Annotated in this window: 47 protein-coding genes (1 of these 47 running past the window's edge); 37 read left to right on the top strand and 10 right to left on the bottom strand. The window is 60.9% G+C overall.

Going from position 1 to position 57,671, the window contains the following annotated elements; all coding sequences use genetic code 11:
• From JKL48_RS18105 to JKL48_RS18055, 11 genes are all read left to right on the top strand, one after another.
• Nucleotides 1-428 carry the 3' end of a M20 metallopeptidase family protein gene (locus JKL48_RS18105; RefSeq protein ID WP_201985710.1) on the top strand. It extends 760 nt beyond the left edge of the window, so 428 of the gene's 1,188 nt are visible here — the last part of the coding sequence; its start codon lies off the left edge, out of view; it ends in the stop codon at nt 426-428.
• A gap of 338 nt (nt 429-766) precedes the next feature.
• Complete coding sequence (locus JKL48_RS18100; RefSeq protein ID WP_201985709.1) at nt 767-1,573, top strand: hypothetical protein; 807 nt, start codon at nt 767-769, stop codon at nt 1,571-1,573.
• Between the two features lie 258 nt (nt 1,574-1,831).
• The gene (locus tag JKL48_RS18095) at nt 1,832-2,353 is read left to right on the top strand and encodes an Hsp20/alpha crystallin family protein (protein WP_201985707.1); all 522 of its coding nucleotides are present in this window, start codon (nt 1,832-1,834) and stop codon (nt 2,351-2,353) included.
• A gap of 237 nt (nt 2,354-2,590) precedes the next feature.
• Nucleotides 2,591-4,093, top strand: a complete 1,503-nt coding sequence (locus JKL48_RS18090) for a S1C family serine protease (protein ID WP_236668894.1) — start codon at nt 2,591-2,593, stop codon at nt 4,091-4,093.
• A gap of 319 nt (nt 4,094-4,412) precedes the next feature.
• Nucleotides 4,413-5,606, top strand: coding sequence for an AAA family ATPase (locus tag JKL48_RS18085; protein WP_201985705.1), 1,194 nt, complete (start codon nt 4,413-4,415; stop codon nt 5,604-5,606).
• Nucleotides 5,607-5,820: 214 nt separating this feature from the next.
• Complete coding sequence (gene amaB, locus JKL48_RS18080; protein ID WP_201985703.1) at nt 5,821-7,425, top strand: L-piperidine-6-carboxylate dehydrogenase; 1,605 nt, start codon at nt 5,821-5,823, stop codon at nt 7,423-7,425.
• Nucleotides 7,426-7,989: 564 nt separating this feature from the next.
• On the top strand, nt 7,990-8,568 hold the full coding sequence (locus tag JKL48_RS18075) for an RNA polymerase sigma factor (protein WP_201985700.1): 579 nt from the start codon (nt 7,990-7,992) through the stop codon (nt 8,566-8,568).
• Nucleotides 8,569-8,697: 129 nt separating this feature from the next.
• On the top strand, nt 8,698-9,459 hold the full coding sequence (locus tag JKL48_RS18070; RefSeq protein WP_201985698.1) for a hypothetical protein: 762 nt from the start codon (nt 8,698-8,700) through the stop codon (nt 9,457-9,459).
• The gene (locus tag JKL48_RS18065) at nt 9,456-10,733 is read left to right on the top strand and encodes a hypothetical protein (RefSeq protein WP_201985689.1); all 1,278 of its coding nucleotides are present in this window, start codon (nt 9,456-9,458) and stop codon (nt 10,731-10,733) included. Before JKL48_RS18070 ends, JKL48_RS18065 begins: the two co-directional genes overlap by 4 nt.
• 35 nt (nt 10,734-10,768) lie before the next feature.
• A complete protein-coding gene (locus JKL48_RS18060) occupies nt 10,769-11,293 on the top strand; it encodes a PPC domain-containing DNA-binding protein (RefSeq protein ID WP_201985687.1) in 525 nt (174 codons plus the stop codon).
• A gap of 27 nt (nt 11,294-11,320) precedes the next feature.
• Nucleotides 11,321-11,818 carry a PaaI family thioesterase gene (locus JKL48_RS18055; protein ID WP_236668893.1) on the top strand — a complete coding sequence of 166 codons (498 nt, stop codon included), beginning with the start codon at nt 11,321-11,323 and terminating at the stop codon, nt 11,816-11,818.
• A 378-nt stretch (nt 11,819-12,196) separates the two neighbouring features.
• Here the strand turns inward: JKL48_RS18055 and JKL48_RS18050 are convergent, their stop codons facing one another.
• The gene (locus tag JKL48_RS18050) at nt 12,197-13,711 is read right to left on the bottom strand and encodes a DNA integrity scanning protein DisA nucleotide-binding domain protein (protein ID WP_201985685.1); all 1,515 of its coding nucleotides are present in this window, start codon (nt 13,709-13,711) and stop codon (nt 12,197-12,199) included.
• 252 nt (nt 13,712-13,963) lie between these two features.
• Nucleotides 13,964-14,782, bottom strand: coding sequence for an energy transducer TonB (locus JKL48_RS18045; protein ID WP_201985683.1), 819 nt, complete (start codon nt 14,780-14,782; stop codon nt 13,964-13,966).
• Nucleotides 14,783-14,991: 209 nt separating this feature from the next.
• Here JKL48_RS18045 and JKL48_RS18040 point away from each other — a divergent pair, with 209 nt between their 5' ends.
• Nucleotides 14,992-15,405, top strand: a complete 414-nt coding sequence (locus tag JKL48_RS18040) for a RidA family protein (RefSeq protein ID WP_201985681.1) — start codon at nt 14,992-14,994, stop codon at nt 15,403-15,405.
• A gap of 204 nt (nt 15,406-15,609) precedes the next feature.
• Here the strand turns inward: JKL48_RS18040 and JKL48_RS18035 are convergent, their stop codons facing one another.
• Nucleotides 15,610-18,039 carry a T9SS type B sorting domain-containing protein gene (locus JKL48_RS18035; RefSeq protein WP_201985679.1) on the bottom strand — a complete coding sequence of 810 codons (2,430 nt, stop codon included), beginning with the start codon at nt 18,037-18,039 and terminating at the stop codon, nt 15,610-15,612.
• Between the two features lie 267 nt (nt 18,040-18,306).
• On the opposite strand from JKL48_RS18035, the gene JKL48_RS18030 reads away from it, so the two are divergent.
• The 3 genes from JKL48_RS18030 (at nt 18,307) to JKL48_RS18020 (ending at nt 22,106) form a co-directional block, all read left to right on the top strand.
• The gene (locus tag JKL48_RS18030; RefSeq protein WP_201985670.1) at nt 18,307-19,269 is read left to right on the top strand and encodes a bestrophin family protein; all 963 of its coding nucleotides are present in this window, start codon (nt 18,307-18,309) and stop codon (nt 19,267-19,269) included.
• Nucleotides 19,270-19,339: 70 nt separating this feature from the next.
• Nucleotides 19,340-19,627, top strand: a complete 288-nt coding sequence (locus JKL48_RS18025; protein WP_201985668.1) for a hypothetical protein — start codon at nt 19,340-19,342, stop codon at nt 19,625-19,627.
• A 334-nt stretch (nt 19,628-19,961) separates the two neighbouring features.
• A complete protein-coding gene (locus tag JKL48_RS18020; RefSeq protein WP_201985666.1) occupies nt 19,962-22,106 on the top strand; it encodes an FUSC family membrane protein in 2,145 nt (714 codons plus the stop codon).
• A 103-nt stretch (nt 22,107-22,209) separates the two neighbouring features.
• Here JKL48_RS18020 and JKL48_RS18015 read toward each other — a convergent pair whose 3' ends face one another.
• Nucleotides 22,210-24,060 carry a sensor histidine kinase gene (locus tag JKL48_RS18015; protein WP_201985664.1) on the bottom strand — a complete coding sequence of 617 codons (1,851 nt, stop codon included), beginning with the start codon at nt 24,058-24,060 and terminating at the stop codon, nt 22,210-22,212.
• A gap of 387 nt (nt 24,061-24,447) precedes the next feature.
• Here JKL48_RS18015 and JKL48_RS18010 point away from each other — a divergent pair, with 387 nt between their 5' ends.
• From JKL48_RS18010 to JKL48_RS23625, 3 genes are all read left to right on the top strand, one after another.
• Nucleotides 24,448-26,751, top strand: coding sequence for a T9SS type A sorting domain-containing protein (locus JKL48_RS18010; RefSeq protein WP_201985657.1), 2,304 nt, complete (start codon nt 24,448-24,450; stop codon nt 26,749-26,751).
• A 121-nt stretch (nt 26,752-26,872) separates the two neighbouring features.
• Entirely contained in the window at nt 26,873-29,182 is a 2,310-nt protein-coding gene (locus JKL48_RS18005; protein ID WP_201985656.1) for a T9SS type A sorting domain-containing protein, read from the top strand.
• Between the two features lie 1,014 nt (nt 29,183-30,196).
• Nucleotides 30,197-31,603: a T9SS type A sorting domain-containing protein gene (locus JKL48_RS23625; protein ID WP_201985655.1), complete on the top strand. Its 1,407-nt coding sequence runs from the start codon at nt 30,197-30,199 to the stop codon at nt 31,601-31,603.
• A gap of 275 nt (nt 31,604-31,878) precedes the next feature.
• Here the strand turns inward: JKL48_RS23625 and JKL48_RS17995 are convergent, their stop codons facing one another.
• Nucleotides 31,879-33,942 (bottom strand): S9 family peptidase, encoded by a 2,064-nt coding sequence (locus JKL48_RS17995; RefSeq protein WP_201985654.1) that lies wholly within the window; start codon nt 33,940-33,942, stop codon nt 31,879-31,881.
• A gap of 160 nt (nt 33,943-34,102) precedes the next feature.
• On the opposite strand from JKL48_RS17995, the gene JKL48_RS17990 reads away from it, so the two are divergent.
• Nucleotides 34,103-34,882, top strand: coding sequence for a class I SAM-dependent methyltransferase (locus tag JKL48_RS17990; RefSeq protein WP_201985653.1), 780 nt, complete (start codon nt 34,103-34,105; stop codon nt 34,880-34,882).
• A 330-nt stretch (nt 34,883-35,212) separates the two neighbouring features.
• Here the strand turns inward: JKL48_RS17990 and JKL48_RS17985 are convergent, their stop codons facing one another.
• The gene (locus JKL48_RS17985; RefSeq protein ID WP_201985652.1) at nt 35,213-35,401 is read right to left on the bottom strand and encodes a hypothetical protein; all 189 of its coding nucleotides are present in this window, start codon (nt 35,399-35,401) and stop codon (nt 35,213-35,215) included.
• Nucleotides 35,402-35,535: 134 nt separating this feature from the next.
• Between JKL48_RS17985 and JKL48_RS17980 the strand changes: the two genes are divergently transcribed.
• The 4 genes from JKL48_RS17980 to JKL48_RS17965 all read left to right on the top strand — a co-directional run bounded on the left by JKL48_RS17980 (nt 35,536) and on the right by JKL48_RS17965 (nt 38,610).
• Entirely contained in the window at nt 35,536-35,790 is a 255-nt protein-coding gene (locus JKL48_RS17980) for a hypothetical protein (RefSeq protein WP_201985650.1), read from the top strand.
• 26 nt (nt 35,791-35,816) lie between these two features.
• The gene (locus JKL48_RS17975) at nt 35,817-36,545 is read left to right on the top strand and encodes a hypothetical protein (RefSeq protein WP_201985648.1); all 729 of its coding nucleotides are present in this window, start codon (nt 35,817-35,819) and stop codon (nt 36,543-36,545) included.
• A gap of 25 nt (nt 36,546-36,570) precedes the next feature.
• Nucleotides 36,571-37,290, top strand: a complete 720-nt coding sequence (locus JKL48_RS17970) for an SHOCT domain-containing protein (RefSeq protein WP_201985646.1) — start codon at nt 36,571-36,573, stop codon at nt 37,288-37,290.
• Between the two features lie 132 nt (nt 37,291-37,422).
• Nucleotides 37,423-38,610: an SMP-30/gluconolactonase/LRE family protein gene (locus JKL48_RS17965; RefSeq protein ID WP_201985644.1), complete on the top strand. Its 1,188-nt coding sequence runs from the start codon at nt 37,423-37,425 to the stop codon at nt 38,608-38,610.
• Between the two features lie 152 nt (nt 38,611-38,762).
• Here the strand turns inward: JKL48_RS17965 and JKL48_RS17960 are convergent, their stop codons facing one another.
• On the bottom strand, nt 38,763-39,257 hold the full coding sequence (locus JKL48_RS17960) for an RlpA-like double-psi beta-barrel domain-containing protein (protein WP_201985642.1): 495 nt from the start codon (nt 39,255-39,257) through the stop codon (nt 38,763-38,765).
• 472 nt (nt 39,258-39,729) lie between these two features.
• Between JKL48_RS17960 and JKL48_RS17955 the strand changes: the two genes are divergently transcribed.
• The 8 genes from JKL48_RS17955 to JKL48_RS17920 all read left to right on the top strand — a co-directional run bounded on the left by JKL48_RS17955 (nt 39,730) and on the right by JKL48_RS17920 (nt 48,408).
• Complete coding sequence (locus tag JKL48_RS17955) at nt 39,730-42,648, top strand: 2-oxoglutarate dehydrogenase E1 component (protein ID WP_201985639.1); 2,919 nt, start codon at nt 39,730-39,732, stop codon at nt 42,646-42,648.
• 91 nt (nt 42,649-42,739) lie between these two features.
• Nucleotides 42,740-44,389 (top strand): 2-oxoglutarate dehydrogenase complex dihydrolipoyllysine-residue succinyltransferase, encoded by a 1,650-nt coding sequence (gene odhB, locus JKL48_RS17950; protein WP_201985637.1) that lies wholly within the window; start codon nt 42,740-42,742, stop codon nt 44,387-44,389.
• Nucleotides 44,390-44,660: 271 nt separating this feature from the next.
• Nucleotides 44,661-45,287 (top strand): Crp/Fnr family transcriptional regulator, encoded by a 627-nt coding sequence (locus JKL48_RS17945; RefSeq protein WP_201985635.1) that lies wholly within the window; start codon nt 44,661-44,663, stop codon nt 45,285-45,287.
• 413 nt (nt 45,288-45,700) lie between these two features.
• Nucleotides 45,701-46,156 (top strand): hypothetical protein, encoded by a 456-nt coding sequence (locus tag JKL48_RS17940; protein ID WP_201985633.1) that lies wholly within the window; start codon nt 45,701-45,703, stop codon nt 46,154-46,156.
• Nucleotides 46,157-46,201: 45 nt separating this feature from the next.
• Nucleotides 46,202-46,582: a roadblock/LC7 domain-containing protein gene (locus JKL48_RS17935; RefSeq protein WP_201985631.1), complete on the top strand. Its 381-nt coding sequence runs from the start codon at nt 46,202-46,204 to the stop codon at nt 46,580-46,582.
• Nucleotides 46,583-46,681: 99 nt separating this feature from the next.
• Nucleotides 46,682-47,146, top strand: coding sequence for a hypothetical protein (locus JKL48_RS17930; RefSeq protein WP_201985629.1), 465 nt, complete (start codon nt 46,682-46,684; stop codon nt 47,144-47,146).
• Nucleotides 47,147-47,211: 65 nt separating this feature from the next.
• Nucleotides 47,212-47,907: a carboxypeptidase-like regulatory domain-containing protein gene (locus tag JKL48_RS17925; protein WP_201985627.1), complete on the top strand. Its 696-nt coding sequence runs from the start codon at nt 47,212-47,214 to the stop codon at nt 47,905-47,907.
• Nucleotides 47,908-48,027: 120 nt separating this feature from the next.
• Nucleotides 48,028-48,408: a hypothetical protein gene (locus JKL48_RS17920; protein WP_201985618.1), complete on the top strand. Its 381-nt coding sequence runs from the start codon at nt 48,028-48,030 to the stop codon at nt 48,406-48,408.
• An 88-nt stretch (nt 48,409-48,496) separates the two neighbouring features.
• On the opposite strand, the gene JKL48_RS17915 is transcribed toward JKL48_RS17920, so the two are convergent.
• Nucleotides 48,497-48,961 (bottom strand): DUF2339 domain-containing protein, encoded by a 465-nt coding sequence (locus JKL48_RS17915; RefSeq protein ID WP_201985616.1) that lies wholly within the window; start codon nt 48,959-48,961, stop codon nt 48,497-48,499.
• A gap of 93 nt (nt 48,962-49,054) precedes the next feature.
• On the opposite strand from JKL48_RS17915, the gene JKL48_RS17910 reads away from it, so the two are divergent.
• Entirely contained in the window at nt 49,055-49,579 is a 525-nt protein-coding gene (locus tag JKL48_RS17910; RefSeq protein WP_201985614.1) for a DUF4126 family protein, read from the top strand.
• On the opposite strand, the gene JKL48_RS17905 is transcribed toward JKL48_RS17910, so the two are convergent.
• Nucleotides 49,576-49,977, bottom strand: coding sequence for a group III truncated hemoglobin (locus JKL48_RS17905; protein WP_201985612.1), 402 nt, complete (start codon nt 49,975-49,977; stop codon nt 49,576-49,578). The genes JKL48_RS17910 and JKL48_RS17905 overlap by 4 nt on opposite strands.
• 45 nt (nt 49,978-50,022) lie before the next feature.
• Complete coding sequence (gene yedA, locus JKL48_RS17900; protein ID WP_201985610.1) at nt 50,023-50,949, bottom strand: drug/metabolite exporter YedA; 927 nt, start codon at nt 50,947-50,949, stop codon at nt 50,023-50,025.
• 155 nt (nt 50,950-51,104) lie between these two features.
• Here yedA and JKL48_RS17895 point away from each other — a divergent pair, with 155 nt between their 5' ends.
• The 5 genes from JKL48_RS17895 (at nt 51,105) to JKL48_RS17875 (ending at nt 57,476) form a co-directional block, all read left to right on the top strand.
• On the top strand, nt 51,105-52,775 hold the full coding sequence (locus JKL48_RS17895) for a M1 family metallopeptidase (protein WP_201985608.1): 1,671 nt from the start codon (nt 51,105-51,107) through the stop codon (nt 52,773-52,775).
• Between the two features lie 213 nt (nt 52,776-52,988).
• Nucleotides 52,989-54,395, top strand: coding sequence for a dihydrolipoyl dehydrogenase (gene lpdA / locus JKL48_RS17890; protein WP_201985599.1), 1,407 nt, complete (start codon nt 52,989-52,991; stop codon nt 54,393-54,395).
• Between the two features lie 28 nt (nt 54,396-54,423).
• On the top strand, nt 54,424-55,323 hold the full coding sequence (locus JKL48_RS17885; RefSeq protein ID WP_201985597.1) for a hypothetical protein: 900 nt from the start codon (nt 54,424-54,426) through the stop codon (nt 55,321-55,323).
• A gap of 427 nt (nt 55,324-55,750) precedes the next feature.
• Nucleotides 55,751-56,635 (top strand): helix-turn-helix domain-containing protein, encoded by an 885-nt coding sequence (locus tag JKL48_RS17880; protein ID WP_201985595.1) that lies wholly within the window; start codon nt 55,751-55,753, stop codon nt 56,633-56,635.
• Between the two features lie 103 nt (nt 56,636-56,738).
• The gene (locus tag JKL48_RS17875) at nt 56,739-57,476 is read left to right on the top strand and encodes an SDR family NAD(P)-dependent oxidoreductase (protein ID WP_201985593.1); all 738 of its coding nucleotides are present in this window, start codon (nt 56,739-56,741) and stop codon (nt 57,474-57,476) included.
• Nucleotides 57,477-57,671: the final 195 nt, after the last annotated feature.

The following is a 57,671-nucleotide window of genomic DNA, read 5'->3' as shown; positions in this document are numbered from 1 at the left end:
CCAACGAAGTGTACATCGAAGGTACCTTCCGCACCCTCAACGAGGAGTGGCGCGCCGAGGCCCACCAGCACCTGCGCCGCCTGTGCGAGGGCCTGGCCGAAAGCATGGGCGCGGTGTGCGAGCTGGAAATTCGCCACGGCTACCCCTACCTCGAAAACGAGCCCACCCTCACGGCCCGCGTGCGCGCCGCCGCCGAAGAATACCTCGGCCCCGAAAACGTGGTGGAGCTCGACCAGTGGATGGCCGCCGAGGATTTCGCCTACTTCTCGCAAGCCGCGCCGGCCTGCTTCTACCGCCTCGGCACCCGGCACGAGGATGGCCGGTTTGCCTCGTCCGTGCACACGCCCACGTTTGACATCGACGAGCAAGCCCTAGCCACCGGGCCGGGCCTGATGGCGTGGCTGGCCATCAAGGAGTTGGGGCAATAAGCCCGTAGCGCAGACAATGAAGCTGTTTAGAAAGACGGTTCCGCCCGGTCCGACGCCGTAGGCGTCGGACCGGCAAACGGCACCCTTCCCAAACAGCTTCATTGTAAGTCCTCACAGTAGCTGATGAAGTCGTTCGCAATTCCTCAAAGCTGTCATCCTGAGCCTGCGAAGGGCCTTCTCCCCGAAGAACAAACAGTTTGCAGTAAATCAGTCGCCGCAAGCGTGAGCAGGTTCTTCGCAGGCTCAGATGACAAACGGCAAAAAGTTGGGCTACTAGCCACTGCGATTCCACAATAGGGCTGTCCCAATACCACGGAATCTGTCCTTTTTTACCTGCCATGAAACGAAGCCTGCCCTGCTTTTTATTCCTGTCCTTCCTGCTGGCAAACCCGGCCGCTGCCCAAACCCGTCGCGCAGTCTACGGCTTGCAGCTGTGGCCCGAAGCGCAGGCTGAGCTGGCCCTGCCCGGCCACGACTACCTGCTGCTGGCGGTGCGCGGCCAAAACAACACCGATTATAACGACAGTCGCTACTCCAACCCCAACCGCTTCCTGGGCTTCGATGAGCGGCGTGTGACTGCCGGTTACGAGCATTTCTGGAACGAGCACTGGAGCCTGGGCGGCACGTTGGGCTACTACTCGGGCTACGGCAGCTACGTGGTGCTGCCTGAGGTGCTGGTCCGCCACCGCAGTGCCATTGGGCCGCTCACGTTTGGGCAGCGCCTGAGCTTGGAACGCACACTTCCGGGCGATAAGTACGCGCTGGCCCAGACCAATGCCCGCTTGCGCGTAGACCTAGAAAAGCTAATTGCTCTCGGCGATTTCGGCCTGCGTCCGCGCCTCAGCTACCAGGCCGACTCGCACGTGCGCCTGCTCAAATCGGATACCGACACCAAAGAGCGCACCATCCAATTCACCAGTCTGCGCGGTGAACTGGGCCTTCGGCTAGCGCCCGAATTCGATATAACGCCGTGGTTTGCCTACCAAACTGCCTACTACTTCGCCCTGGAGCAGAGCGGTTCCAACGGCATCATTCCCGCCGCCCGCGTGAATCTGGTAACTCCAGTGCTGGGGCTTGATATCCGCTTCACGCTACTGCAATGGCACACTGCCAACGACCGCCAGCCATTGCCCACGCAACACTAACAGGGGCCGCCACTAGTAGCCCCGTCCACGCTTGCTGACAAATTTTCAGTTTGCGCGGATATCTGAATAGTGCTTCTATGGCTCTTGAATGACATATTTATAGTTGTGCTTGTCGACGCATGTTTGCTAAATTCAGTAAAATAAGACAATTTGTCTTGTAAAAAGCCCTCGTAATGGATTGGTATAGAATTTAAGGAAAGCCAGTGTGCGCCACTCGGCAGCACCCCTTTCACACAAACTCTTAATTATTTAATACCAATGGCAACTCTGCTGTATAACACCCGTCCTTCCCTGCGTCCCAGCCGTGCGTTGAGCGCCATGCTCGCCGACATGCTGCACGAGCCGCAAACCGCTACCACCCAACCCACCCCCGCTTTCACGCCCGCTGCCGACATTCTCGAAACGGCCAGTGGCTTTGAGTTGCACCTGGCGCTGCCCGGCGTGAAAAAAGAAGCCGTCAACATCGAATTCCTCGATGGCCAGCTAGTGATATCCGGCGAGCGCCCCAACCCGGCCGCTGCCGCCAAAGAAGCCGCTGCTACGGCCACCGAAGCCAACCCGACCGATGAAAACAAGCCGGCCGTGGTAGCCCCCGAAGCGCCGGCTGCGCCCAAGTTCCGCCGCCTCGAAACCAATTACGGCGCCTTCACCCGCAGCTTCCGCCTGCCCGAAACGGTGAACGTGAAAGCCATCGGCGCCGAGCTGACCGACGGCATCCTGCGCGTGACGCTGCCCTTCGACACGGAAAAAGTGACGAAACAACACATCGAAGTCCGCTAATACCGGACGATTCTGCAAAAAAGGCACCCTGACGGGTGCCTTTTTTGCAGAATCGGTTGTTGCCTGTACGCACCGCTTCCCTTGGCCCATTTTCTGCTAAAAGCAACCTTTAGATGCGAAAGCGAATCTTTCGAGCGTTAGCGTAAAAACCGGCCCCGACTCATCCGGTTTTCATGCTCGAAATCGTAAATTAGGCTCTTCAATCACCCACTCCACTTTTTTCATTTTCCCTTACCCATGCAAGCAAAACAAATGATGCTCGGCCTGCTCGGTTCCGCCATTTTGGGCGGCGGCGTGGCCGTGGGGGGGTACAAGCTGCTGGAACCTGCTCCCTCAGTGCAGCAGGCGGTAGCCGCCGACCCCCAGGTGCGTTACACTTCCGAGATGCGGAGCAGCCCCTACACCGTGCCCGAAGGCCTGAACTTCGTGGCCGCCGCCGCCGCCGTAACCCCGGCCGTGGTGCACGTCATGACCGAATACGCCGCGCCGGCCGTGGACCAGCGCCAGATGCAGATGGACCCCTTCCTGCGCCAGTTTTTTGGCGACCAGTTCGACCAGTTTAAGGGCCAGCAGCCGCAGGGCGGCGGCCAGGGCTCCGGCTCCGGCGTCATCATTGCCGCCAACGGCTACATCGTCACCAACAACCACGTCATCGACAAAGCCTCCAAAATTGAAGTGGTGCTCGACGACAAGCGCAAGTTCGAGGCCGAGCTGGTGGGCGCCGACCCCAATACCGACCTGGCCGTGCTGAAAGTGAAGGCCGACAACCTGCCCTTCGTGAAGTACGGCAACTCCGACGACGTGAAAGTGGGCCAGTGGGTGCTCGCCGTGGGCAACCCCTTCAACCTGAACTCGACCGTGACGGCCGGCATTATCTCGGCCAAGGGCCGGAACATTGACATCCTACGTCGCAAGGACAACATGGGCATCGAGTCGTTCATTCAGACCGATGCCGTGGTGAACCCCGGCAACTCGGGCGGCGCCCTCGTCAACCTCAACGGCGACCTGATTGGCATCAATTCGGCCATTGCCTCGCACACCGGCTCGTTCGAGGGCTACGCTTTCGCCATTCCCAGCTCGCTGGCCAGCAAAGTGGTGGATGACCTGCTGAAATACAAAGTGGTACAGCGGGCGCTGCTCGGTGTGCAGATTCAGGAAGTCGACGCCAAGCTGGCCTCCGAGAAGAAGCTCAACACCCTGAACGGCGTGTATGTGCAGGGCCTCACCGAAGGCAGCGCCGCTGCCCAGGCCGGCCTGAAAATGGGCGACATCATCACCCAAATCAACGGCGTGGCCGTAAACACCTCCTCGCAACTTCAGGAGCAGGTGGCCCGCTTCCGCCCCGGCGATAAGATTAAAGTAAGCTACCTGCGGGGCGGTTCGGCCAGCACGACGGAGGCTACCTTGCGCAACGCCACCGGCACCACGGGCGTGGTGCGGGAGGATGCGGCCGCGGCGTCCATCAAGTACGAGGGCGCGACCGTTGCGGCTGTACCGGCACGCGACCTGGCCAAATTGGGCTTGGAAGGCGGCGCCAAAATCAGCGGCATCAAGGAAAGCAATTTCCGCGAAACGGGCATGGCCGATGGCTTCATCATCACCCGCATCGACAAGCATCAGGTGACCAAGCCCGCCGACGTGAAAAACTATTTGGACCAGGCGCGTGAAAGTTCGGGCGCTTTGGTGGAAGGGGTTTACCCCGATGGCCGCAAAGCCTATTATCCCATTGGCCAGGAGTAATAAGATTTTTAGTTGAAAAGAAGCCCTTGCCGCTTCGGCTGGGGCTTTTTTTTTGCCTGATACCAAGGGGCTTTTTTTCTCTCAATTTGGGACTAATGCACGGGGCATTTTGATACCTTGCGAATGGAAGTCCGCGACACCGGTAAAGTGCAAATAGGGGATTGAGAGTCAGGCAAAAAAAGTTTGAAATGCGGTGAAATCGGCCCCATCTTTAAGGCCAGTTCGCGGTTTTTCTCGTAAGTGAGTATCCCAAGCCGGGAGGTTGTATCTTACGGTTTGGCCGGCGGCCGCTCCGGTTTTGTTCTGCTTCCACCCGTGCATGGAAAACGTAATCAACACTTTATATATTCAGAATTTTAAGTCGATTAGAAGCGCCGTGCTGCACCCGCGGCGGGTTAATCTCATCATTGGCCAGCCCAATGTGGGAAAATCGACTGTGCTGGAAGCCATGTGCTTGTTGGGCAGCTTGCCGTACGAGCACAAGAAAAAGTTTATGCGCAGCTTCATCCGCTACGAGAAGCCGTCGCAGCTTTTTCACGACAGCCTGATGACCAACCCGATTCGCATCGAAACCGACCGCGACGTGTGTTTGCTGGGGCGGGCAGGAACTGGCCACGACAAGCGTTTCCAATACGGTGTGTTCAGCCAGGCCGCTTACCGGCTGTTGCGGGCCCAACTGGGACTGCCGCTGCTGGAAGGGCGCAGCAAAACCCGCAACGGCGACGATGCCCAACTGCTGCACCGCCTCCACGACCACCTGGTCGCCGCGGGCCCCTTGCCGGAGCCGGGGTTTCTGTATACCGAAATAGACCGGGAAGGCAAAATGGACCAGCCCGGCGAAGGCGGCCACTACCTTACTTCTACTCCAGCCTGGCAACCCCGCGCGGTGAAGCCCTACAGCTTCAAGCGCAAAGGCCCGCTCAACCGCCGCTACGCCGAAGCATCGCTGCGCCCGCCCCACGGCAACAACCTGGTGCAGGTATTGGAAAACAACGCCGACTTACGCCAGGAATTTGCCACGCTTTTTGCCGACCACAACCTGCGCATGCGCGTGCGCCCCGACGCTGGTCGCTTTGAGGTGATGAAAGAGCTGGACGGCCTGAGTTTCGCTTATCCGTATTCCAGCAGCGGCGATACCTTGCAGCGTTATGGGTTTCACTTGGCGGCCATGGAATCGAACCACCAAGCGGTGATTCTGCTGGAAGAGCCGGAAGCGCATTCGTATCCGATTTATGTAGCGCAACTGGCCGAGCGTATTGCCACGCAGCAGGAAAATCAGTTTTTTGTGACCACGCACAGCCCGCAGCTTTTCGGCGACGTGCTCGAGAACATGGTGCCCTACGAAAACCGCGTGCCCGAGCTCGCGGTATTTGTGGCCTATTACAAAGATTTCCAAACCAAGCTGCGGCAATTATCTGACGAGGAAGTGCGCAGCCTGCGCCGCGACAGCCACGATGTGTTCAACAACCTGCACCACCTGGCCCAGGAGCCCGTGGTTCGCAAGGTGATGTAAACGTAGAGCACTAAAGGGAGAAATAGCACGTCCTGCCGGGCGCGGCCAATGCACGCTACGCCAAGCGTAGTCCATTCACCTGGAACGCGCTAGCAGAGGCGGGCCTTCGGGTGCGCGCAGCTAGGCGTTTGCCTTAGCGGCCCTCCCGCTCATCTCCCTAAGCAGCCGTAGATTTGCCGGTGCATCATCCCACCCCATTTCCTGCGCAAACTCCATGAAGCAAGCCCTCGAAGAAGCCACCGCTCCCGACGTTACCGTAGCCCATCCGCACCACGACCCGCACGGCATTCAGGACGTGTTGCGCCAGCTCGGCGTCGAGTCGGACAATGCTGCTTTCAGCACCGGCCGCACCTGGGGCGGCCACGCCAACACGGAGCGCCGCACCGTGAACGCGCCCGCCGATGGCCGCCGCATGGCCAGCGTGGCGTTTGCCACCCCGGCCGACTACGAAACCGTGGTGCAGGCCGCCGCCGAAGCCTTCAAAACCTGGCGGCTGGTGCCGGCCCCCAAGCGCGGCGAAATTGTGCGCCAGATTGGCAACAAGCTGCGCAAGTTCAAGGAGCCGCTGGGCAAGCTGGTGAGCGCCGAAATGGGCAAGATTCTGCAGGAAGGCCTGGGCGAAGTGCAGGAAATGATTGATATCTGCGACTTTGCCGTGGGCCTTTCGCGGCAGCTGCACGGCTTCACCATGCACTCGGAACGCCCGGCGCACCGCATGTACGACCAGTACCAGCCCCTGGGCATTGTGGGCATCATTTCGGCCTTTAACTTTCCGGTGGCCGTGTGGAGCTGGAATGCCATGCTCGCGGCCGTGTGCGGCGATGTGTGCATCTGGAAACCCTCCGAAAAAACACCGCTCACGGCCGTGGCCGTGCAACACATCATCCGCGACGTGCTGGCTGAAAACGACATTCCCGAAGGCGTGTTCAACTTGATTATCGGCGATGCGCAGATTGGAGCAGCCCTGGCCGCCGACAAGCGCGTGCCGCTGGTATCGGCCACGGGCAGCACCCGCATGGGCCGCAAAGTAGGGGAGGTGGTAGGCGCCCGCCTGGGCCGCGCCCTGCTGGAGCTGGGCGGCAACAACGCCATTATCGTTACCAAAAATGCCGACCTCGACATCGCCATTCGCGCCATCGTGTTTGGCGCCGTGGGCACGGCCGGGCAGCGCTGCACGAGCACCCGCCGCGTCATCATCGAAGACGGCGTTTTTGAGGAGGTGAAGAGCCGCCTGCTCAGCATCTACCCCAAGCTGCCCATTGGCCATCCGTTGCAGGAAGGCACGCTGGTGGGCCCGCTGATTGATGCCGACGCGGTGAAACTGTTCGAAGATGCTTTGGCGAAGGTGCAGGCCGAAGGCGGTACGCTGCTCACCGGCGGCCAGGTGCTGAGCGGCGCCGAACTGCACGGCGGCCACTACGTGCAGCCCGCCTTGGTAGAGGCCGAAAACCATTACCACACGGTGCAGGAAGAAACCTTTGCGCCCATTCTGTACCTCATCAAGTACAGCGGCGGGGTGCAGAACGCCATCGACCTGCAGAACGACGTGCGCCAAGGCTTGTCCAGCAGCATCTTTACCCTGAACCTGCGCGAGGCCGAAGCCTTCCTGGCCGCCAGCGGCTCCGACTGCGGCATTGCCAACGTGAACATCGGCACGAGCGGGGCCGAAATCGGCGGAGCTTTCGGGGGCGAGAAGGAAACCGGCGGCGGCCGCGAATCCGGCTCCGACGCTTGGAAAGTGTACATGCGCCGCCAGACCAACACCATCAACTATTCTACTGAACTGCCGCTGGCGCAGGGCATTAAGTTCGACGTGTAATCCTTGGATTCAGATAAAAAAGGAAAGCCCTACCCATACGTTGGCGGGGCTTTCCTTTTTAGGCGCTTGGCTTACTGGTGGCGCACACCTCTGTGGCCTTTGTAGGCCAAAATATTGGCTCAGAATAGTGCATAACAAAGCCGGCACAGCCCGTTAGGGCCAAGGAAGGTACCGGGATAGTCAAATTGGATTGGCTCGCCGATGGGTTGGGATAGTCGGCAGTGTACGCAGCCAGGGAAGGTCTTTGGGGCGTTGAGACCAGAGCCCCCGTCCGGGAACAGGGCCTTGCGGGCCGGCGTAGGCTTTAACCGTTTCGGTAGGTGATGCTTGTCCTTCACCGAAATCAATAATGGAATTAGAGTCGGACTTGCTACAAGCCAGTAGCGCGGGCAGCAGAAAAGGACGTAGATGACGCAGCATGGAAAGGAAAGAAGGGTTGATTGCAAAAAGGTAAGAAGCGCCTAAATTTACTGCTAAGCGTAGCCACATAACCGGTGCAACCCTTGAGGCAGCCACGTAGTCTCTTCGGCGCTTAAGCTCTTTAATACTCCGCTTTTTCTGCACATGGAAGCCCTCTCCATCTCCGCTTACGTCGACATCAACGCCCCGCTGGTGGAGCGCTGCCGCTTGAACGACCGCCAGGCCCAGGCCGAAATCTACCGGCGCTACTCCAAGGCTATGTTCAACGCGGCGCTGCGCATCACCGGCGACTATGCCGAGGCCGAGGACGTGCTCCAGGAATCTTTTCTGAGTGCTTTCCGGGAGTTGAGCGGCTACAAGGGCGATTCCTCTTTTGGGGCGTGGCTGAAGCGCATCGTCGTCAACAAAAGCATCAATTGCCTGCGGCAGCGCCGGCTGGCGCTGGTGCCGCTGGGCGAGCAGCACCACGAAGAGCCCGCGGAGGCCCCCAGCCTTTCGCCCGAGGACGAAGCCGATGCCCATTACCGGGCCGATGTGCTGCGCCGTTGCATTCAGGAACTGCCCGATGGCTACCGCGTGGTGCTCAGCCTGTACCTGCTGGAAGGCTACGACCACCTCGAAATTGCCGGCATTCTGGGCATTTCCGAGTCTACTTCCAAATCCCAATACAGCCGGGCGCGGGTTCGGCTGCGCGAATTGGCCGCCCAGCGCGGCCTTGGTTAACGTATTCTTTTCCGGCATTCATTACTTATCGTTTTCACTACCCTTCATCCTTTTTCGCCCGATGGCGGTTTTCATATAGCCCCGCTGCCCAATCTGAACCTGGACGAATCGTGCGTCTGCTTCTCTCTCATGGATACTACTAAGCCTGATTCTTTGGAAAACTTCGTCGAGCGGCACCGGGCCGATTTCGACACCCACGAGCCGCGCCCCGACCTATGGGCCGCGCTTGAGCAGCAGTTGGCTGCCCCCGCGGCCACGGCTACGGCCACGCCCGCCATGCGGCTGGCCGAGGAAAGGCCCTCCCTGCCAGCTGCTCAGCCAGCGGCAGTGGAGCGGGCCAATTGGCTGCAGCGCTACGGTGTGGCCGCCGCCCTGGCTTTGCTGGTTTTTGCCGCGGGCGCCAGCGAGGCCTGGAAGGCCAACCAACAGGAAGCCGAACCAACTGTTGCCACCGTGCAGCCCAGCCAAGAAGCTACTGCTGGTGCTGATGCCGCGCTGTACCAGGGCGGCAACCCGCTGGCCCTGACCGCCACCGAGCGCAGCACCGGCGCCGACAGCCAACTGGTGCGGGCGGTGCGGGGCATGGAAACCTACTACACCAACCAACTGGCCCGCCGCCAGAGCGAGCTGCGCCAGCTGAACGGCCCCGGTGCGGCGGGCATGACGGCGGACTGGCAAAGCGAACTGGTGTCGCTCGACTCTAGCTACCGGCAGCTGAAGCAGGAGCTGCTGCACCATCCGCAGCCCGATGCCGTGCTCACAGCCATGAACCGCAACCTGCAAATTCGCCTCGACATTCTGGACCAGCAGCTGCACTTGGGCACCACCACTGAACCGGACCGCAACACGGGCTCTTACGTGCTGGCCGACAGCCGGCGCCAGGCCGAATGAGTTTGCGCAACGGACTTCGGTGGGGCCGTGCCGTGCTGGCCGCCATGAGCGTGCTGCTGGCACCGGTGGCCGTGGCTCAGTCGGGCCAGTGGGTAGTGGTGGGCTCCGAAGTGGCCGTGCGAGTGCTGTCGCCCGAGGCACGCCGGGCCGAAGAAGCCCTGTTTGGCCCCGACCCAACCCAGCCGCAGAACCCGCCGCAAACGTTGACTCAGACGCAGAACCCCCAGCCGGACCAAACCGACACCCCGGACATGGCCAGCCTGCAGGTAGAGCAGCGCCGCCACATCAGCCGCAGCTATTCGGTGCCCAAAGCCGGCCGGCCGTTTTCGTTGGACACGCGCTACGGCCGGGTGCAAATCAACCCGTGGAATAAGCACGAAATCAAAGTAGAGGCTGAGCTGGTGGCCCGCTCCGAAACCGAAGCCGGAGTGCGGCAGGTGCTGGATGCGCTGGGCGTACAGTGGCTGGACTACGACTGCAAAACCGGCGGTGTGGCCGTGAGCACGCAATTTGGCCCGGCCCTGCGCGGGCGCGCGGGCGGCTGCCGCTACGAGGTGAACTACACCGTGTGGCTGCCCCGCACCACCGCCCTGCGCGTGTACAACAGCTTCGGCGAGGTAGCCATTACCGGTGACCTGAGTGGCCCCACCGAGTTGGCCGTGGAGTACGGAGCCCTGCGCACCGGCCGCCTCAACGGCCCGCGCAACCTGGTGCGTATTGGCAACGGCGACTGCAATATTCCCTTCGCTGGCCGCGCCAGCATCGATGCCAGCTACGCCCGCCTGCGCCTCGACGAAGGCACTACCGTGGACTTGCGCAACAACTATTCCGACGTGGACATTGGTACCGTGCATGACCTGACCGTGCACAGCAAGTACGGCGACGTGGCCCTGGGCACCGTGCGCAACCTGCGGGGCTCGTCGGGCTACTCGCGCTTCACCATCGCCAAACTCGATGAAGCCCTGGACATGGCCCTGCGCTATTGCCCCGACTTCGTGGTCCGCGACATGGGCGCCAATTTCCGGCAGGTAAATCTGGACGGGGGCTTCAGCACCATTCGGCTGGGCTTTGCCGATGCGCCCGGCTTCCGCTTCGATGTGAGCACCGAGCAAGGGCAGCTGTTGGTGGACAAGAACCTGGTACGGGTGCTGTCGCAGGAAAACGGCCCACAAACCAGCGACGTGCTGGGCGTATTTGGCGGCGTGGTGCCCGCGCGGCGGGCCGGCAACGTCAACATCAAGGTGCGCTACGGCACGGTGCGGTTCAGCAAATAGGGGCGCAAGAGCACGGTCGTGGTTTACCTTCGGCCATGAAACGCTTGCTTTTGCCGCTGCTTGGGCTGCTAGCCGGTCCGGCCCTGGCCCAGCGGCCAACACCTATTTCGCCCGCCGCCGTGCCCATTGCCCAGTCCTCCGCGCTTAAAACCTACGCCCTGCGCCTGAAGCCCGGCGATGATTTGCGCCAGCAGCTCACGGCTTTTGTGCAGGCCAACCATATTGTGGCGGGCACGATGCTGACCTGCGTGGGCAGCCTGACGGTGGCCACGCTGCGGCTGGCCAACCAGGAAGGCCCCACGGTGTACCGGGGCCATTTTGAAATCGTGTCGCTGGTCGGCACGCTTTCCACCAACGGCTCGCACCTGCACCTGGCGGTGTCGGACAGCACGGGGCGCACCATCGGCGGGCATTTGCTGGACGGCTGCCGGGTGTATACCACGGCTGAAATTGTACTGGGCGAATTGTCGCAGCTGGAGTTTCGGCGCGAAACCGATGCCACTTTTGGCTACAAAGAGTTGGTCGTACATCCGGCCGCGCCCAAGCCGACTAAACCGTGACCATAAGCGTAATCCTAGCAGCATAATATGACCCCCACCGCCGACACTCCGCAGGCCGCCGCCTTCCGCCGCCAGGTGCTCAACCCACTGAAGCTGCGGCTGTTTATGCTGCGCAAGCTGCCCATGGCGTGGCTGGCGGGCCTGCGCCTCACGGTGCTTTCGCCGGATGCTGCGACTGTTACCATTCGCTACAAGTACCTCACCCAAAACCCGTTTCGTAGCCTCTATTTTGCCTGCCTGGCCATGGCGGCGGAGCTGGCCAGCGGCATTCAGGCCATGATGCAGGTGCAGGCAGGCAGCCCGGTTTCGATGCTGGTGACGGGCATTCAGGGCGACTTCACCAAGAAAGCCGTGGGCCTGATTTCCTTCACTTGCCCCGATGGGGCGCGCATTGCCCAAGCCGTAGCCGAAAGCCGAGCCACTGGCGAAGGCCGCACCGTGGAGTGCACCAGCACCGGCGTGGACGAAGCCGGCGACGTAGTGGCCGTGTTCCGCCTCACCTGGTCGTTTCGGGCGAAAAAATAGGACGGCAGGGCGGGGCTAATGCAGCCATTTCCAGAAGAGGTAAGCAGCAATTGCCAGCAGCAGGATTTTGCGAATAATCCCCCGAATGAAGGCTTTTCTTTGGGTGTCTCGAAGATATGTTTTCGCCATGTGCATGGGTAGAAAATAGCCGCGCCATGCATTGTCCGGGCTGGAAAGCGCCCAGGTTTCCCGGCACGACGGACATCGGTAAAAAGCTTCTGGCTTGCCAATACTGTCCGGAAAGTTGGCAGCGCATGCCACCGCCTGCAACGGACCGTACGTTACTTTCTGCTGTAGCTCCTCCGCAAAGGTATCGAACTTCCAATAAGTGGGAAAAACAAAGAAACCGCGGTGGTAACAGTCCCCGCACATATTGCTTTATTCCTGAACCGGCGTTATCACATCCACCATGCCGTCTTCGCTCACCACCACGGCCAGGCAGGGATAAGCCGAGCTTTCTACATAGCGCAGGGCCGAGTTGTAGCGGGCGCCGCGGGTGCCATCGCCCCGGCCCGAGGCCCGGCCGTCGAGGATGACGCCGATGGAGTAGCAGTAGCCTTCGGGGTCGAGCAGCACGGCCCCGTCGATGCTGGTGACGAGGCGGGTGATGAGCGGCGTGAGTGGCACGGGCTCGATGAGCGTGCATTGCAGCTTGAGGCGGTCGGCTTCGGCCAGGGCCTCGGTGGTGATGACCAGCAGGGTGCCGTGCTTCTGGCGGCTGGCTTCGAGCACCACGTCCCAGAGGCGCTCAATTTTGGCGCCGTCGGTGAGGCCAAACGTGCGCTTGAGCGAGCGCCGGAATTCGGGGCGGCTGAGGCGCGTGCGCGGCAGGCCGGGCAGGCCGTAGTGCGAGCGCATGAGCACATGGCTGGCGTGCTGCAGCTCCCAGGCGTAGTGCGTCACGAAGTTGATGACGAACAAGTCCTCGCGCACGGCATCGTAGTGGCCCACCTGGCGGCCCAGGGCGTACACGTTTTCGCCGTCGGAGAGCAGGTGCACGTCGGGCGTGGTCATCTCCAATAGCTTGCGCACGGCGCGGTAGTCCGTCAGCTCGGTGGGGCAGGTGAGGGCAAAAATTTCCTCCACGTTGGGGTGGCCGCGGCGGGCCAGCAGCATCTTGCCCACGCCTTCGGCGCCCTCGTAGCGCAGGCTGCTGATGGTGTTGCAGGTGGCAAAAAGCTTGGTGGTGGCGGGGTCGAGGCCCAGGGCCTGGGCGGGCGTATCCAGGAATGTTTTGCCGGCCGAGCGTAACAGTTCCTCGCTCTCACGGGGCCGCACAATAAAGCTGGCGCCGGGCTCCGGCTCGCTCAGCGCCTTCACGCCTTCTTCGCTGAAGCGATACATGGCCGCCAGTACCAGCGAGGGCGCCAAGGGCTTGCCATCGGTGTAGTAGCGAGCTGGCCGCAGGGAAGGGAAAGCCCGCAGCGGCTTGCGCTGGAGGCGCAGCACTGTCACCACAAAGTAGCCGTTGATTTCAACCGGCCAGCCGGCAAAGTGCTGGTACTGCCCGCTGTGCTCGTCCAGCAGGTCGAGGGTTTCCTGCACGGCCGCGCGGATGCCCAGGCCCTGGTGTTTGCGGCGCACGGTTTCGGGCGTCACATCATCGCGCTCCGGATAGGGCCAGGAGGTGGTGTGCTGAATGACCCGGCCCCGGGCCATGGCGTCGGAAAACGCCTCGGCGGGCAGGTTGCAGTCTTCCGGTTCCAGGCAGCGGGCGGGCAGCGTGTCGTCGGTGGGCAGGCCCAGCAGCAGCACGTAGGGCTTCAGGTCGTCGTCGAGCCCATCGAACAGTTCCTGCGCCAAGGTTTGAGCGCCCTGGCGGTAACGCACCTGATGGGGCCAAAGCTGGGTAGCTGACGAAACAACGACGGACGGCATGGGAAGGATGGGCAAAGCGCAGGAAAAAAGCATGGGTGGAGCGAGAAGAAGGGTAGCCAAAAAACGCCCTTTTTACGAGTAGAGGGCGACGTAGCAGAAGAGCCTGTTCGAGCCACCGACACGGATGGGGACGGTGCTGCACAAGCGGTTGCGTGAGCAAAGCGGGCATCGCGGAGGCGTTGTTCGACGCCCGAAAACACCCCCGCTGCCGTTGCGCGCCAGCAGGCTCCTGCTTGCTCAGGAAGGGCGTTTAACGTTCAAACCGCTCTACAGCTGAAATAGAACCGGCAACACCATCTTTTGCTTTATTGGCTTGCCCTGAAACATGGCCGGCTCCCACTTCGGTGCCGTCTTAATCAGGCGCATGGCCTCTTCGTCGAGGCCAGAACCGAGTCGTTTAATCACACGCGCATCGGTCAGACTGCCATCGGTTTGCACTATAAACTCGACCATTACTTTACCCTGAATCTTGCGCTGACGGGCCAGTGTGGGGTACTTCTGGTTTTTTTCAATCCATTCGAAAAAAGCCTCGTTGCCGCCCACGGGCTGGGTGGCGCGGTCGGGGGCCACCACGGCGGGCCGGTCGGGGTGAGCCGAGGCGGCAATGTCAGCCGCAGAGGTGGTGATGGGCCGTTCTTTGGCCGGGCCGCCGATGGTGACGGTGCTGCCCGGCGACAGTACAAACGAGATGGGCACCACCACGCGCTGGCGCACCACCTGGTTGCGCAGGTGCTTGGCCGGCGTCCACTTCGGGCCGCTCTTGATGAGGCGGATGGCCTCGGCATCGAGCTCCGGCGACAGCGGCGTGAGGACTTTAACTTCGTTCACGGTGCCGGTTTTTTCCACAATAAAGCTCACCTTCACCGTGCCCTGAATGCCCTTCTGCATGGCCGTGGCGGGGTATTTCTGGTGGTCGGCCAGGAAGCGGGCGTACTTCTCGGTGCCGCCCAGCGGCACGGCCGGCTGGGCCACCGAGTCGTACACGGCATCGGCCGAGGGCTTGGGCGGCATCTTGCGCTTCTGGGCGTGGGCGTTGAAGCCGAAGAAACTGAGGCAACCGAGGAGCAGGAGCAGCGGAGATTTCATAGGACGCTTCGCTTAATGAGCAATGAAGAATGAGGAATGAAGAAGGAGCCCGGCCAACGGTGCCGTGCCGTTGCAAAGAAAGGCACGTCGGCTGCCAGATACGGCCTTCCCGCAGGGAATAACGTTCTTTTGCAGCAAATACTTAAATCCTTAACCCGTCAGGGTAATTCTTCATTCCTCATTCTTCATTGCTCATTAAGCGAAGCGCCATGACCGAACAACCCTCCCGCGCCCCCGAGCCCGTGGGCGCCTATCCCTACACCCGCCGCGTGGGCAACCTGCTGTTTCTCTCGGGCGTGGGCCCCCGCCAGCGCGGCCACATGGCCGTGCCCGGCGTTGAACTCGACGAGGACGGCAACATCCTCAAATACGACTTCGAAAGCCAGTGCCACGCCGTGTTCCAGAACGTGCGCTACATTCTGGAGGAAGCCGGCGCGAGATGGGACGATTTGGTGGACGTCACCGTCTTCCTGACCAATATGCAGGACGACTTCCCCACCTACAACCGCCTCTACGCCGAATATTTTGCCACGGCCCAGCCCTGCCGCACCACCCTCGAAATCAACTGCCTGCCCACCCCCATTGCCATCGAACTGAAGTGCATTGCGGCGCTGCAAGGGTAAGCACGCTGAGTAATTGAATTCGTCTGTCATCCTGAGCAGCGCGAAGGACCTTGTCACGCCTGTACGGATTGAATTGCTGCTCACCGTTCGACCGTGAGAAGGGCCTTCGCGGCGCTCAGGATGACAGACGAATTTCATTCTACACCCACAAAAAAGCCCCGCAGCCAAGTTTCGGCTGCGGGGCTTTTTACCAATCAATAAGGGTCATTTGATGACGTCAACCCAGCTTTTGAGGGACTGCGCTTTGCCGGTGCAGTCGGTGTAGTCGAGTTGGTAGTAGTACATGCCGCCGCTGTTGTCGGCGGCGCTCCAGGCCTGGGCGGGGTCACGGCCATCGAACACCTTGATGCCCCAGCGGCTGTAAATCTGCATGTGGTAGCCGGTCACGTTGGGCAGGTTGGGCTTCAGCGCGTCGTTTTTGCCGTCGCCGTTGGGCGTGATGACGTTCGGGAATATCAACCTGTCAACCACCTGGAAGGGGGCGGTGCCCACGCAGCCATTGGCCGTGGTGTAGGAAATGGTGTAGTTGCCCATGGTCGAGTTGGTGAGGTCCACCACGCCCGTGGTCGGGTTGATGGTGAGCCCGGCCGGAGCCGAAAAAGTACCGCCTCCGGCCGGCACGTTGGGCACCGCTGCCGGGCCGTTCTGGTAGAAGGGCGGGCAGGCATAGCTGAACGCGGCCACCGGCGGCGAGATGGTGAAAGTGGCCGTGGTAGAAGCCGGGCAGGGCGTTGCGACTGTGTAGGTCACGGTATAAGTGCCGGGCGTGGACGAGGCCAGGTTCACCACTCCCGTAGTGGCGTTAATGGCCAGGCCCGTCGTGCTGCTGAACGTGCCTCCGGCCGGCGTAGCCGTCACCACCGAAGCCGTACCCGACGCGCAAAACGTAGGCGGCGTGCTGACCCCAGAATAGGCCAGGCGGGGCACCGTTTCGGTCACGGTAACATTCGCGGTGGCCACGCCGGGGCAGGCACCGCCGCTCACGTAGGTGACGGTGTAGGTGCCCGGCTGCGAAACCGTCAGGTTGATGGCGCCTGTGGTCGCGTTAAGCGACAGGCCCGCAGTGCTGGTAAACGCGCCGCCCGCCGGCGTTACCGTTGGCGTGGGCGAAGTGGTTTGTCCCGTGCGGCAATACGAAGAGGCGCTGTAGGCCAGCGTGGCGATGGTTTCGCTTACGGTAACGGTGGTGGTGGCGGTGCCGGGGCAGGTGCCGCCGCTCACATACGTGACGGTGTAGGTGCCCGGCAGCGAGTTGGGCAGGTTGATGGCACCGGTAGTAGCGTTGATGGAAAGGCCCGTGGTAGCGGTGAACGTGCCGCCCGCCGGAGTCACGGCCGGAACCACGGTAGTGGTGCTGTTGCGGCAAAACGAGGCCGCGCTGTAAGCCACGGCCGCAATGGTCTGGTTCACCGTGACGGTGGTGGTGCCGGTGGCCGGGCAGGGCGTGGTCACGGTGTAGGTGACGGTGTAGGTGCCGGCCGTGGAAGCGCCCAGGTTCAGGGTGCCGGTGGTGGCATCAAGCACGAGGCCGGCGTTGCTGCTGGTGAAGCGGCCGCCGGCGGGGGTGGCCGTTACCACGGGGGCGGTGCCGCCCAGGCAGAAGCTGGCGGGCGTACCGGGCGTGGAGTTGTAGGCCACTGTAGCCACGGAAGGCGGCACCGTGACCGTCACGGGCGTAGAAATAGCCGATTGCAGGCTGCACGTCACGCGGGCCCGGTACTGGGTCGTGACGGTGGGGCGGGCAGAATAGAAATTGGCGGTAGCCCCTGCGATATCGGTCCAGGTGGTGCCGCCGTTGGTAGACGACTGCCACTGGAAGGTGATGCCGCCCGAAACGGTATTGCCGGTGAGCGTGAGCAGCGTGGGGCTGCCGGAACACACCGTGGTGGGGGCAGCATTGGCCGTGCCCGGCGTGGGCACGCCCAGGCAGTTCGAGCCCAGGCTGATGCCCATTACGTTCAGCACCGGGTCGGTCGAGGTTTTCGACACGTTCACGCTTTGCACCAGCTTGCTGTAGTTGGCCACGTTCAGCGTGAGCCGCACTTCGTAGAGGCGGGGGTTGGTGGTTTGCACGTCCACGCTGTTGTCGACGTAGCCCACACGGCTGCCCACCAGAATGGCCGGCGTGATGGTGCCGTTGAACCAGTCGGGTACCACGATATTGGTGAACACCTGGGTGGTGCCGTCCGTAAAGGTAACAGTAAAAGTTTTGGGCGCGGTGCTGCCGTTGCCTTCGGTGGCCAGCACCATCACCTCGCTGCAGGGCTGCGGCGTTACCAGCGTGAGGGTGCCCGAGGCAGCCCCGTCGATGCGGAGCGAGTTGTTGACGTTGGCCGCCGCCATCTGAAAGGTGAGGCCGGGCGTAGAAATACTCGTGATGAGGCCGTTGTCGGGCAAAGCCGGCTGGTTGAGCAGGCTGATGCCCGCAGGATTGGTGAAGGTGTGGTTGGCAAAGCACCACTTCACGGTGGCATTGCCCCGGTCCACGGTGTTGGTGGTGGAGCTGGCCACCGTGCCGGCGCCGTTGGCAATAACGTCGGCCGTGTAGCCGGTCACGGCCGCGGGCACGTATACCGTCTGAGCCAGTATGGGCCGCATGGCCCAGGCGGCGAGCACCGTCAGCAGGCAAGCCAAGCGAGTAATTTTTGTTCTCATTGGGTGGCGAGGGGGTGAAAAAATGTGGGGGAGGCAGGAAAAAGAGGTGCCAATTGGGTGAATGGCCCTGCAAGAAATGGTCCAATCGCGACATTCCCTAGCGGGCCTCTGCCTTGGTTGATGCGCTCGGCCGCGCACGACCGGAATTAAATTTCCATTAAAAAGGGCCCAGTGTGCTATACGGTGTCCAACAATCCGCTTTTGTTGGTTGTCTGACCTTGTTGGGTTGATATAATATTTTCTTGCATGTACGTCCGTAAAAATCTTCGCTTCTCCGTGGTGTGGCGCCTTACCCGCCGCAGCCTGCTCCTGTTCATTGTCTACAACACGCTGATATGCTTTTTGTATGGCCCGCTCAATGTGCACGTGCTCGACATTCCGTGGCAGCCGGTGGCCATGCTGGGCACGGCCGTGGCGTTCTACATCGGCTTTAAGAGCAACGGCTCCTACGACCGGTTCTGGGAGGGCCGCCAGCTGTGGGGCAGCATCGTGAACACCAGCCGCATCTGGGCCATCCGGGCCTTCGAATTTGTGCAGAGTACTTCTCCCGAAATCACTTCCGACTCGCACGACATCACCACCCTGCACCGCCGCCTGCTCTACCGCCAGATTGCTTGGTGCAACGCCCTGCGCCTGCACCTGCGTCGCCAAACCACCGCCCTCTGGGATACCGAAGTGGCGCCTTTCCTGCCCGCCGACGAAGCCGTTTCGGCCAAGTTTCTGAGCAACCCGCCCACCCACCTGCTGCGCCGCCAGAGCGTGGAAATGCGCGAGCTGTTTGAGCGCGGCCTGCTCACCGAGTTCCGCCAGGTAGCCCTCATGCAGACCATTCAGGACCTGCTGAATGCCCAGGGCGGCTGCGAACGCATCAAAAACACGCCTTTTCCGCGGCAGTTTGCCTTTTTTAGCTTCGTGTTCGTGTGGTTGTTTGCGGCGCTGCTGCCGCTGGGCCTGGTCGAGGAGTTCGACAGCCGCCAGGCGCTGGGCCAGTACCACGTGTGGCTGATGGTGCCGTTTTCGGTGCTGGTGTCGTGGGTGTTCAACGTGATTGAAGTGGTGGGACACACCAGCGAAAATCCCTTCGAAAACGACCTCTACGACGTGCCCATGACGGCCATTTGCCGCAGCATTGAAATCGACCTGCGCGAGCTGCTCGGCGAAACGGACCTGCCGCCCCGCATCGAGGCCGTTGATGATATTCTCTATTAATCGCTCCATTGGGCCGGGCGGTGGCTTTCGGGGCGGCGAATACCTGTCCGGGTACTGTATTTTTGGGGCAATGAAACGCTCACTTTTTGGCTTCGTCCCGACCGCCGGGCGCTACGTGGTGCTTGCTGCAGTCTTGCTCGCGGGCTTGCCCGCCTGCCAGCAGCAGCGCCTCAATCGCCTCGAAGCCGTGCAGCGCCAGCAGGCCCACGAGCTGGCCGCGCTACGCCAGCAGCTGGCCCAGAAGGAAGAAGAAGTGGCCGAGCTGGAACAGTGCGTCGACGACCTGGAAAGCGCGGTGTACGACGAAGATTCGACCGCGTATGAGGACGATGACCGGCCGCCGCCCATGCAGCTGTAAGAGCTGCTTAGAGGCAGTCGAGTAGGTATTAGAACGTCATGCAGAGCGCAGCGAAGCATCTCGCGTGGGGTAGTAAGCATAATCGGCTGTCATCTTGAGCGCAGCGAAGGACCTTGTCACGTTCGAACAGTTTGCCATAGCAAAGGGATACTACTTACGTTCAGTCAAGAGAAGGTCCTTCGCTGCGCTCAGGATGACAACCGGCGCGAGCGAGATGCTTCGCTACGCTCTGCATGACGGCCTACAATCGTTCGAATAGCCCCGCTTCCCAAACCGCTCCATTATCTATTCGGCTCATTTTCGCGTTTATTCGCCAGCCCATTCCCGCTTGCCAATGAACCACCACACGCGCCGCCTGCGCTACTTCTTTTCCGGACAGCATTTCTCCGATGGGGTACGCATGACGGTGTCCATTTTGCTGCCGGCGCTGCTGTTTGCGCAGTGGGGGCACTTTGCCGAGGGCCTCACCGTCTCGACCGGGGCCGTGTGCGTGAGTGCGACTGATACGCCCGGCCCGGCGGCGCACCGCCGCAACGGCATGCTGGCGGCCCTGGCCGTGGTGCTCCTCACGGCGCTGCTCACCAGCGTGGCGGCCGTGAGTCCCTGGCTGCTGGGCCTGGAAATCGGGGTGCTCAGCTTTCTGCTGACCATGTTTCTGGTGTGGGGGGCGCGGGCGGGGTTGGTGGGCTCGGCCGGGCTGCTGAACGTGGTGCTGCTGCTGGCCCACCCGCCCACGCTGGGCCAGGCGCTGCCCCACGCGGGGCTGCTGCTGCTGGGCGGGCTTTGGTACGCGGGCCTGGCCATGGTGGCCTACGAGGTGCGGCCCTACCGCCCGGCCCAGCAGGCGCTGGGCGAGTGCATTCACGCCCTGGCCCGGTTTCTGGACCTGAAAGCGCGTTTTTATAACCCCGAAACCGACCTCAACGACGACTACCGGCAGCTGGTGGCCCAGCAAGTAGTGGTGAATGAAAAGCAGGAAGCCGCCCGGGATTTTCTGTTTCGCACCCGCCAGATTGTGAACGAAACCACCAGCGTGGGCCGCCGCCTGGTGCTCACCTTCGTCGAAACCGTGGACTTGTACGAGCGCATCACCGTGGGTTACTACGACTACACGGCCGTGCGCGCCGCCTTCGCCGATAGCGGCGTGCTGCTCGATGTGTACGCCTACATCCGCCGCGTGGCCACCGAGCTCGACCACCTCGGCGTGGCCATCCAGGCCAACCAGCCCGCCGGTCCCGGCCCCAACCTGCTGCCCGACCTCACCCGCCTGCAAGCCCGCATCAACGCCCTGGAGCCGGCCGACACGCCCGGCGGCAGCACGCTGGTGCTGAAGAAAATTCTGGTTAATCTGCGCGACATCACGCGGCGGGTTGGTAATATCCGGCGGTATTTCGATGAGAGCCTGGCTGCCGCGCCCACGCCCAGCCGCGCCCATGAGCACAACCAGTTCGTAGCCCATCAGGAAATCGAGCTGCGGGCCCTGGGCCAGAACCTGACGCTGAATTCCAGCGTGTTCCGCCACTCCGTGCGCATGACGCTGGCCTGCCTCACCGCCTTTGCCGTGGCCGAACTGCTGTGGCACGGCCAGCACAACTACTGGATTGTGATGACGGTAACCATTATGCTCAAGCCCGGCTTCAGCCTCACGCGGCAGCGCAACACCGAGCGCATCATCGGCACGCTGGCGGGTGGGGCGCTGGGGGGCCTGCTGCTGTGGCTGCTGCCGTGGTCGGAGGTGCGGTTTGGGGTGCTGGTGGTGTTCATGGTGGTGGCCTACAGCTTCCAGCGCACCCAGTACCTGGTCACAGTAGTGTTTCTCACGGCCTACCTGCTTATCCTCTTCAGCTTCCTGGGGCTGAGTTATCTGGGTGTGGCCGAGGAACGCATCACGGACACGCTTATTGGCTGTGCCATTGCGTTTTCGGCGGGCTATTTTCTCTTTCCCAATTGGGAGTCCGACCAGCTCACCGATTTCATGGCCGCGGCCCTGCGCGCCAACCTGGCCTACCTGCGCCAGCTGGCCGACCGCCTGGCCGGCCGGCCCCTGCCGCCCAACCAGTACCGCCTCCTGCGCAAGGAGGTGTACGTGAGCGGGGCCAACCTTGCGGCCGCGTTCCAGCGCATGCTCACCGAGCCCAAGAGCAAGCAGCATCGCCCCATCGAAACCCACGAGTTTGTGGTGCTGAACCACATTCTTTCGTCCAACATCGCGGCCATCACCGGCACCCTGCGCGAGGCCGCGCCCGCCGTGCCGCCCTTCGTGCCCGAAAGCCGCCGGGCCCTCACCAGCGCCCTGGCCGCGCTGCACAAAAGCCTGGGCCGCATTGCGCCCGCCAGCACTGCCCCCACGGCCGAGCTGGGCCCCATCGAGCCCACCGTTCCCGTCACGACCGAGGATAAATCCCTGCTCGACCAACTCACGTTCCTGCAAAAAGTAAGCGGCGACATTGGCAAGGTGACCGAGGTGTTGGTAGGGTAGGGGACACTGAAGTAGCTATGCGCCACTGCCCGTATGAAAAGGCCGTCCTGCTGAGCGTAGTCGAAGCAGGACGGCCTTTTATATTCCGTTTTCGAAGCACTACTCAGCACGGCAGCTGCACCAGCACGCGGGTGCCTTGCGCCGGCACCTCGATGCGGACGCTGCCCCCGAGATAGGCAGCGCGGGTTTGCACGCCCCGCAGGCCAATGCCGGTAGCGGGCGTGTCCTCGCCTTTGGCAAAGCCGCGGCCGTCGTCCTCTACGCAGATTTCGAGGACAGTAAGCCGGCGTCGCAGCTGCACCTGCACGCGGTGGGCCTGGGCGTGGCGCACGGCATTGTTCACCAGCTCGGCCACAATGCGGTAAGCCGCCGACTGCACGGCGGGCGGCAATTGGTCAAGGTCGGTGTCCAGGTTGGGCACTACCTGAATGGTGCCGGGCAGGTTGAGCGTGGTGCAGAGGGTGGTGATGGAAGCGGCGAGGCGTCCGGCGCCGGGCTCGGTGGGCAGCAGGGCGTGGCTGAGTTGCCGCACCTGCTCGTAAAGCTGGCCCAGAATTTCTTCGGTGAGGTGGCCGATGGCGGCAGCAGCCGGGGCCGCGGCCAGGGCATCGCGCACGGCGCGGCTTTGCCAGGCCATGTGCAGGGCGGCCAGGTTGGGGCCCAGGGCATCGTGCAGCTCGCGGGCCAGGTGCTCACGTTCGGCGTCCTGCGCCGCAATCAGCCGGCTGCCCACCTCGTTGCGCTGCTGCAGCTCCTGAATGCGCAACAGCGCGTTCTGGCGCAGCGTGAAACGGAAGCGGCCGGTGAGTAGCGCGCTCAGCACCAGCAGCTCCAGAAACAGGCCCCAGGCCAGCGGGTTGGGGTAGATGGGGTTGAAGCTGCTAAGTCCCAAGTGGTTCAGCCAGAAAACAACGTAGCCGCCAAAAAAGAAAAAATACGTGAGGCTGTAGTACGCGCCCAACTGCTGCGAGCGGCGGCTGAGCAGCGTGGAAAGCAGCGTGACCCACCCGAAGCCGAACACCGCCAGCAGCAGCACTTCGCGGGTGATGTTGAGGGCGTGCAGCAGCGCCAGGTTGTGCCGCACGGCCCACGGAAACAGCCCCGCATACACCACCACAAACCCCACGGCCGCCCCCGCCAGCCAGTTGCCCGCCCGGTGCAGTCGGGGCCAGTTGGCGCGCAGCCGCAAAAACAGCTGCATGATGCGAATGCCCGCCGCTGCCGCCAGCAGCATAAAATTGAACTGCCCCACCAGCCACTCCAGTCGGTAGAACCAGGCGGGAAACAGCATAGCGTCGAGGCCGTCCTCCATCATGAGGAACAGGCTGACGCACAGCACGTACACAATATACCACAGGTGAATCCGGTCGCGCAGAAACACGTACAGCACCAGGTTGAACAAGGCGCTGCCCAGGTACAGGCCCAGCAGCCACACCCAGTAGCGCTCAAAGGGAAACCCCATTTCCCAGGCCAGAAAATGCTCGGCCGTTTCGATGTAGGTGGGCAGGTAGAGGGCGCCGCTGTGCTGGTCGATGCGCAGGAGCAGCACGGCTGTTTCGCCCGCTGCCAGGGTGAAAGGGAAGCTCAGCGAGCGGGCCGGAAAGGGCCGCTCAGCAGCCGGCACCCAGGAGCTGGCTGCGCCCAGGCGGGCAAAGGTCGAGTCGCCGGGCCGTCGGCAGTACAGCGCGGCGCTGTCGGTGAAGTTGAAAATGCTCCACAGGAAGCGCAGGCGTTCGGGGTCGGTGTTGCGCACCGTCAGGCGCATCCACACCCGTTCATGGAGCAGGCCCAGGTTCAGGGGCTTGTGCCAGGGACCGGGCCGGAACCTGCCGGCTCGCCAGGCCGCTTCGGCGCGTTCGGGGTCGGGCGGCAGGGTGATAGGCTCGGTGTAGTAGAGGTAGGCCTCCGAAATGTGCGGGCCTTTGGGGTCTTTTAGCAGCAGGGTATCACGCACTACGTGGAGTTTGTCAGCGGTTTGCGCAGCTGCATTAGCCCGCCAGCCCAGCAACAACAGCACAAGAAGGCGAAATCGCATAGGCCAATGGTGAATTCCCCGTGAGTTAGCAAATAACAATTATTTCACTTAAAAATTATTTTATTCCAAAGTCGATTGTTTTGCTTCCTCTGCTTGCGCCAGGAGGCACTATAGTTAAGATGTTTAATTACAGGGTATTTGAATTATTGATAATACTGCTTTTTGCTGGTTGCGGTTCACTGCAATGTTCTCTCGCACCCGCAATTTGAGACACAGTGTAGGTAAGCCGCTGAACTTCTGGCGTTAAAATTGTAGGGTGTGAATGGAACTTTTTTCACGTAATCCTTTCACACAATCACTCTACGTATGCGGCAGTCCTTACGCTTTCTAACCTACTTGCTCCTGACCGGGGTGTTGGCCCTAATGGGCATTCCCCAGGCGCAGGCCTCGCACATTCTGGGCGGGCAAATGACCTACCGCTACGTGAGCGGCGACACCTACGAGGTCACGGTTAGTTTCTACCGTGACTGTACCGGGGCGCCGCTGCCGACCGGCAACATCAGCATCACAGCTAGGCAGACTTGCAACGGCACGGCAGTAACGGGCTCGCTATCACTGGTAGCTGGCTCATTTGCCACGGGCACCGGCTATTGCCCGGCCATTCAGGTGCTGGCCACCTGCAGCACGGGCCAGACCACCTATCCCAACTACGAAAAGGTAGATTTCCGCGGCACCATTGTGCTGCCGCCTGCCGCCACCTGGATTATCTCCTACGACGACTGCTGCCGCCCCAGCACGGGCAATATTCCCACGCAGGACAACTTCCGCTTCGAGGCCACGCTCAACAACCTGGTGACGGTGAACGGCGTGCCCACCCGCGTGAACAACTCCTCGCCGGAGTTCTCTTCGCGGGATATTCCCGTGCCTTTCGTGCCCGTGAATCAGCAGAGCGCTATCAGCTTCACCGGGGTGGCGGAAGCCGATGGCGACTCGCTGGTGTATTCTCTTGACCAGCCGCTGGCGTCCTGCGGGGTCTACAATCCCTATTCCCCCCGCATTACATCGTCCTGTAACCCTGTATTGCCCAGCCCTCCCAATACTGCCTGCATCCTGAACTGTCCCCAACTTACTCCCAACTACACCGCAACCTTGCCCATGCCGGTATCTTACGACACCGTAGGGGTCTGCGGCACCGTTGCGGGCACTGTATACCTGCGGGATTTGAGGCCGCGCTTCCAATTGAACGCAACTAATGGCCAGATTACCTTCACCCCAAACCTGTACCGGCCTGGCAGTGCGGCCCTCGGCCTGAATAAGTACGTGGTAATAGGCAAGATTACGGAATACCGCCGCCTGCCCGGCAGCAACCGCCGCTACCGCGTGGGCTCGGTACGCCGCGATTTCTTAGTGATTGTAATTGATGGGGGCGGCAATACCGTGCCGGGCACGCCCGTCATCACCGCCACCGACCCTCTGTCCGGTGCTACCACCGTGAACGGGGCCGACACGACGCGCATTACCGTATTTACCTGCAGCTATACCCAGGCCCGGGTGGCCTTTACCGACCCGGACAACATCACCACGGCCACGCACCCCGCCGTAACTCCGCTCCAGAACTTAACGGTGACGTACACCGGCGCGGGCACCATCAACGGTACGCAACTGCTCAATGGAGACATCGGTACCTATCAGTTGACTGGTGACGGAACTCCCAATCCACGAGCCATTTTCTACTTGCAGCCGGGCTCATCCTATGCAGGGCAGGTGATTCGCATTCCGCTGCGCATCGAAGACAATGCCTGCCCGGTAAAAGGCATTCAGACCCGCATTATCGAAATCCGAATTGTGCGCGGCAACCGAATTGGCGTGCAGGCCACGGCTTCGGGTCCCTTGTTCACGCAGGCCACCATTTGCGCCGGCGATGGCCTGACCCTCTCCGGTGCGGTGCTGCGGCCCGACTCCGTGCGCCGCTTAGCCACCAACTCCACCCAGCAGCAGGTGTATGCTTACCAGTGGAGTGTGGCAGCCGGAGGAAGCGGCTTGCCCTCCGTGACGAATACGCCCAGCATCACCGTGAATCCGACTCCAACCACGCGTTACTTCCTTGCCGTTTCGCCCACGCTGGGCTTTGCCCAAGGCACTTGCGGCGATACCACCTCCGTGCTGGTGCGGGTGGTGCCCCGCCCGGCGGCGCCCACTATTTCCCGCGTGGGGTCTTCGCTGGTGAGCAGCGCCACCACGGGTAACCAATGGTACCGCAACAATGCCATCATTGTCGGCGCTACGAGCCAAATCCTGGTGCCGACCAGCGCCGGCAACTACGCCGTGACGACGAGCATCGGCACGGGCCCGGCCACGTGCTCCTCGCCCATGTCCGCGGCGGCCGTCGTGACGGCTTCGCGCACGGCCCTGGCGGGCACGAGCGTAGTTGTGGCGCCCAACCCCACGCCCGACGGCCGGGTGAGTGTGCAGCTGACCGGCTATCGGCAGGCCACTACTTTGGGTCTGTTCGACCTGCTGGGCCGCCAGGTACTCGCCGCCACTATTGCCGCCCCCGATGCGCAGGGCACCAGCTACCCGCTCAACCTGAGTTCGCTCCCGGCCGGTGTGTATGTGCTGCGCGTGCGCACCGCCGGTGGCGTCGACGTTTGCCGCATTGTGCGCCAGTAGCCCACAGCGCGCTTACCAAGATTCGATTACTAACCAGCTTTTCCTATCATGGGGAAGGCTGGTTAGTAACGCGTTGCTGAAATTGAGAAAGCCATGAGCTTACCAAAAATTTTCTACTGCCATGCGACAAACTCTACGCTTTCTAACCTACGTGCTTCTGAGTGGTGTATTGGCCCTGGCCGGCATTTCGCGGGCGCAGGCTACCCATCTCTTGGGCGGGCAGATAACCTACCGCTACGTGAGCGGCGATACCTACGAAGTCACCGTCAGCCTATACCGTGACTGTACCGGGATTTCTCTGCCTGCTAGTGCTATTTTTATAACGGCCCAGCAGGGTTGCAACGGTATTCCGGTAGGGGGTATGCTAACGGCCGTGCCCGGCTCGGCTACCATTGGGACGGCTTACTGCCCGGCCATTCAGGCGCTGGCTACCTGCACCAATAGCCAGACGGCTTATCCCAACTACGAGAAGATGGACTACCGGGGCACCATCGTGCTGCCACCGGCGGCCACTTGGATTATCTCCTACGACGACTGCTGCCGCCCCAGCACGGGCAACATCCCGACCCAAGATGCCTACCACTTCGAGGCCACGCTCAACAACCTGGTGACGGTGAACGGCGTGCCGACCCGCATGAATAATTCTTCCCCCACATTTGCTGCCCGCGACGTGCTGGTGCCTTTCGTAACCGTCAATCAGCAAAGCACGATTAGACTCACGGCAGCGGCCGAAGCAGATGGGGACTCGCTGGTGTATTCGCTGGACGCGCCGCTGTCGTCTTGCGGTGTCTACAATCCGTACTCACCGCGCCCAACCGCTGTCAGTTGTGCGGTCAGTCCCTTGCCTGCTGCCCCTGGTACAAGTTGTTTTACCGGTTGCACCTTATTCTCAGGGCCGAATTATTCGGCTGAGCTTCCGTTGCCTGTCGCGGTAGATACAGTGGGCTTCTGCGGCACAGTGGCTGGCACGGTATACGTACGCAATGTGCGCCCACGCTTTCAGCTCGATAATACCAATGGCCGGATAACCTTCACGCCGAGCTTGTACAGGGCCGGCAACCCGGCGCTGGGCCTGAACAAGTACGTGGTGGTGGGCAAGGTGACGGAATACCGCCGCTTGCCCGGTAGCAACCGCCGCTACCGGGTGGGCTCGGTACGCCGCGATTTTATGGTTATCGTTTTCGACGGACCTGGAAACACAACGCCCAACCAGCCAGTAGTCGTTTTGCCCTTCCCCCCTGGGTGCACCGCCATTAATTCTCCGGATACCATCCGCATATCCGTGCCTGCCTGTAGCTATAACCGGATTCGCCTGAGCTTCACCGATGCGGATAACATTACGACCCCCACGCACCCGGCGGTCAGCCCATTGCAGAACCTGTTGCTGACCTACACCGGTCCAGGTACCATTCAAGCCAACCAATTGCAAAACGGCGACATCGGGACCTACCAATTGCTGGGCAATGGCACTTCGAATCCCGAAATGCGTTTCTACCTCCAGCCTGGTTCCACTTACGTCGGCCGAACCATCTACATTCCGCTGCACATCGAAGACGATGGCTGCCCCCTCAAAGGCGTACGGGACCATGTTATCGTTATAAACATCCGGTATGGCCCCTTCGCAGTTATTCAGGTTGGCTCGCTGGCAACGTCGGCGTCTCAGACCACGATATGCGCGGGCGAAAGCCTGACACTGACCGGACAAGTACTCCGGCCCGACTCGGTGCGCCAGCAGGCCAGCGGCACGACCGTAGCGCAGGTCTATGCTTACCAGTGGCGCACGCTCGCGGGCGGCAACCTGCCGTTGCTCATCGGCAATTCCACCATCACCGTGAGCCCCACGCAAACTACCCGCTACTACCTGACGGCAACGCCCACGCTGGGCTTCGCCCAAGGCACCTGCAACGACACAAGCTCCGTGCTGGTGCGGGTGGTGCCGCGCCCGGCGGCGCCCACCGTGGCCCGCGTGGGCACCTCGCTGGTGAGCAGCGCGGCCACGGGCAACCAGTGGTATCGCAACAGTACCATCATCACCGGCGCCACAAGCCAAACCCTCGTGCCCACCAGTGCCGGCAACTACGCCGTGACGACGAGCATCGGGCCCGGCCCAACGCAGTGCACTTCTGCGATGTCATCTCCCACGCTGGTAGCCACGGCAGCCCGTGCGGCCTTAGCCGGCACCAGCGTGTTTGTATCGCCCAACCCCACGCCCGACGGCCGGGTGAATGTGCAACTGACCGGCTACCGGCAGGCTACCACGCTTGCTTTGTTCGACGTGTTGGGCAGGCCGGTATTCACCACGACCATTGCTGCGCCCGATGCCCAGGGCACCACCTACCCCCTCAACCTGAGCCAACTGCCGACCGGGGTGTACGTGCTGCGCGTGCGCACCGCGGGCGGGGTTGATGTGTGCCGTATCGTGCGCGAATAGTTCACAGCATACTTATAAAAATTCGAGCTGCCAACCAGCTTTTTCCATTATGGGGAAGGCTGATTGGTGATTCGTCGCAGTCCCAAACTGTCTATACGCTCACCAACCTTTTCTACAGCCATGCAACGAAACTTACGCTTTTTAACCTGCTTGCTCCTGACCGGGGTATTGGCCCTGGCGGGCATCCCGCAGGCGCAGGCCTCCCACATCATGGGCGGGCAACTGACCTACCGCTACTTGAGCGGCGATACGTATGAAGTCACCGTCAGCTTCTATCGTGACTGCAGCGGTGCTGCTTTGCCCACCAGCGGTATCACCATTACCGCTCAGCAGTCGTGTACCAGCACCGCAGTGAGTGCCACCCTTACCCCCGTCGCTAGCACAGGGCAGACCCCGTCAGCCTACTGTCCGGCCATTCAGGCGGCTATCTGCACTCCTGGCCAGACCACCTATTCCGGTTTTGAGAGACAGGACTACCGCGGCACCATCGTGCTGCCGCCAGCGGCCAACTGGATTATATCCTACGACGATTGCTGCCGCCCCAGCACAGCTAACATCCCGACGCAGGATAACTTCCGTTTTGAAGCTACGCTCAATAATTTGGTGACCGTGAACGGAGTGCCTACTCGAATGAACAATTCCTCCCCCTTGTTTTCCGCGCGTGACTTGCCAGTACCTGTCATGCCCGTAAATCAGAAAGGCACTATTAGTTTCGCGAGTGCTTTAGAGGCTGACGGCGATTCCCTCGTCTATTCACTAGAACAGCCGTTATCGGCTTGTGGGGTAAACAACCCTTATTCCCCCCGCTCCGCTACCTGCGCTGGAAGCTCGCCCTTGCCTGCTCCTCCCGGCACGCTTTGCTTCTTGAATTGCACGCCACAATCGCCTAATTACACGGCAGAGCTTCCAATGCCGGTTTCGAGTGATACCGTTGGGACGTGTGGTACGGTAGCTGGCACCGTTTACTTGCGAACGGTGCGGCCACGCTTTCAGCTTGACCCAGCTACTGGCTTGGTGACACTTACGCCAAACCTATACCGCCCCGGTAATGTGGCCCTCGGCTTGAATAAATACGTGGTAGTAGGTAAAATCACGGAATACCGCCGCCTGCCGGGCAGCAACCGCCGCTACCGCGTGGGCTCGGTGCGCCGCGATTTCCTCGTTATTGTTGTTGATGGTGCCGGCAATACCGTGCCCGGTCCCCCCGTAATTACCGTCACTGACCCATCGTCTGGGGCAACGCCGGTCAATAGCGTTGATACCACTCGCATAACCATTTATGCTTGTAGCTATACACAGGCTCGGGTGACCTTCACCGACCCGGATAACATCACCACGGCCACGCACCAGGCCGTAAGCCCCCTCCAAAACCTGACGGTGTCGTACACGGGCAACGGCACGATTAACTTCAACCAGCTGCAGAACGGCGACATTGGTACGTATCAGCTATCGGGCGATGGTACCCCTAGTCCGGAAGCGCGTTTTTATTTCCAGCCGGACGCATCTTATGCGGGGCAGACTATTCGCATTCCCTTCCGCATCGAAGACAACGGCTGCCCCATAAAAGGTGTGCAGAACCGCATTATTGAAATACGCATTCTGCGAGGCAACCGACTCGGGGTGCAGGCCACTGTGACGGGCCCCTTGTTTACACAAGCCACCATCTGCACCGGCGATGGCCTGACGTTGACCGGTACGGTGCTCCGGCCCGACTCCGTGCGGCGCTTGGCCACCAACTCCACGCAGCTGCAAGTATATACTTACCAGTGGAGCGCGGCGGCCGGCGTGGCGCTGCCTCCCGTCACGAACACCCGCAGCATCACGGTGTTTCCCACCCAGACGACCCGCTACCGGTTGACCGTGTCGCCTACTGTAGGCTTTGCTCAAGGAATTTGTACCGACACTACTTCGGTGTTGGTGCGGGTGGTGCCGCGCCCGGCCGCGCCCACCGTGTCCCGCGTGGGGTCTTCGCTGGTGAGCAGCGCCACCACGGGTAACCAATGGTACCGCAACAATGCCATCATTGTCGGCGCTACGAGCCAAACCCTGGTGCCGACCAGCGCCGGCAACTACGCCGTGACGACGAGCATCGGCACGGGCCCGGCCACGTGCTCCTCGCCCATGTCCGCGGCGGCCGTCGTGACGGCTTCGCGCACGGCCCTGGCGGGCACGAGCGTAGTTGTGGCGCCCAACCCCACGCCCGACGGCCGGGTGAACGTGCAGCTGACCGGCTACCGGCAGGCTACCACGCTTGCCTTGTTTGACGTGTTGGGCAGTCAGGTGCTCGCCGCCACCCTTGCCGCGCCCGATGCGCAGGGCACCACCTACCCCCTCAACCTGAGCCAGCTGCCAGCCGGCGTGTACGTGCTGCGCGTGCGCACGGCGGGTGGCGTTGAGATGTGCCGCATTGTGCGCCAGTAGCCCTGCTTGGGTATAATATTGCCCCTTACCAATCCCTTTCTATTCTTTCTTTCAACAAAAAAGGCTGCTCCGTTATGGGGCAGCCTTTTTTCATAGAAGCTGTTTGGGAAGGGTCTCGCTTGCCGGTGCGACGGCGTAGGCGTCCGACCGGTCGTCGGTCACCGGCCGTTGGCGCCACGTTCGGGCGGCAACCGGTCGGACGCCTACGCCGTCGCACCGAGCGGAACCGACCATCTCAAACAACATCACAGTAAACGGCTTGACGATGGACAGCGCTACTTCGCCGCCGTGCCGTCGGGCTTGAGGGTGCGGCCCAGCCACTCAAAAAATACCCGCTGCCAGAGTACGGCGTTTTGCGGCTTCATAATCCAGTGGCCTTCGTTGGGGAAATAGAGAAAGCGGCTGGGGATGCCGCGTAACTGGGCCGTGCCAAAGGCCTCCATGCCCTGGCCCTCGGGCACCCGGAAATCCTTGCCGCCGTGGATGACCAAGATGGGCGTGTCCCAGTTTTTGGCAAACATCTGGGGGTTAAATTCCTGGTACGATTTGTTGAGGGTAGCATCCCAAGGCGTGCCGCCCATGTCGTGCTTGGCGAAGAACATTTCTTCGGTGCTGGGGTACCAGCTGGTGAGGTTGTAGAGGCCGCAATGGGCAATGAAGGTTTTGAAGCGGCCCTCGTGCTTGCCGGCCAGCAAATACACCGAGTAGCCGCCGTAGCTGGCGCCCACGCAGCCGCGCCGGGCTTTGTCGACGTAGGGCTCTTCTGAAATTTTATCGATGGCCGAGAGGTAATCCCTGATGGGCTGGCCGCCCCAGTCGCCCGAAATCTGGTCGTTCCACTGGCGGCCGAAGCCGGGCAGGCCGCGCCGGTTGGGTGCCACCACGATGTAGCCGTTGGCCGCCATCAGCTGAAAATTCCAGCGGTAGCTCTGGCTCTGGGTGATGGCGCTTTGCGGGCCGCCCTGGCAGTAGAGCAGGGTGGGGTACTTTTTGGCGGGGTCAAAATCGGGTGGGTAAATCACGTACACCTGCATCTGCTTGCCGTCGGTGGTGGTCACGCGGCGGTCTTCCACCTTGCCCATTTTGAGGCCCGCCAATTCCTGCTGGTTGATGGCAGTGAGGGGCGTTTCCTTGCCGGTTTTCAAGTCCAGCCGCACGATATCGGCAAAGCTGCTGAGCGTGGTGCGGTTGGCCACGGCCTGGTTGTTGCCCGCCAGCTCAAACGAGTTGTAATTCTGCGGCCCGGTCGTAATCTGCCGGATTTTGCCGCCTTTGCTCGGCAACGCAAACAGCTGCTCCGTGCCCGCCACCACGGCCATGAAATAGATGGTTTTGCCATCGGCGCTCCAGCGCACATTCGCCGCGCTCAGCTCCGAGCCCGTGGTGATGTCCTCGCGCTTTTTGCTGGCGAAATCGTACACCACGATGCCGTTGCGGTCGCTCTCGAAGCCGGGCGTGGCCATGCTCAGCCAGGCCACCTGCTTGCCATCGGGGCTGAAGGCGGGCTCGGTGTCGTAGCCGGGCAGGCCCTCGCTCAGGTCCACCGTTTGCTGGTTGTGAATGTCGTAGAGGTAGATGTCGGAGTTGGTGCTTTCGGCCTCGGCCCGGCCCGTCAGCTTGCGGCTGGTGTAGGCAATGCGGTAGCCATCGGGCGAAAAGGCCAGCTGCTCGGAGCCGCCATCGGGCATCAGGGGCGAGTCGAATTTCTCGCCGGCCATCACGTCTTTTCCGTAGCCTTCGGGCCGGCCATCGGCTGCAAGCGGCTGGAAGAAAACGTGGCTGGCGAGATGGTCGTCCCACACGTTCCAGTGGCGGTAGTTCAGGTCGTCGATGATTTTGGCGTCGGCCTTGGGCAGGTCCGGAAACATATCCAGCGTGCTCGGGCTCGATTTCACGTCCTGCGTGTACAGAATGAAATTGGCCTTCGGGGCGTATTTCAAATTGCTCAGGCCCTGGTCGGGGAAGTCGCTCAGCTTGGTTTTGCCCGAGCCGTCGGCATTCAGCACATACAGCTGGTCGGTGCCGCCTTCGCCCGAAACGAAGGTGAGCTTGCCATCGGGCCGCCAGTTCAGGGTGTTTTCCGAGCCGGGCGTGTCAGTGAGCCTTTTCGGCGTTCCGCCGGCCACGGGCACGAGGTAAATGTCGGCGTTGCCCTTGTTGTCGGCCAGGCTGTACTTGGTCACGGTATAGGCCACGGTTTTGCCATCGGGCGACACCTGCATTTCGCCCAGGCGGCCCAATTGCCAGAGCTTTTCTGGGGTGAGAACATTGGTGGGCGGGTTTTGAGCGGCGGCGGCCAGCGGCAACAGCGCCAGCGCCGCAGAGAAGAGCTTTTTCATGCCCGAAAATTACAGCCCCGAGCGGCATGAAAGGGCGAGGTAACTTTTAACCGTGTTTCGTTTCATATAGCATATATTTATTATGAGACTGTTTAGAAATTCACCAGAAGTTATCAGAACGTCCTGCTGAGCTAGTCGAACTTACCTTGCCTCCTTCGCTATGAAAATTCTGATGAGCCTCGCCGTGCTGGTACTGTTGGGCGTTTTTGCAATTTCTGTGCAGGCCCAACAGCCCGCGCCCACCGGCAAGCGCAACCTGCCGCCCATTCCTGGCCTGGGCCCCGACCCGGTGCTGCCCGCCAACCCCACGCCCGCCCAACAAGCCGAATACAAAGCTCTGATGGCCGAGCGCACCCGCCAGCGCTGGAACTACATCCTCACCGATTCGGTGGCCCGCGCCCGCGTGCTGAACGAGAAACCCAACGCCCTGCTGGTCGAAACCGCGGCGGGCCGCAAGCCCGGCACCGCCCTCGACGCCGACATGGGCGAGGGCCGCAACGCCATCTACCTGGCCCAGCAAGGCTGGCAGGTCACGGGTGTCGACATCGCCGAAAAAGCCCTGGCCTACGCCCAAAAACGCGCCCAAGCCACCGGCGTAAAGTTAAAAACCGAAATAGCCGACATGGCCAAATACGACTGGGGCAACAACAAATGGGACCTCATTGTGCTGAGCTACGCCGGTGGCCGCGACTACGCCGACCGCGTGATGCGGGCCCTGAAGCCCGGCGGCATCGTGGTGCTCGAAGCCTTCCACATGGACGCCACCAACCGCCTGCAAGTGGTGGGCGGCGACTACCGCGTGTTTTTCAACACCAACGAATTGCCAAAATTATACACCGCCGCCGGCCTGAAAATCCTGCGCTACGAAGAGCCCATCGGCACCGCCGATTTCACCAAGGAGCAGTTGCGCCTGGTGAAGATGGTAGCGCAAAAACCATAAATCCACAGGCCTGCAATGCCATTCTGACCGTCATGCAGAGGCGGAGCCGAAGCATCTCGCGTAGGGTATTAATCCCATCGCCTGTCATCCTGAGCGCAGCGAAGGACCTTATCACCGTTGCGCCGTTAGAATTACGTCAAGCTGTTCGAACGTAATAAGGTCCTTCGCTGCGCTTAGGATGACAAGCGGCGCACGCAAGATGCTTCGCTCCGCTCTGCACGACGGAACAGCTACGCTTCAGCACAAACAAAAAGCCCCGCCAACATCAGTTGGTGGGGCTTTTTGTGGGGGAACGACAGCCACCTGCGAGCGCATAAGCGCAATCAAGATTTACTTACTGTCCTTCTTACGGCCCGAGCCGCCGGCTTGTTTTCCGCCGCCATCATTTTTATTCACCGTGGCCCAGGCGCGGGCTTCGGCTTCCTTCTCCGAAACGCCGCGTTTCTCGTAGCCTTCTTCAATGTGCTCGGCCTGGCGCTTCTGTTTGTCGGTGTACTTCGATTTATCTCCCTGAGGCATGGCAGTAGTGAAATAAAAAGTGGAAAGGATACGGCCCGCGTTGCCGGGCCACGGCGTTATTTTACGCGCCGGGCAGGGGAGGAGTTAGGCCGAGCTTACTATCTTCGTCCTGGTTCTGGCCATTTAATCCTGTTATGCGCCACGTCGCCGACATCCCTCATCCCGCCGTCAAAATCACGCTCCTGGCCTGGAACGGCAAGTTCCTGCTGAAGCTGGAGCAGGGCAACCTGGAGCAAACCTACAAAGTGGCCGAGCTGGACCTGCTCACCGGCACCGATGCCGAAGTCCGCGAGCTGCTGGATGACGAATTTCTGGCCGCCGCCATTGCCCGCTTCCAAGCCATGCGCGACGATTTGCAGGCCGCCTTCGACCGTCACGAGCTGCGCTGAGCCGCTGCCTAAACACCTTTACGTTCATGCAAAAAATCTACTTGTTTCTGCTGGCCCTGGTTGGGCTGTTCGTTGCCACGCCCGCCGCCGCTCAGCTCTACGACGTGCGTCCCGGCGAGGTGAATTACAATAAAAAGCCCCGCGCGGCCCTCAAAGTGCAGGTGGAAGGCAAAGCCACCGACGTGCGCGACTACCTCCAGGAATGGATGAAAAGCAGCTACAACGTGCGCTTCAAAAACGGCGGCGTGCTGGGCGTGGGCAAAAACGACGTGCTGATGGCCCGCCAAACGCCCGCCAGCACCGTGTCGGGCAAGCTCGTCGACCTCTACGCCACCATCGTCGCCCCCTCCGATTCGGTGGCGGAAGTGGCCATTTTTGGAGGCTTTGACGACAACACGTTCTTCGACCCCACGGCCACCAAAGCCGAGTACGACGCCCTGCGGGCCATGACGCAAAACTACGCCGGCGCCGCCCGCCTCAAAGCCTACCGCGACATGATTGCCGAAGCCGAGAAGAAGCTCAAAGCCACCGAAAAGGAAAAGGAGCGGCTGGAAAAAGAGCAGGCCTACCTGAAAACCAACACCGAATCCAACCTGGCGCGCATCGAAGAGCTGAAGCGGAAAAACGCCGACAACCTACTCCAGTCCCGCACCGATTCGGCTTCTCAGCTGAAAAACGCCAAGCTGCTGGACGAAAGCCGCCTGCGCCTCCAGCGCCGCCGCGACCGCCTTTCCGCCCTCGACCGCAAAAACTAGCGCTGCTCCCGGCCGTATTCCGTTGATGGATAATTCCGCTTCGCCCCTCGATACCCTCCGCCAGCTCAAGGAAATGCTGGACGCCGGGGCCCTCACGCCGGCCGAATTTGAGGCGCTCAAGCAGCGCCTGGTGTTTACGTCGGCGCCGGCCGCGCCTCCCACCAGCCCATTGCCGCCCGTTGCTGCTCCCGCTCAGCCCGCTACGGTGCCATTCCCGCCTTCCTCACCGGAGCAGCACTCACCCATGTTTGAAGACGCCGTGCCGGAAGCGCTGGCCCCGCCGCCCATGACCCTGCGCCCCGCCCCGCCAGTCGCTGACTCGGCCGGGTCGCCCTTCGTCGAAGCCGCCGAGCCGGAAGCGTTGCCCGAGCCCTCGGCCCAAAGCTGGGTCACCGATGAGTTTCCGGCCACCGATGCGCCGCCCGCCCGCAACCCCTTGTCGCTCATTCTTTCCATCGGCGGCCTGTTAGCCTTGTTGGGCCTTGTGCTCTACCTCTCGCTCAACCGGCGGCCGTCGGAGCACATTTCCAGCACCAGCCAAACCGCTGCCGACTCGGTGGCCACCACCATCGACACGGGCCCGCCGGCCGAAATGCTGCCCCCGCCAGCGGCCGCGCCCGAAACCATTCGCCTGGCCCCCGCGCATCCGGCCGCTCCGTTGCCGGCCCGCCCCGCGCCGCCGGCTACCGACTCGGCCAAAGCCCCGGTGCCAGCAGCATCACCGGATTCGGCTGCTGGCCAATAGCGGCTTGTTCGCAACCGTCCAGGTTATTCAGGTTCATTACAACACCTTGGCCATAAGGTCGTATGCTAAACCCCAGCCTTCGCCGGCTGGGGTTTTCTGTTTCTCCTCATTCCTTCTATTCTTTTTGTTTTCATGGCCTTTCCTCGTTTCTCCTCAACAGATTACGCCGCCTTGGTAGCTGCCACTGGCTTGGTGCTGGGTGGTTGCTCGTCTCCCACTACCCCCGCCGAAAAAGCCGTTGGCACCGCCCCCGTCGATTCCGCAGCCACCCACACCGCTACTGCTCCAGCCAATTCTCCCTTGCAGGTAGTGGCCGAATTCAATGACCCGCAGATGGTGGGTGTGGCCGTGGCACCCGGTGGCCAGGTATTTGCCTGTTTTCCGCGCTGGGACTGGAACCCGTCGTTTCCCATTGCCAAAGTTGGCCCTAACAGCACGCTTACGCCCTACCCCAACGCCAGCTGGTGCACCTGGAACGACTCCGTCAAATCCGAGCCGCTCAAGCACTGGATTTGCCCGCAGAGCGTCTTTGCCGATAAAGCCGGCATGGTCTGGGTGCTCGACCCCGCTGCCCCTGGCTTGAAATTCACCGTGCCCGGCGGCCCCAAACTGGTCAAAACCGACCCCAAAACCGGCCAGGTCCTGCTTACCATTCCCTTCCCCGAAAGCGTAGCGCCGCGCAAGTCTTACCTCAACGATGTGCGCATCGACCTCCAGAATAACTACGCCTACATCACCGAATCGGGCCTAGGCGCCCTCGTTGTGGTTGATTTGAAAACCCTGAAAGCCCGCCGCTTGCTCGACAAGCACCCCTCTACCAAGGCCGTGAAAGGGCTGGTCATCAAAGCCGCCGGCCATCCCATGATAGACATTCAGGGCAAGCCCGCCCAGTTCAACGCCGACGGCATTGCCCTAAGCACCGACAATGCCTACCTGTACTACTGTCCGCTCACCGGGCATACCCTCTACCGCATCAAAACCGCGGCCCTGCGCGACCCCGCGCTGAGCGAGGCCACTTTGGGCCAGCAAGTCGAAACCGTGGGTGAAATCCCCGCTACCGATGGACTCGAAATTGACGCGGCCAACAACGTCTACCTCACGTCCTTCGAGCAAAGCGCCCTGCTGCGGCGCACTCCCGCCGGCAAAATCGAAACCCTGGTGCAGGACGACCGCCTGCAGTGGCCCGACACCTACAGCCTCACGCCCGATGGCACCCTATACGTCACCAATTCGTCCATTCACAAGACGCCCAATTGGAACAAAGGCGTGGGCCAGCCCCGCCCACCGTTCCGCATTTTCAAAATGGCTCTGCCCAAATAAGCAATAGCAGAACGCTGTAGGGGCGGGGCCTGCGCCCGCCCTTCGTGCGCTCAACACCACAACGGTGGAATAAACCCCCCCTCTACAGCGCATTGAAAAAGCCGCCCTGAATAGTTCAAGGCGGCTTTTTTGCTGAACGGCGGCGGCTTATGTCACTCAAAAGCCACCTTCTGAATTTTAACGCCGGGCGTAAAAATATCCAGGTTTTCGCTCGGATGTGCCAACACATCCATGCAGTGGCGATGGCGGCGGTTCATGGTGTCGTGCACCGTATACACGCCGTCCAATTCGGCCGACAAGCCGCGCACGCGAACCTTGTCACCGTATTCAAACTCACCGCCCCACTGCTTTAGCAAATCCCTGGACAGCGCCATCCACCGCTTTTTGGTGCCGTAGCTGGACTTGATGCGGGAGTTGTCGGCCGTCACAAACGGCTCATCATCGGTTTGGCTCGGCACGGCCTCGTACACAGTTGCCGTCACGGTGTATTGCGGACTGTGAGGTACCAATAATTTCCGTTTGGATAAGCGCGGACTGGCCGTGCGCCCCACGGCGGCTGGTGAAAGAAACCTTGTCAGTCCCAAGGCTTCGGCGGTGGGTCCCGCGTGAAAAAGTGGTGTAGCCAGGGCCGCAGCGGCAATTAGCACATCAATGAATAGCCGTGTTGAATGCATCAATAGCAGTTTAGTTCTACTGCCATTTTAGCCTGGCAGCGTAGGCAAAATCCACCATTTTATAAAGAGTGGAAATGTTTAACGATGAGCGAGATAGATAAGTTTGCTAAAAATAAATTATCCAATCCCAATGTGGGTAGAATTGCTAAAAAACGGGTACATATAGCCGAAAGTTTATATAAAAAGCCGCTGCAGTTCGTTCGGCACCGGGGCAATTCCGATGCTTATGCTGGGTATCTCGTCCCCCGGAAGAAGCGCGGCCTGGAGTAAAACATGCTGCTTTCCTCCCGAATTTCGATAAATTGGCCTCTTAACCTGAAACAGTCAGGGCAATGATGGGGAATCAATTAATTGATTTTTAGATTTATTTGTGTAACCGAATTCAGGTTTTAGCCTGTGTTTGAAGTACATTACATTTGCACGGTCTTACCCAAGCTGAATTCCCATGGACACGTATTCGTATATCGCCAACGCTGACGCGGCGGCCATTGAAACCCTTTATCAGGCCTACCAGCAAAATCCGGAATCGGTAGATTTTGGCTGGCGGAAATTCTTTGAAGGGTTTGACTTCTCCCAACAATTTCCTGAGGGGGCACCCGTAGTGCCCGGTGCCAACGGCAACGCAGCAACCAACGGCACCACCAAAGCCGCGCCGTCGCCCGGCCCCGTGCCGCAGCCCAACGATTACGGCGTGCTCAACACGGCCGCGTCGACGAATAACGCGCCGGGGCTGGCTGGCGGCGAACCCGCTTCCGATAAGGAAACGGCCGTGCGCAACCTCATCCACGCCTACCGCAGCCGCGGCCACCTCCGCGCCAAAACCAACCCGGTGCGCGAGCGCAAAGACCGCCAGGCCCGCCTCGACCTCGCCGACTTCGGCCTGGGCGAAGCGGACCTGGATGCCACCTTCAAGAACGGCGAAGTGCTGGGCCTCGGCGGCCAGGCCAAGCTGCGCGACATCGTGGCCGCGCTAGAGAAAATCTACACCGGCGCCATCGGCTTCGAGTACATGTACATCCGCGACCCGCAGGTGCTCGACTGGTTCCGCGCCAAAGTGGAGAAGGATTCATTGGCCTTCAACCCCGGCGTGGAGTACAAGAAGCGCATTTTGAAGAAGCTGAACGAAGCTGTTGTCTTCGAGAACTTCCTGCACACCAAGTTTCTGGGGCAAAAGCGCTTCTCGCTCGAAGGCGGCGAAACGACCATTCCGGCCCTGGATGCCATCATCGGCAAAGGCGCGGAGCTGGGCGTGAAAGAGGTGATGATTGGCATGGCCCACCGCGGCCGCTTGAACGTGCTGGCCAACATCATGGGCAAGACCTACGAGCAGATTTTCAGCGAGTTCGAAGGCACGGCCGTGCCCGACCTCACGATGGGCGACGGCGACGTGAAGTACCACATGGGCTACTCGTCGGAAGTAGAAGCCAGCGGCGGCCAGAAAGTCAACCTGAAACTGGCCCCCAACCCCTCCCACCTGGAGGCGGTGAACCCAGTGGTAGAAGGCTTCGTGCGCGCCAAAATCGAACACCAGTACGGCGGCGACTACCACCAGATTCTGCCCATCCTCATCCACGGCGATGCGGCGCTGGCCGGCCAGGGTATCGGCTACGAAGTGACGCAGATGTCGCAGCTGGAAGGCTACAAGACGGGCGGTACCATTCACTTCGTGATTAACAACCAGGTCGGTTTTACCACCGATTTTGAGGACGCCCGCTCATCAATTTACTCGACGGACCTCGCCAAAATCATTGATGCGCCGGTGGTGCACGTGAACGGCGACGACCCTGAGGCCGTGGTGTTTGCCGTGCAACTGGCCACCGAGTACCGCCAGCAGTTTCATGCCGATATCTTTATTGATATGGTGTGCTACCGCCGCCACGGCCACAACGAGTCGGACGAGCCTAAATTCACCCAGCCTACGCTCTACAACATCATCTCGAAGCACCAGAACCCGCGCGAGGTGTACAACGCCATGCTGGTGCAGCGTGGCGACGTGGATGCCGAGCTGGCTAACCAGATGGACCGCGAATTCCGCGACACCCTGCAGGCCCGCCTCGACATGGTGAAGCAGAAGCCGCTTCCTTATAAGTATCAGGCCCTCGAAAACGAGTGGCGCAGCCTGCGCCGCAGCACGGTGGAAGATTTCGAGCAGTCGCCCGAAACCGGTATTTTGGAAGAAACGGTGCAGAAAGTGGCCAAAGCCCTGACCACTATTCCCGAAGGCTTCAAGCCGATTAAGCAGATTGATAACCTGCTGAAGGAGCGCCGCAAGATGTTCTACGAAACCCGCATGCTGAACTGGGCCGCCGGCGAATTGCTGGCTTATGGCTCACTGCTGAGCGAGAAGCACATTGTGCGCGTGAGCGGCCAGGACGTGCAGCGCGGCACGTTCTCGCACCGCCACGCGGTGCTGCACGATGCCGAAACGTCGGCGCCGTACAACTCGCTCAACTTCATGGAGGGCGAGAATGAGAAGCTGAGCATCTACAACTCGCTGCTGAGCGAGTATGCGGTGCTGGGCTTTGAATTTGGCTACGGCATGGCCAACCCCACGGCCCTGGTGATTTGGGAGGCGCAGTTCGGCGACTTCGCCAACGGTGCCCAGACCATGATTGACCAGTTTGTGGTGAGCTCCGAAAGCAAGTGGCAGCGCATGAACGGCCTCGTGATGCAGCTGCCCCACGGCTACGAAGGGCAGGGCCCGGAGCACTCCAACGCCCGCCCCGAGCGGTTCCTGCAGCTCGCGGCCGAGAACAACATCGTGGTGGCCAACATTACCACGCCGGCTAACTTCTTCCACGCCCTGCGCCGGCAGCTGACGTGGAGCTTCCGCAAGCCGCTGGTGGTGATGTCGCCGAAATCGATGTTGCGCCACCCGCTGTGCGTATCGCCGGTAGAGGAGTTCACCGGCGGTGGTTTCCGCGAGGTACTCGGCGACACGTTTGCTGAGGCCAAGAAGGTGAAGCGTGTGTTGCTGTGCTCGGGCAAGGTGTATTACGACCTGCTGGAGGAGCAGCGTGCTTCTGACCGCAAGGATGTGGCCATCGTGCGCCTGGAGCAGCTACACCCATTCCCCAAAAAGCAGCTCGATGCCGAGCTGGCCAAGTACGGCAAAGCCAAGCTGTATTGGGTGCAGGAAGAGCCCGAGAACATGGGTTACTGGAACTTCATGCTGCGCTACATGCGCCGCGAGCTGGAGGACGTGGTGGCCCGTAAGGCATCGGCCTCACCGGCTACGGGCTACAACAAAATCCACGTGAAGGAGCAGAAGGACCTCGTGGCCCGCGCTTTCGACAAACCCAAAGAGGCCGTGGCCGATGCCAACATCCAAGCCACTGTCGAAGTAGCCAAAAAGGAGGAGTAATTCCGGTGCTTTAGGCTTAGCGTTTCCGCGTTGTGCGGTGTGTCTGCAAATTCAATCTTAGCAAAATTCCCATTTTCCGCCACCCTAGTTTATGGCCCTCGAAATCAAAATTCCCGCCGTTGGCGAATCCATCACCGAAGTCACCATTGCGAAGTGGCTCAAAAAGGACGGCGAAGCCGTGAAACGCGACGAAGTCATTGCGGAATTGGAGTCCGACAAAGCCACGTTTGAGCTGCCCGCCGAAGCCGACGGCGTGCTAAAAATCCGCGTTGCCGAAGGCGAAACCATCGGTATCGGTACCGTAATCGCCGATTTGGATGGCGCTGCCGCTGGCAGCGCACCCGCAGCATCAGCACCTGTTGCGGCCCCGGCCGCCAGCGCTCCGGTTGCTGACCCCATCAGCAAAGGCGAAGAAAATCCCAAAGCCAGCGACCAAGCCGGCTACGGAGGCACGCCGGAAGGCGGCGCGGCCCCGGCGGCTCCCGCCGCTGGCGGTGGCTCAGTAGAAATGAAAATCCCCGCCGTGGGCGAGTCCATCACGGAAGTGACGGTGGCCAAGTGGCTGAAGCCCGACGGTGCCCAAGTAGAGCGCGACGAGGTGATTGCCGAGTTGGAATCGGACAAAGCCACGTTTGAGCTGCCGGCAGAAGCCGCTGGCACCCTGCGCCACGCCGTGAAAGAAGGTGAAACCATCAGCATCGGCGCCACCATTGCCCGGATTGAAGGCGGTGGTAAAGTGGGCAACGGTGCTTCGGCACCTGCTGCGCCGGCCGCTGCTCCGGCTGCACCTGTCGCAGCGCTGGCTTCGCAACCCGCCGCGAGCGGCGCGGCTACCTACGCCACGGGGGTGCCCTCGCCGGCTGCCGGCAAGATTCTCGGCGAGAAAGGTATTGCAGCAGCCGACGTAGCCGGCACCGGCCGCGACGGCCGCATCACCAAAGAGGACGCGCAGAATGCCCAGGCTAAGCCGGCAGCCCCCGCGCCTCAGGCTGCACCAACTCCCGCCGCAGCCCCCGCACCAACTGCGCCCGCCGGGGGCAGCCGCGAAGTGCGCCGCGAGCGCATGAGCAACCTGCGCAAGACGGTAGCTCGTCGCCTGGTTTCGGTGAAGAATGAGACGGCCATGCTCACTACTTTCAACGAGGTGAACATGCAGCCCATCATGGACCTGCGCAACAAGTTCAAAGACAAGTTCAAGGAGAAAAACGGCGTGGGTCTGGGCTTCATGTCCTTCTTTACCAAAGCCGTGTGCGTGGCCCTGAAAGAGTGGCCTGCGGTGAATGCCCAAATTGACAACGGCGAAATCGTGTATTCCGATTTCTGCGACATCAGCATTGCCGTATCGGCGCCGAAAGGACTGGTGGTGCCCGTCATTCGCAACGCCGAGCAACTGTCCTTCGATGGCATCGAAAAGGAAGTGGTGCGCCTTGCCACCTTGGCCCGCGACAACAAGCTCACCATTGAGCAAATGAGCGGCGGCACGTTCACCATCACCAACGGCGGCGTGTTTGGCTCCATGCTCAGCACGCCCATTATCAACGCGCCACAGTCGGCCATTCTGGGCATGCACAACATCATTCAGCGCCCGGTGGCCGAGAATGGCCAAGTGGTGGTGCGCCCCATGATGTACCTTGCCCTGAGCTATGACCACCGCATCATCGACGGGCGTGAGTCGGTGAGCTTCCTGGTGCGGGTAAAAGAATTGCTCGAAGACCCGACTCGTCTGTTGTTAGGGGTGTAAATTCCAGATTTTGGATTTTATGAAGGCCAGTTCCCATGCCGGGAATTGGCCTTTTCATTTTTGGACGATTAAGACCGTTTTTTGCTCGTTGAACAATAGAATTTGCCGGTTGAAAAAATATAATGCTTGCTTGTGATTTATCGGCTTTAGTATCTTTGAGGGCCGGTTGAAGGTAGCATAATTATATTTTATGGCAAAGTTTATCACTCCGACGTGTCAGGAATGCCCTCACCGCAAAGGGCCGCTGATGGGCTGCTGTCAATTAGAGGAATTGGATTTTATCGCTCGTAGTAAGGTATCGCAGAGCTATCAGAAGGGACAGCGCATCTTTCACGAGGGCAGCCCGGCGCTGGGGCTGCATTGCGTGAGCCAAGGCAAAATCAAGATTACCAAAGCCAGCGGCGAAGGCAAAGAGCAAATCACCCGCCTGGCAAAAGGCGGCGACATGTTGGGCTTTCATTCGGTGCTCACCGAGCCCCAATATTCAACCTCGGCCGTGGCATTGGAAGACTGCGTGGTGTGCTTTATTCCGCGCGCCGATTTCTTCCGGGTGTGGCAATCGAATCAGCAATTCTCAACTTCCCTGATGCAGATGATGGCCAAGGCCTTGGGCGAGGCCGAAGTGCAACTGCTGCACTTGGCCTACAAGCCCGTGCGCGAGCGTCTGGCCGAGGCGCTGCTGCTGCTGTACCATACGTTTCGGGAGAAGGAGGCGCTGTTGCCGTTCAGCGTGGCTGTCTCGCGGGAAGACCTGGCGGCGCTGGTGGGCACGGCCAAGGAAACGGCAACCCGCTTGCTTTCGGAGTTTAAAGAAGCAGGCATTATCAGCACCCGCGGCAGCCAGGTGACGATTCTTGACTTGAATGGCCTTAGCCAGATTGCTTCGCTCTACGATTAAAGCTGGTGCTGCGCCCGGCGGTAGAGAGTGGAGCAAACTGCCCCGACAAGCCTGCTCGGGCAGTTCTTGAACGAATCAAAGCGATTGCGCTGGCAACAACTGAGAATCGGGATTTGGCCATCGATTGACTTCGCCAGGTGGAGCGTGGGATAACGCATTTGACGTCAAAGCAGCGAAATCGAAACGGGATTGGTAGTGTTGAGCTTGTTTATTACATGAAATGGGTTTAATTACATTAATGAATATGATTTTTTAATTTCTTAAGTAATGTAAATCATATTGAAAAGTGACGAATGTTATTTTTATTGGGTACCATTGTTGTTGAGCTTTGTATTAGAAAAAAGTTGCTATTGGAGAGAGGTAAATATCATATAATGTGAAAATTATAACGAATTAGATTAGGTTTTTATCCAATGATTTCTGTTGTCGTTCCTGATAAATTACTGCTCAGACGTGCTAATAGAAAACAAGCGAATACTTCGCTGGAGGTAAAGGAAAGCGCAGTGGTGACAGGCGCTGCTATTAAAAAAATAATAAATCATGTTTTAGTTCAGATTTCCGGACCCTCAACCATTATGGTGGTGGAAACGGCTACTGGAACCTGCCTGGCACACATAGGCCGGGCACGCGGCTTAGACACCGCAGGTGTGGCAGAGTGCCACGCGCAACTTGTGCGCCAGCAGCAGCTAACTATGGTCCGGTTGGGCATGCGCGGCGAGCGGCTAGAAGATATTCTCGTGCCGTTTCGCAAGCAGCTTCACCTCATTCGGATGGCGAAAAGCGGCGAGTGGTTTGTGCATCTGGCCGTGAAAACGCAGGATACAAGCCTGGCCCTGGCCCGTGAAATATTGAAATCGATTATTCCATAACCGTTTGTTTTAACTCATTTTACCCACCCTTTTTCATTCCCCAACATGGCTTATTCAACTAATTCTCCCGCTGGCAAAGTAGTACAGGAGGTTCTCAACGACCTGCCGGGCCTCGTGGCTATTGCCGTAGTCGACACCACCTCGGGCATGGCGCTGGCGTCGCACTCGAACTCGCCGAGCATCAACCCGGAAACGGCGGCGGCCTACAACACGGAAGTGGTGAAGCAGAAGCAAAAGGCCATGTCGGCCCTCAAGCTCAGCGGCGAGAACATCGAGGACATCCTCATCACCCTCACCAACCAGCTGCACATCATCAAGCTGGTCAACAACGGCACCAAGTTCATCTACCTCGTGGTCAACTCGCGCGACACCAACCTGGCCATTGCACGCGAGGTGCTGCGGGCTACCGCGAACCAGCTCAATTAATTTCGGCGACGGCCCCGCCGTCGGGTTGCAACACGATTGCCGGGAACCGCGGCGGGGCAGCGGGCCGGGCACCAGCCGGGGACGGAGGACCCGCGCATTATGAAAATCCCCTTTCTCAAGCAACTGCAGCGCCTGACCGGGCCGGCTCCCAACCAGATTGAACTGGCCACTACCGGCCCGGGCAGCGCTGGCATCGAGCAGGCTATGCAGCATTTGCTGGCCGAACTGCCTGATTTGCTAATGGCTGCCGTGGTGGACCTGAGCACCGGCCGGCCGCTGGCCACCTACACCGCTGAGCGCACGCTGCGTCCTGCGGCGGTTGTTGGCTTCGACGTTGAGGCGGTGCGGCAGGTGCGGGCGCTGCTGCTCACGCAAGGCACGGAACCTGATGACCTGGAAGAACTGCTCCTGACGCTACCCACGCAGCTGCAATTGGTGCGGCTGGTGCCGAGCAGGCAGCAGTTTGTGTACCTGGCAGTGGATAGCCGGGATACCAATCTGGGCATTGCCCGTGCGGTGATGCACAGCAGTTTGGCGCTGCTGGGAACGGTGGCGGAAGCCTAAAAAGGCTCGTGGCTGGCTGATGAAGCCACAATGTTCATTTTCTCACCTTTTTTCTCCATCATCCCATGAAGCTTACCGCTACCCCCTTCGACCCGCAAACCGGCGACCTGTTGCCGGTGTACCGGGACGCCTACCTGCGCGGCGACCTGGTCCGCTCCTCGGCCCGCGCCGTGGAAGAGTACCTGCGCAAAGATGCTACGCAGGCCCACTCCACCGTGACGCGCTGGCACGAAATGACCACCACGGAAGGAGCCGAAGCCGCTGCCTCCACCACGTGGGTGCAGAAGCAGCTGCTCTTTATTCGGGAGCAGCCGCAGCGCTTCCGTCGCCGGGCCCTGACCATGGTGGCCGGCGCCGCGCTGGTGGCCGGCGCATCGATGGCCGGCACCCGCCTGCCCTCGCACAACTCGCCAGTGATAACCACGGCCCCCGTAGAACTGGCCGCTTTGGAAACTGCCGCCGGTGCCGCCGCCGAAGCCAGCGCCACGCGCATGGTGACGGTGCACGGCCGCATCCTGAACGAAAAAGGCCAGCCGCTGGTAGGCGCCACCGTGCTGCGTAAGGGCACGCACTTTGGCGCCAGCACCGACGCGGCCGGGAACTACGCCCTGCGCGTACCCGCCGCCGAAGCCACTTCTGCGACGCTGCAGTATGGCTACGCCGGCTATGCCGACCAGGAGCTGAAAGCGGCCGACGTTACCGCTGAGGGCGTGAGCCTGCAGCCCCAAGTGGCCAAGCGCAAGCACTGGCTTTTCTTCTAATCAACTGTCTTTAGTTGCCTATTCGTGTTATCCTAAGTGAAAGCGAGGACCTACCGTAAGCACGTTGCGAACAAGCTTAAAGAATCTTCTTTATCCATTTCTCTTTCTCCATCAGCCACTATGGCCTATTCTAAAAATACTGCTGCCGGCAAAGCCATCGAGGCCATCATCAACGATTTGCCGGGCCTGGTGGCCGTGGCGGTAGTCGATATCAGCTCCGGCATGGCGCTGGCGTCGCACTCGAACTCGCCGAGCATCAACCCGGAAACGGCGGCGGCCTACAACACGGAAGTGGTGAAGCAGAAGCAAAAGGCCATGTCGGCCCTCAAGCTCAGCGGCGAGAACATCGAGGACATCCTCATCACCCTCACCAACCAGCTGCACATCATCAAGCTGGTCAACAACGGCACCAAGTTCATCTACCTCGTGGTCAACTCGCGCGACACCAACCTGGCCATTGCACGCGAGGTGCTGCGGGCCCACGTTGACGAAATCAACTAAGCCGGCTTCGTTAGCCCATAGTTAAGGCCTGCAAAAAGCCCGTCCAAGGAGTTGGACGGGCTTTTTGCTTATAAGGCAGACCGGCAACTTATTCTGCGGTGTCTGAAAGGATGTCCGCTGGGCTTGGTGTAAAACGGGTTTTAAAGCGGGCGTAGAGCGCATTCATGCCCAGCAGCAGCAGGCCCATGAGGATGAAAACCACTGCCCGGGTGATGGTGCCGCTGCGGCTGAGGTCGAAGAACACCAACCGCACCAAGCAGGTCAGCATTTCCGCCAGCAACAGGTAGCGCAGGTCCTGCCGCCGCAGCAAGAGACTGGCGCTGAGCACGGCTACGATTTCGAGCATGAGCAGCAGCGAAAGCGCCAGCAATGCCGGGTAGAGCAGACCGGCCTCTAGGGGGCGACGCGGCCTGGCCAGCAGTGCCGACGCGGGCGAGAGGCCGGTAAAAGGCGCTTTGCCAACGTGCAGTGCCACAGCCACGTAGCCAAACAGGAGCATACGGCGGCCGATTGTAGCTGGCTGGCCCGCGCCACGGGCAGCGGCGATGGACACGAAAGAAAGCGTCAGGCCGCCGCTACTTTTTAGGCGTTGCGCGTCATCCTTTCGGGGCGACGGCCGTTAAACCGAATTCACCTGCATTTCAGTATGAATAAGACTAACTATTTCTTTCGCCCGGCCAAATTTTGGCCCGTAATGGGTTTTGCGACGCTGGCGGGCATGCGCAGCGTAAGCGCCCCGGCCTTCTTGAGCCATTATTTGTCGCGGCAGCCGCATTCCGGCCTGGCGAAATCGCCGTTGCGGCTTTTGCAAAAGCCCATTGCCGCGAAGCTGCTGAAGGTGCTGGCAGCCGGCGAAATGGTGATGGACAAGCTGCCCGGCACGCCCAACCGCACGGCCCCGCCGGTGCTGCTGGGCCGCCTGCTATCGGGGGCGTTGGTGGGGGCGGCCTGGTACAAGTCGCGTCATGGCAGCGCCCTGGGCGGCGGGGTGCTGGGTGGCCTGGCGGCCGTGGCGGCCACATTCGCGAGCTATGCGCTGCGCACGGGCATTAGCCGGCAAGCAAATGTGCCCATTGCCCTCGTGGGAGTGGGCGAAGACGCGTTGGTGGTAGGCAGTGGCGCAGCATTGCTGCGGATGCAAAAGCCAGCACCCAGCGGCCGGGCGCTCTAGCTCTGGCGGCTGGGCAATGACAGCCGGTTGGGCATCATGCGGTGCTCAAACATGGCCCCAATGCTGTGGGCGCGGGCTTTGGCGTCGTCGGCTTTTGGCCCCGAAAATAGCTCGTCGACACTGGCTCGGAACAACACCAGCCACCGCTGAAAATGGGCCGGCGTGATGGGCAGCGGGAAATGCTTGGCCATCGGCCGGCCTTTGTAGCGGCTGGTGCCCAGCAGCACGCTGCTCCAGAAATCGTACATGGTGGGCAGGTGCTGCGCCCAATCCACCTGCGCCACGTCGTTGAACACCGGCCGCAGCAGCTCGTCCTCATTTACGCGGGCGTAGAACGTGTCTACCAGCCGCACAATGTCGGCTTCGGTTTCGAGGTCGGGGAGGGGCAAGACGTTCATGGCTAAAAGAAGCGAGGTTCGAGGCCGTTGGTTCCGACTGCACGGCTAGGTTTTCCGGCGGCCGCCTAGTACTACCAGCACCACGGCCAGCACAATCAGGGCCGCGCCGCCCAGCATTTCCAGGCTCAAACTTTCGCCCGCAAAGGCCCAGCCCAGCAGCACGGCCACCACCGGATTGACAAACGCGTAGGTGCCCGCCAGGGCCGGCTCCACTGCCCGCAACAGCCAGATGTAGGCCGTGAAAGCCACAATGGACCCAAAGGTGACCAGATACGCATACGCCATCCACGACTTGGCCGTGACCTGCGCCAGCTCAAATCCCGAGGCCTCGCCCCGCACCAAGCCAACCACCAGCATGGCCGCGCCGCCGCACAGCATCTGCATGCCGCCCGAGGCAAAGGGCGACGGCGCGGGCTGGTGGTTCTTGGCATAAAGCGAGCCCACGGCCCACACCAGCGAAGCCACCAGCACGCAGCCCAGGCCCAGCAAGGCATGGCCCGGCACCTTTACGGCCGTAGCGGAGGTGTGCGCGGCCAGCAGGTACATGCCCACCATGCCCGCGCCCAAGCCCAGCGTCACCCACTTGTTGGGCCGGGGCGACACGCCGCTCAGCCACCCCAGCACCGCCAGAAACATGGGCACCGTGGCCACCAGCAGCGCCGTGATGCCGCTGGGCAAATACTGCACCCCCAGCGTGACGCCCCCGTTGCCAAAGCCCAGCAAACACAGCCCGATAATGGCCGCAAAACCCCAGCCCCGCCACGTGGGCGCCGGCTCGCCGCGCCAGCGCATGTAGCCATACAGCAGCCCGCCCGCCAAGCCGTAGCGCGTGCCCGCCATGAGCAGCGGCGGCATGCTGGCCACCGCAAATTTCATGACCAGATAGGTAGAGCCCCAGATGAGGTAGACCAGCGCAAAAGCAATGAATAAAGCGGCCCGCGAAGGGGCAGGAGTGGAAGCAGCAGCGGGCATAGCAACACGAATGATGGCCGCAAAACTACGCCCCGCTGTAGCGCGAGCTTTGTAGTCCGCGTCCCGGAACGAGTCGTAGCAATGACGTGGGGACGCGAACTACAAAGTTCGCACCCCTGAAACGGCCGTTATGCCGGCGGCGGTTGTTGCTTTGCATGATGAATGAAAAGAAGCTTCTCCTCGCGCTGCTGGCGTTTCTGTGGCTGCTGCCCCCCGCCACGGCCCAGCTGCTCCAGCCCAAACCGGCCGCCTACACCCGCGCCGACTCGCTGCGCGGCGGCAACGGCCCGCTCCGCGCCTGCTACGACCTCCACTACTACCACCTCGACGTGAAGCTGGACCCGGCCCAGCGCTTCCTCAGCGGCTCCACCCTCTTCCGTTTCACCGCCACACAGGATTTCACCCGCCTGCAATTCGACCTTTTTGCCAACCTGCAGGTGGAGAAGGTGCTCTATCAGGGCAAGGATGTGCCTTTCACCCGCGAAGCAAATGCGGTATTTGTCACCTTCCCCAAACTCATTCAGCAAGGCAGCCGCGACGAATTCACCGTGCAGTATTCCGGCAGCCCCACGGTGGCCAAAAAAGCGCCTTGGGACGGTGGCCTGGTTTTCAGCACCGATGCCGCCGGCAAGCCCTGGGTAGCGTCGGCCTGCCAGGGCATCGGGGCCAGCATCTGGTGGCCGTGCAAAGACCAGCAGGCCGATGAAGTGGACAGCATGCTCATCAGCATCAGCGTGCCCAATGGCCTGAAGGACGTTTCCAACGGCCGTTTGCGGCGCACCACCAAGCTGAAAGGCGGCTACACGCGCTTTGACTGGGCCGTGCGCAACCCCATCAACAACTACGACGTGGCCCTGAACGTGGGCGACTATCAGCATTTTTCCGACTCGTACCAGGGCGAAAAAGGCTTGCTCACGCTCGATTATTGGGTGCTGCCCGAAAACGTAGCCAAAGCCAAAACCCAGTTTGCCGCCAACGTGAAGCCCATGCTCAAAAGCATGGAAAGCTGGTTTGGCCCCTACCCGTGGTACCCGGACGGCTACAAGCTGGTGGATGCGCCCCACCTCGGCATGGAGCACCAGAGCGCCGTGGCCTACGGCAACAAGTACCAGAACGGCTACCTTGGCCGCGACCGCAGCAACACCGGCTGGGGCACGAAGTGGGACTTCATCATCGTCCACGAAAGCGGCCACGAGTGGTTCGGCAACAACATTACCACGAAGGACATTGCCGACATGTGGGTGCACGAAAGCTTCACCACCTACTCCGAAGCGCTGTTTGTGGAAACCCAGTTTGGCAAGCAGGCGGGCCATGAGTACATCCACGGCCAGCGCCGCAACATCCAGAACGACGCCCCCATCATCGGCCCCTACGGCGTGAACAAGGAAGGCTCGGGCGACATGTACGACAAGGGCAGCGCCCTGCTCAACACCCTGCGCACCGTGCTGAACGACGACGCGAAATGGCGCCAGTTGCTGCGCGGCCTCTCGGCCACCTTCTACCACCAGACCGTGACGGGCCAGCAGGTTATCGACTACATCAACCGCGAAAGCGGCCGCGACTTCACCAAGGTTTTCGACCAGTACCTGCGCCACCGCAACATTCCCACCCTGGAAATCCGCTTCGAAGACGGCAAGACCCTGGCCCGCTGGGTGGCCGACGTCGACAAGTTCGACCTGCCGGTGCGCGTGCGGCTGAAAGGCGGCGAGTACCAGTTCATCAAGCCCGCTGCCCGCTTTACCGAAATAAAGGAGTTGGCCGGCGCCACCAAGGAAACGCTGGAGGTCGACACGTTCAACTATTACATCGGCGTGCTGGTTGATTAGGCAGAACCGACAAAAAGAACGGTCATGCTGAGCGCGGCCGAAGCATCTCGCGTGCAATAGTAAACCCATTCGATTGAGTTACTACTGCATGCGAGATGCTTCGACTACGCTCAGCATGACGTTCTTTTAATTCGTCTCCTCCCCAAAAATCGCCCCACCCGCCGCCGCTGTGCCGTACCTTCGCCCGAGCGTACAATCATTGAAAACCTCCTCATGAATCAATACGACGTCACCGTCATCGGCTCCGGCCCCGGCGGCTATGTAGCGGCCATCCGCTGCGCCCAGCTCGGCCTCAAAACGGCCCTCATCGAGAAATACCCCACCCTGGGCGGCACCTGCCTCAACGTGGGCTGCATCCCCAGCAAGGCCCTGCTCGACTCCTCTGAGCACTACCACAACGCCCATTCGGTGTTTGCCGAGCACGGCATCGGCCTCGACAACCTGACCGTCGACATGAACCGCATGATTGACCGCAAGGCCGGGGTGGTGAAGGCCAACGTGGACGGCATTGCCTACCTGATGAAGAAGAACAAAATCGACGTCCTCACCGGCGTGGGTTCTTTTGTTGACAAAAACCACATCAGCATCGCGCCCCGCGAAGGCGGCGAAGCCCAGCAGATTGAAACCAAAAACGTCATCATCGCCACTGGCTCCAAGCCCACGGTGCTGCCGTTCATCGCCCAGGACAAGGAGCGCATCATCACCAGCACCGAGGCCCTGAACATCCGTGAAGTGCCCAAGCACATGATTGTGATTGGCGGCGGCGTGATTGGCCTCGAAATGGCTTCCGTGTACGCCCGCCTCGGCGCCAAAGTGTCGGTGGTGGAGTTCATGGACAGCATCATCCCGACCATGGACCGCGGCCTGGGCAAAGAGCTGAAGCGCGTGCTGGGCAAAATCGGCATCGAATTCTTCTTCTCGCACAAAGTGACCGGCGCCACCCGCGACGGCGACACCGTGACCGTGACGGCCACCAACGCCAAGGGCGAGGAAGTGAAGTTTGAGGGCGACTACTGCCTCGTGGCCGTGGGCCGCGTGCCCTACACCGCCGGCCTCAACCTCGAAGCCGCCGGCGTGCAGATGGAAGAGCGCGGCCGCATCAAGGTCGACGAGCACCTGCAAACCAACGTGCCCGGCATCTACGCCATCGGCGACGTGATTCGGGGCGCCATGCTGGCCCACAAGGCCGAGGAAGAAGGCGTGTTCGTGGCCGAAACCATCGTGGGCCAGAAGCCGCACATCAACTACCTGCTCATCCCCGGCGTGGTGTACACCTGGCCCGAAGTGGCCGGCGTGGGCTACACCGAGGAGCAGCTCAAGGAGCAGGGCAAGGCCTACAAGGTGGGCTCCTTCCCCTTCAAAGCCAGCGGCCGCGCCCGCGCCAGCGGCGACACCGACGGCTTTGTGAAGGTGCTGGCCGACATAACCACCGACGAAATCCTGGGCGTCCACATGATTGGCCCGCGCATCGCCGACCTCATCGCCGAAGCCGTGACCGCCATGGAGTTCCGCGCCTCCGCCGAGGACGTGGCCCGCATGAGCCACTCGCACCCCACCTACGCCGAGGCCATGAAAGAAGCGTGTTTGGCGGCGACGGAGAGCCGGGCCATTCACATGTAACAACCGACGAGTATCACGTCATGAAAAAGTGCCTAAGGCTTCCATAGCTTTAGGCACTTTTTATTTTATTAAAGGTATGCGCAATTGTCTTTTTCTGCTACCCCTATTCGCGCTGCTAATGGCTTGCGGCGCCCAACCGAAAACAACAGAAGCTGAAACCTCAGCCCGAAATACGACAACTGTTAGCACCACTGATTCTACACCGCCGCCAAAAGATTCGAGCGTGAATCAGGGAGAACGGGCGGTGCCGCAACGTCCAGTACAAGTGAACGTCTCAACCTTGGCGGATTCTTTACAAGCCGCCGTTGGGCCGCGAAAAATGCGCTTTCAGCACATCAGCGACGCTGCCTTACGGCAAATGATTGCGAACAATGATTTGCACGTCGACACCCTGTTTGGGAAATTCCTACTCATCAATATTCTTCCCAATCCTCTTGGGCCGGCTTACTATTCCATGCAATTGCTCTACCGGCCCGACCCCGCGAAAACCGATTGGATTCAAACGCCATTGGAATTAGTAGGAGGGCGCCTGCAAAATTGGGAAGCCAATTGCCAGTTTCAGAAAGCCGATACGGCCCATTTGGGACCGCAAATGGCGTCGGTTGTCATGATAACCGTGGGAGAGCTGCAGCGGATGCGCAATTGGGACGGCATTACCAACTGCGTCAACATCATTGATGTGTCTGAGGAGCCGCAGATGCTGCTTAAAGCCGAGAGCTACAATTGCGAGAATAGCCAGGACGCCGCCGCCGAAGAACAAAGTCCTGAACGAGTTTGCTGCCAACAATTGATTAGCCTGCGGCAGAAGAAAATTATTGTTGGGCCGGTAATGGGTGTAGCCGGCGGTGCGGTCACCGCTGAGCTTAGCTCGTTACCCGCGGGAGCATACAGCTATGAGCGTGGAAGGGTATTGCGAGTAGGGAAGTAACTGTTGAAACGCAAGCGGCGGCAGCTACGGGCGCTTCTGCCGCTTTCGGCATGGAAGCGGGGGGCTGTTTCCCAAGCCCCACCAACGGCTTCCGAATGCCCGCCAACCGCTTCCGAACCACAAACCTTCCCTTCCGAACACCCGCTATCTACTTCCGAAGCCTCGCCAACGGTTTCCGAACCACAAACCCTGGCTTCCGAACGCCCGCCAACGGGTTCCGAACCACAAACCTTGGCCTCCGAAGCATCGCCAGCCGCTTCCGAAGCACAAACTTTGCCTCCGAAGGCTCGCCAATCGGTTCCGAACGCCCGCCAACCGCTTCCGAAGCACAAACCTTCTTGCCGAACCATAAACCTTCGTGCCGAAGCGTAAACCTTGCTTCCGAAGCATAAACCTTCGCTCGGTTTGATATGCTTACTTTTGAAGTATGTCGCCCCATTCCCTCACGCCCGCCAACACACCCATCGCCTCGGGCAGCTTCAACGTGTATGCCCGCGAGCAGTTCATCAGCGACAAGGTGGCGTTTGGGCGGCGCGATTACTACAAGATTTCGCTGCTCACCGGCAGCAGCCGCTACAACTACGCCACCCGCGGCGTGCTCATCGACCAGCCCGCGCTGGTGTTTTCCAACCCGCTGATTCCGTATTCCTGGGAGCGGGTGTCGGAGGAGCAGGGCGGCTACCTGTGCATGTTCACCGAGGAGTTTCTCATCGTGAATGACCGGGCCGCCAGCCTGCAGGAGTCGCCGCTGTTCCGGCTCGGGTCCGACCCAGTGTACCTCGTGGATGACGCGCAATACGCCGACCTGAGCTACTTCTTTCGCAAGATGCTGCAGGAGATGAATTCGGGCTACGTGTACCAGCAGGAAGTCATCCGCAACTACCTCAACCTGCTCATTCACGAGGCCCTGAAGCTGCAGCCGCAGGCCAGCTACTACCAGCACCCCAACGCCGCCACGCGCATTGCAACCCTGTTTCAGGGGCTGCTGGAGCGGCAGTTTCCCATCGACTCGCCCACCCACGGCCTGCAGCTGCGCACGCCCGGCGACTTCGCCCGCCAGCTTTCGGTGCACGTCAACCACCTCAACCGGGCCGTGCGCGACCTCACCGGCAAAACCACCTCCGTGCACATTGCCGAGCGCATCGTGCGCGAGGCCCGGGCCCTGCTGCAGCACACCGACTGGACCACCGCCGAAATTGCCTACAGCCTCGGCTTCGAGTACCCCACCTACTTCAACAACTTCTTCAAGAAGCAAACCGGCACCACGCCCTCGGCCCACCGCGCGCTGGTGGGCAGACTAACAGCGGCCTAGTCGGCGGTTTGAATTTCTTACTTTTTCGTTTGAATCTCGTTAGGGCCGCGCGGCGGGGTAGGGGACTTTTGTGCTGTTCAATCAACGCAGTCACAACTCCCCCATGAAATACGCCTTCATCACCGGCGCCAACAAAAGCATTGGCTTCGAAACCGCCCGCCAGTTGCTCCAGCAGGGCTACTACGTGTACCTCGGCAGCCGCAGCCTTGAAAACGGCCGGCAAGCCGTGGCCCAGCTCCACGCCGAAGGCCTCACCCAGGTAGAGCCCGTGCAGCTCGACGTAACCGATGCCGCCTCGGTGGCCGCCGCCCGGCAGGCCATCGGCCAGAAAGGAACCGGGCTCGACGTGCTCATCAACAACGCCGGCGTCAGCGGGGCTTTGCCCCAAACGGCGGCGGCTACCGACGTAGCCACGTTCAAGGAAGTGTACGACACCAACGTATTTGGCGTGGTGCAGACCACCCAGGCCTTCCTCGACTTGCTGCGGGCCTCGGCCGAGCCCCGCATCGTGAACGTGACCTCGGGCCTGGGCTCGCTCACCTTGCACACCGACCCCAGCTGGAAGTACTACCCTGTGAAGACGGCGGCCTACGGCTCGTCCAAAGCCGCGCTCAACATGTACACCATCGTGCTGGCCTATGAGCTGCGCGACACCCCGTTCAAAGTGAACGCCGTGGACCCCGGCTACACCGCCACCGATTTCAACCACCACAGCGGCCCCGGCACCGTGCCCGATGCGGCGGCGCGCGTGGTGAAAGCCGCCGTATTGGCGCCGGATGGCCCCACCGGCCAGTTCTTTAGCGACGACAACGCCCCGGAAACGGGCATCAGTGCCTGGTAGCAGTTCAGGTATTTAGAGGGTGTCTGCGTCCCTTTAAACGTCACGCTTGAACGTCCTGCTCATTTGGCGTCCGTGCGCCAAACTTTCTCTATGATTTTGTCAGGCTCCCCTCTCCTTAGGAGAGGGGCCGGGGGTGAGGCGCTACGTCAGAACGAAGCGGGCAAGATGCTTCGCTGCGCTCTGCATGACCGCCTA

This window comes from Hymenobacter rubidus (assembly GCF_016734815.1).
GTDB lineage: Bacteria > Bacteroidota > Bacteroidia > Cytophagales > Hymenobacteraceae > Hymenobacter > Hymenobacter rubidus.
This window is presented reverse-complemented; position numbering and strand designations above follow the sequence as displayed.

Excerpts from the sequence above, each read along its gene's own strand:
- JKL48_RS17880 (WP_201985595.1), top strand. The coding sequence starts at position 55,751 with ATGTCGCCCCATTCCCTCACGCCCGCCAACACACCCATCGCCTCGGGC.
- JKL48_RS17935 (WP_201985631.1), top strand. The coding sequence starts at position 46,202 with ATGGCTTATTCAACTAATTCTCCCGCTGGCAAAGTAGTACAGGAGGTT.
- JKL48_RS17965 (WP_201985644.1), top strand. The coding sequence starts at position 37,423 with ATGGCCTTTCCTCGTTTCTCCTCAACAGATTACGCCGCCTTGGTAGCT.
- JKL48_RS18010 (WP_201985657.1), top strand. The coding sequence starts at position 24,448 with ATGCGGCAGTCCTTACGCTTTCTAACCTACTTGCTCCTGACCGGGGTG.
- JKL48_RS18075 (WP_201985700.1), top strand. The coding sequence starts at position 7,990 with ATGGAAGCCCTCTCCATCTCCGCTTACGTCGACATCAACGCCCCGCTG.
- JKL48_RS18100 (WP_201985709.1), top strand. The coding sequence starts at position 767 with ATGAAACGAAGCCTGCCCTGCTTTTTATTCCTGTCCTTCCTGCTGGCA.
- JKL48_RS17920 (WP_201985618.1), top strand. The coding sequence starts at position 48,028 with ATGGCCTATTCTAAAAATACTGCTGCCGGCAAAGCCATCGAGGCCATC.
- JKL48_RS18020 (WP_201985666.1), top strand. The coding sequence starts at position 19,962 with ATGAACCACCACACGCGCCGCCTGCGCTACTTCTTTTCCGGACAGCAT.
- JKL48_RS18065 (WP_201985689.1), top strand. The coding sequence starts at position 9,456 with ATGAGTTTGCGCAACGGACTTCGGTGGGGCCGTGCCGTGCTGGCCGCC.
- amaB (WP_201985703.1), top strand. The coding sequence starts at position 5,821 with ATGAAGCAAGCCCTCGAAGAAGCCACCGCTCCCGACGTTACCGTAGCC.
- JKL48_RS18005 (WP_201985656.1), top strand. The coding sequence starts at position 26,873 with ATGCGACAAACTCTACGCTTTCTAACCTACGTGCTTCTGAGTGGTGTA.
- JKL48_RS17895 (WP_201985608.1), top strand. The coding sequence starts at position 51,105 with ATGATGAATGAAAAGAAGCTTCTCCTCGCGCTGCTGGCGTTTCTGTGG.
- JKL48_RS18090 (WP_236668894.1), top strand. The coding sequence starts at position 2,591 with ATGCAAGCAAAACAAATGATGCTCGGCCTGCTCGGTTCCGCCATTTTG.
- JKL48_RS18060 (WP_201985687.1), top strand. The coding sequence starts at position 10,769 with ATGAAACGCTTGCTTTTGCCGCTGCTTGGGCTGCTAGCCGGTCCGGCC.
- JKL48_RS17985 (WP_201985652.1), bottom strand. The coding sequence starts at position 35,401 with ATGCCTCAGGGAGATAAATCGAAGTACACCGACAAACAGAAGCGCCAG.
- JKL48_RS17995 (WP_201985654.1), bottom strand. The coding sequence starts at position 33,942 with ATGAAAAAGCTCTTCTCTGCGGCGCTGGCGCTGTTGCCGCTGGCCGCC.
- JKL48_RS18045 (WP_201985683.1), bottom strand. The coding sequence starts at position 14,782 with ATGAAATCTCCGCTGCTCCTGCTCCTCGGTTGCCTCAGTTTCTTCGGC.
- JKL48_RS17875 (WP_201985593.1), top strand. The coding sequence starts at position 56,739 with ATGAAATACGCCTTCATCACCGGCGCCAACAAAAGCATTGGCTTCGAA.
- JKL48_RS18055 (WP_236668893.1), top strand. The coding sequence starts at position 11,321 with ATGACCCCCACCGCCGACACTCCGCAGGCCGCCGCCTTCCGCCGCCAG.
- JKL48_RS17970 (WP_201985646.1), top strand. The coding sequence starts at position 36,571 with ATGGATAATTCCGCTTCGCCCCTCGATACCCTCCGCCAGCTCAAGGAA.
- JKL48_RS17930 (WP_201985629.1), top strand. The coding sequence starts at position 46,682 with ATGAAAATCCCCTTTCTCAAGCAACTGCAGCGCCTGACCGGGCCGGCT.
- yedA (WP_201985610.1), bottom strand. The coding sequence starts at position 50,949 with ATGCCCGCTGCTGCTTCCACTCCTGCCCCTTCGCGGGCCGCTTTATTC.
- JKL48_RS17925 (WP_201985627.1), top strand. The coding sequence starts at position 47,212 with ATGAAGCTTACCGCTACCCCCTTCGACCCGCAAACCGGCGACCTGTTG.
- JKL48_RS18095 (WP_201985707.1), top strand. The coding sequence starts at position 1,832 with ATGGCAACTCTGCTGTATAACACCCGTCCTTCCCTGCGTCCCAGCCGT.
- JKL48_RS17955 (WP_201985639.1), top strand. The coding sequence starts at position 39,730 with ATGGACACGTATTCGTATATCGCCAACGCTGACGCGGCGGCCATTGAA.
- JKL48_RS18030 (WP_201985670.1), top strand. The coding sequence starts at position 18,307 with ATGTACGTCCGTAAAAATCTTCGCTTCTCCGTGGTGTGGCGCCTTACC.
- JKL48_RS18025 (WP_201985668.1), top strand. The coding sequence starts at position 19,340 with ATGAAACGCTCACTTTTTGGCTTCGTCCCGACCGCCGGGCGCTACGTG.
- JKL48_RS17940 (WP_201985633.1), top strand. The coding sequence starts at position 45,701 with ATGATTTCTGTTGTCGTTCCTGATAAATTACTGCTCAGACGTGCTAAT.
- JKL48_RS18040 (WP_201985681.1), top strand. The coding sequence starts at position 14,992 with ATGACCGAACAACCCTCCCGCGCCCCCGAGCCCGTGGGCGCCTATCCC.
- JKL48_RS17975 (WP_201985648.1), top strand. The coding sequence starts at position 35,817 with ATGCAAAAAATCTACTTGTTTCTGCTGGCCCTGGTTGGGCTGTTCGTT.
- JKL48_RS17980 (WP_201985650.1), top strand. The coding sequence starts at position 35,536 with ATGCGCCACGTCGCCGACATCCCTCATCCCGCCGTCAAAATCACGCTC.
- JKL48_RS18085 (WP_201985705.1), top strand. The coding sequence starts at position 4,413 with ATGGAAAACGTAATCAACACTTTATATATTCAGAATTTTAAGTCGATT.
- lpdA (WP_201985599.1), top strand. The coding sequence starts at position 52,989 with ATGAATCAATACGACGTCACCGTCATCGGCTCCGGCCCCGGCGGCTAT.
- JKL48_RS17905 (WP_201985612.1), bottom strand. The coding sequence starts at position 49,977 with ATGAACGTCTTGCCCCTCCCCGACCTCGAAACCGAAGCCGACATTGTG.
- JKL48_RS17990 (WP_201985653.1), top strand. The coding sequence starts at position 34,103 with ATGAAAATTCTGATGAGCCTCGCCGTGCTGGTACTGTTGGGCGTTTTT.
- odhB (WP_201985637.1), top strand. The coding sequence starts at position 42,740 with ATGGCCCTCGAAATCAAAATTCCCGCCGTTGGCGAATCCATCACCGAA.
- JKL48_RS18070 (WP_201985698.1), top strand. The coding sequence starts at position 8,698 with ATGGATACTACTAAGCCTGATTCTTTGGAAAACTTCGTCGAGCGGCAC.
- JKL48_RS17910 (WP_201985614.1), top strand. The coding sequence starts at position 49,055 with ATGAATAAGACTAACTATTTCTTTCGCCCGGCCAAATTTTGGCCCGTA.